The organism is Bacillus taeanensis (genome assembly GCF_003318295.1).
GTDB classification, from domain to species: Bacteria; Bacillota; Bacilli; order Bacillales; family UBA6769; genus Maribacillus; species Maribacillus taeanensis.
Genome location: NZ_QOCW01000032.1, coordinates 1 through 54,808 on the forward strand (window position 1 = coordinate 1; position 54,808 = coordinate 54,808).

Annotated in this window: 57 protein-coding genes, 2 tRNA genes and 2 rRNA genes; 60 read left to right on the forward strand and 1 reads right to left on the reverse strand. The window is 37.2% G+C overall.

The window, feature by feature from the left end; translation table 11 throughout:
* Positions 1-8 precede the first annotated feature (8 nt).
* The 11 genes from rrf to rsmI all read left to right on the forward strand — a co-directional run bounded on the left by rrf (position 9) and on the right by rsmI (position 7,352).
* Positions 9-125, forward strand: a 5S ribosomal RNA gene (rrf, locus tag DS031_RS20820).
* 206 nt (positions 126-331) lie between these two features.
* On the forward strand, positions 332-526 hold the full coding sequence (locus tag DS031_RS20825; protein ID WP_113808127.1) for a sigma factor G inhibitor Gin: 195 nt from the start codon (positions 332-334) through the stop codon (positions 524-526).
* A 157-nt stretch (positions 527-683) separates the two neighbouring features.
* A complete protein-coding gene (locus tag DS031_RS20830; protein WP_113808128.1) occupies positions 684-2,132 on the forward strand; it encodes an aminotransferase class I/II-fold pyridoxal phosphate-dependent enzyme in 1,449 nt (482 codons plus the stop codon).
* A 2-nt stretch (positions 2,133-2,134) separates the two neighbouring features.
* Positions 2,135-2,800 (forward strand): dTMP kinase, encoded by a 666-nt coding sequence (gene tmk / locus DS031_RS20835; protein WP_181833273.1) that lies wholly within the window; start codon positions 2,135-2,137, stop codon positions 2,798-2,800.
* Positions 2,801-2,815: 15 nt separating this feature from the next.
* Positions 2,816-3,145 carry a cyclic-di-AMP receptor gene (locus tag DS031_RS20840; protein ID WP_113808130.1) on the forward strand — a complete coding sequence of 110 codons (330 nt, stop codon included), beginning with the start codon at positions 2,816-2,818 and terminating at the stop codon, positions 3,143-3,145.
* 30 nt (positions 3,146-3,175) lie between these two features.
* Positions 3,176-4,174: a DNA polymerase III subunit delta' gene (gene holB, locus DS031_RS20845; RefSeq protein ID WP_342767269.1), complete on the forward strand. Its 999-nt coding sequence runs from the start codon at positions 3,176-3,178 to the stop codon at positions 4,172-4,174.
* 6 nt (positions 4,175-4,180) lie between these two features.
* Positions 4,181-5,011 (forward strand): PSP1 domain-containing protein, encoded by an 831-nt coding sequence (locus tag DS031_RS20850; RefSeq protein ID WP_113808132.1) that lies wholly within the window; start codon positions 4,181-4,183, stop codon positions 5,009-5,011.
* A gap of 48 nt (positions 5,012-5,059) precedes the next feature.
* The gene (gene yabA, locus DS031_RS20855) at positions 5,060-5,395 is read left to right on the forward strand and encodes a DNA replication initiation control protein YabA (protein ID WP_425452003.1); all 336 of its coding nucleotides are present in this window, start codon (positions 5,060-5,062) and stop codon (positions 5,393-5,395) included.
* A 97-nt stretch (positions 5,396-5,492) separates the two neighbouring features.
* The gene (locus tag DS031_RS20860) at positions 5,493-6,233 is read left to right on the forward strand and encodes a tRNA1(Val) (adenine(37)-N6)-methyltransferase (RefSeq protein ID WP_113808134.1); all 741 of its coding nucleotides are present in this window, start codon (positions 5,493-5,495) and stop codon (positions 6,231-6,233) included.
* The gene (locus tag DS031_RS20865) at positions 6,223-6,477 is read left to right on the forward strand and encodes a GIY-YIG nuclease family protein (protein WP_113808135.1); all 255 of its coding nucleotides are present in this window, start codon (positions 6,223-6,225) and stop codon (positions 6,475-6,477) included. The genes DS031_RS20860 and DS031_RS20865 overlap by 11 nt, the downstream gene beginning before the upstream one ends.
* The gene (gene rsmI / locus DS031_RS20870) at positions 6,477-7,352 is read left to right on the forward strand and encodes a 16S rRNA (cytidine(1402)-2'-O)-methyltransferase (RefSeq protein WP_113808179.1); all 876 of its coding nucleotides are present in this window, start codon (positions 6,477-6,479) and stop codon (positions 7,350-7,352) included. The genes DS031_RS20865 and rsmI overlap by 1 nt, the downstream gene beginning before the upstream one ends.
* A 65-nt stretch (positions 7,353-7,417) precedes the next feature.
* Here rsmI and DS031_RS20875 read toward each other — a convergent pair whose 3' ends face one another.
* Entirely contained in the window at positions 7,418-7,699 is a 282-nt protein-coding gene (locus DS031_RS20875) for a transition state genes transcriptional regulator AbrB (protein ID WP_113808136.1), read from the reverse strand.
* 625 nt (positions 7,700-8,324) lie between these two features.
* Here DS031_RS20875 and metG point away from each other — a divergent pair.
* The 49 genes from metG to DS031_RS21120 all read left to right on the forward strand — a co-directional run.
* Positions 8,325-10,277, forward strand: coding sequence for a methionine--tRNA ligase (gene metG, locus DS031_RS20880; protein ID WP_113808137.1), 1,953 nt, complete (start codon positions 8,325-8,327; stop codon positions 10,275-10,277).
* 193 nt (positions 10,278-10,470) lie between these two features.
* On the forward strand, positions 10,471-11,238 hold the full coding sequence (locus DS031_RS20885) for a TatD family hydrolase (RefSeq protein ID WP_113808138.1): 768 nt from the start codon (positions 10,471-10,473) through the stop codon (positions 11,236-11,238).
* A 202-nt stretch (positions 11,239-11,440) separates the two neighbouring features.
* Positions 11,441-12,631, forward strand: a complete 1,191-nt coding sequence (locus tag DS031_RS20890; protein ID WP_113808139.1) for a G5 and 3D domain-containing protein — start codon at positions 11,441-11,443, stop codon at positions 12,629-12,631.
* 112 nt (positions 12,632-12,743) lie between these two features.
* Complete coding sequence (gene rnmV, locus DS031_RS20895) at positions 12,744-13,313, forward strand: ribonuclease M5 (protein ID WP_113808140.1); 570 nt, start codon at positions 12,744-12,746, stop codon at positions 13,311-13,313.
* Complete coding sequence (rsmA, locus tag DS031_RS20900) at positions 13,310-14,185, forward strand: 16S rRNA (adenine(1518)-N(6)/adenine(1519)-N(6))-dimethyltransferase RsmA (RefSeq protein ID WP_113808141.1); 876 nt, start codon at positions 13,310-13,312, stop codon at positions 14,183-14,185. The genes rnmV and rsmA overlap by 4 nt, the downstream gene beginning before the upstream one ends.
* Positions 14,186-14,266: 81 nt before the next feature.
* Positions 14,267-15,154, forward strand: coding sequence for a sporulation peptidase YabG (gene yabG / locus DS031_RS20905; RefSeq protein WP_113808142.1), 888 nt, complete (start codon positions 14,267-14,269; stop codon positions 15,152-15,154).
* 252 nt (positions 15,155-15,406) lie between these two features.
* Positions 15,407-15,673: a biofilm formation stimulator Veg gene (veg, locus tag DS031_RS20910; protein ID WP_113808143.1), complete on the forward strand. Its 267-nt coding sequence runs from the start codon at positions 15,407-15,409 to the stop codon at positions 15,671-15,673.
* A 127-nt stretch (positions 15,674-15,800) separates the two neighbouring features.
* Entirely contained in the window at positions 15,801-15,977 is a 177-nt protein-coding gene (locus tag DS031_RS20915; RefSeq protein ID WP_113808144.1) for a small, acid-soluble spore protein, alpha/beta type, read from the forward strand.
* Positions 15,978-16,184: 207 nt separating this feature from the next.
* Positions 16,185-17,048, forward strand: coding sequence for a 4-(cytidine 5'-diphospho)-2-C-methyl-D-erythritol kinase (ispE, locus tag DS031_RS20920; RefSeq protein ID WP_113808145.1), 864 nt, complete (start codon positions 16,185-16,187; stop codon positions 17,046-17,048).
* Positions 17,049-17,108: 60 nt separating this feature from the next.
* Positions 17,109-17,963, forward strand: a complete 855-nt coding sequence (gene purR, locus DS031_RS20925) for a pur operon repressor (protein WP_113808146.1) — start codon at positions 17,109-17,111, stop codon at positions 17,961-17,963.
* Between the two features lie 19 nt (positions 17,964-17,982).
* Positions 17,983-18,357 (forward strand): RidA family protein, encoded by a 375-nt coding sequence (locus DS031_RS20930; RefSeq protein WP_113808147.1) that lies wholly within the window; start codon positions 17,983-17,985, stop codon positions 18,355-18,357.
* A 183-nt stretch (positions 18,358-18,540) separates the two neighbouring features.
* Entirely contained in the window at positions 18,541-18,831 is a 291-nt protein-coding gene (gene spoVG / locus DS031_RS20935; RefSeq protein ID WP_113808148.1) for a septation regulator SpoVG, read from the forward strand.
* A 292-nt stretch (positions 18,832-19,123) separates the two neighbouring features.
* A complete protein-coding gene (glmU, locus tag DS031_RS20940; RefSeq protein WP_113808149.1) occupies positions 19,124-20,503 on the forward strand; it encodes a bifunctional UDP-N-acetylglucosamine diphosphorylase/glucosamine-1-phosphate N-acetyltransferase GlmU in 1,380 nt (459 codons plus the stop codon).
* 18 nt (positions 20,504-20,521) lie between these two features.
* Positions 20,522-21,472 carry a ribose-phosphate diphosphokinase gene (locus DS031_RS20945; protein ID WP_113808150.1) on the forward strand — a complete coding sequence of 317 codons (951 nt, stop codon included), beginning with the start codon at positions 20,522-20,524 and terminating at the stop codon, positions 21,470-21,472.
* Positions 21,473-21,556: 84 nt separating this feature from the next.
* The gene (locus DS031_RS20950; RefSeq protein ID WP_113808151.1) at positions 21,557-22,201 is read left to right on the forward strand and encodes a 50S ribosomal protein L25/general stress protein Ctc; all 645 of its coding nucleotides are present in this window, start codon (positions 21,557-21,559) and stop codon (positions 22,199-22,201) included.
* Positions 22,202-22,309: 108 nt separating this feature from the next.
* On the forward strand, positions 22,310-22,870 hold the full coding sequence (gene pth, locus DS031_RS20955) for an aminoacyl-tRNA hydrolase (protein ID WP_113808152.1): 561 nt from the start codon (positions 22,310-22,312) through the stop codon (positions 22,868-22,870).
* A 60-nt stretch (positions 22,871-22,930) separates the two neighbouring features.
* Complete coding sequence (gene fin, locus DS031_RS20960) at positions 22,931-23,161, forward strand: anti-sigma-F factor Fin (RefSeq protein ID WP_113808153.1); 231 nt, start codon at positions 22,931-22,933, stop codon at positions 23,159-23,161.
* A 136-nt stretch (positions 23,162-23,297) separates the two neighbouring features.
* Entirely contained in the window at positions 23,298-26,828 is a 3,531-nt protein-coding gene (gene mfd / locus DS031_RS20965; RefSeq protein WP_113808154.1) for a transcription-repair coupling factor, read from the forward strand.
* Positions 26,829-27,175: 347 nt separating this feature from the next.
* Positions 27,176-27,712, forward strand: a complete 537-nt coding sequence (gene spoVT, locus DS031_RS20970; protein ID WP_113808155.1) for a stage V sporulation protein T — start codon at positions 27,176-27,178, stop codon at positions 27,710-27,712.
* A gap of 175 nt (positions 27,713-27,887) precedes the next feature.
* Complete coding sequence (locus DS031_RS20975; protein WP_181833274.1) at positions 27,888-29,501, forward strand: putative polysaccharide biosynthesis protein; 1,614 nt, start codon at positions 27,888-27,890, stop codon at positions 29,499-29,501.
* Between the two features lie 4 nt (positions 29,502-29,505).
* On the forward strand, positions 29,506-30,960 hold the full coding sequence (yabN, locus tag DS031_RS20980; protein ID WP_113808157.1) for a bifunctional methyltransferase/pyrophosphohydrolase YabN: 1,455 nt from the start codon (positions 29,506-29,508) through the stop codon (positions 30,958-30,960).
* Positions 30,961-31,129: 169 nt separating this feature from the next.
* Entirely contained in the window at positions 31,130-31,402 is a 273-nt protein-coding gene (locus DS031_RS20985) for an HU family DNA-binding protein (RefSeq protein WP_113808158.1), read from the forward strand.
* Complete coding sequence (locus DS031_RS20990) at positions 31,403-31,672, forward strand: RNA-binding S4 domain-containing protein (protein ID WP_113808159.1); 270 nt, start codon at positions 31,403-31,405, stop codon at positions 31,670-31,672.
* A 216-nt stretch (positions 31,673-31,888) separates the two neighbouring features.
* The gene (gene yabP, locus DS031_RS20995) at positions 31,889-32,197 is read left to right on the forward strand and encodes a sporulation protein YabP (RefSeq protein WP_113808160.1); all 309 of its coding nucleotides are present in this window, start codon (positions 31,889-31,891) and stop codon (positions 32,195-32,197) included.
* Positions 32,194-32,784 (forward strand): spore cortex biosynthesis protein YabQ, encoded by a 591-nt coding sequence (gene yabQ, locus DS031_RS21000; protein WP_113808161.1) that lies wholly within the window; start codon positions 32,194-32,196, stop codon positions 32,782-32,784. Before yabP ends, yabQ begins: the two co-directional genes overlap by 4 nt.
* A 14-nt stretch (positions 32,785-32,798) precedes the next feature.
* The gene (locus tag DS031_RS21005; protein ID WP_113808162.1) at positions 32,799-33,182 is read left to right on the forward strand and encodes an FtsB family cell division protein; all 384 of its coding nucleotides are present in this window, start codon (positions 32,799-32,801) and stop codon (positions 33,180-33,182) included.
* Between the two features lie 71 nt (positions 33,183-33,253).
* A complete protein-coding gene (locus DS031_RS21010; protein WP_113808163.1) occupies positions 33,254-33,721 on the forward strand; it encodes a S1 domain-containing RNA-binding protein in 468 nt (155 codons plus the stop codon).
* 157 nt (positions 33,722-33,878) lie between these two features.
* Positions 33,879-33,955, forward strand: a tRNA-Met gene (locus DS031_RS21015).
* A 23-nt stretch (positions 33,956-33,978) separates the two neighbouring features.
* A tRNA-Glu gene (locus tag DS031_RS21020) sits at positions 33,979-34,050 on the forward strand.
* A gap of 294 nt (positions 34,051-34,344) precedes the next feature.
* The gene (gene spoIIE, locus DS031_RS21025; RefSeq protein ID WP_425452004.1) at positions 34,345-36,825 is read left to right on the forward strand and encodes a stage II sporulation protein E; all 2,481 of its coding nucleotides are present in this window, start codon (positions 34,345-34,347) and stop codon (positions 36,823-36,825) included.
* 63 nt (positions 36,826-36,888) lie between these two features.
* Positions 36,889-37,623 (forward strand): VWA domain-containing protein, encoded by a 735-nt coding sequence (locus DS031_RS21030; RefSeq protein WP_113808164.1) that lies wholly within the window; start codon positions 36,889-36,891, stop codon positions 37,621-37,623.
* Positions 37,592-38,554 (forward strand): protein kinase domain-containing protein, encoded by a 963-nt coding sequence (locus DS031_RS21035; RefSeq protein ID WP_113808165.1) that lies wholly within the window; start codon positions 37,592-37,594, stop codon positions 38,552-38,554. Before DS031_RS21030 ends, DS031_RS21035 begins: the two co-directional genes overlap by 32 nt.
* A gap of 103 nt (positions 38,555-38,657) precedes the next feature.
* Positions 38,658-40,037, forward strand: coding sequence for a tRNA lysidine(34) synthetase TilS (tilS, locus tag DS031_RS21040; RefSeq protein WP_245947594.1), 1,380 nt, complete (start codon positions 38,658-38,660; stop codon positions 40,035-40,037).
* Positions 40,038-40,068: 31 nt separating this feature from the next.
* On the forward strand, positions 40,069-40,611 hold the full coding sequence (gene hpt, locus DS031_RS21045) for a hypoxanthine phosphoribosyltransferase (protein WP_113808166.1): 543 nt from the start codon (positions 40,069-40,071) through the stop codon (positions 40,609-40,611).
* Positions 40,612-40,680: 69 nt separating this feature from the next.
* Positions 40,681-42,582 (forward strand): ATP-dependent zinc metalloprotease FtsH, encoded by a 1,902-nt coding sequence (gene ftsH / locus DS031_RS21050; RefSeq protein ID WP_113808167.1) that lies wholly within the window; start codon positions 40,681-40,683, stop codon positions 42,580-42,582.
* A gap of 301 nt (positions 42,583-42,883) precedes the next feature.
* Entirely contained in the window at positions 42,884-43,654 is a 771-nt protein-coding gene (locus DS031_RS21055; protein WP_113808168.1) for a type III pantothenate kinase, read from the forward strand.
* Positions 43,655-43,683: 29 nt separating this feature from the next.
* On the forward strand, positions 43,684-44,562 hold the full coding sequence (gene hslO, locus DS031_RS21060; RefSeq protein ID WP_113808169.1) for an Hsp33 family molecular chaperone HslO: 879 nt from the start codon (positions 43,684-43,686) through the stop codon (positions 44,560-44,562).
* 14 nt (positions 44,563-44,576) lie between these two features.
* Positions 44,577-45,470 carry a peptidyl-prolyl cis-trans isomerase gene (locus DS031_RS21065; RefSeq protein ID WP_113808170.1) on the forward strand — a complete coding sequence of 298 codons (894 nt, stop codon included), beginning with the start codon at positions 44,577-44,579 and terminating at the stop codon, positions 45,468-45,470.
* Between the two features lie 119 nt (positions 45,471-45,589).
* A complete protein-coding gene (gene cysK / locus DS031_RS21070; protein ID WP_113808171.1) occupies positions 45,590-46,510 on the forward strand; it encodes a cysteine synthase A in 921 nt (306 codons plus the stop codon).
* Positions 46,511-46,788: 278 nt separating this feature from the next.
* Entirely contained in the window at positions 46,789-48,204 is a 1,416-nt protein-coding gene (gene pabB, locus DS031_RS21075) for an aminodeoxychorismate synthase, component I (RefSeq protein ID WP_113808182.1), read from the forward strand.
* A 27-nt stretch (positions 48,205-48,231) separates the two neighbouring features.
* Positions 48,232-48,828: an aminodeoxychorismate/anthranilate synthase component II gene (gene pabA / locus DS031_RS21080; protein WP_113808172.1), complete on the forward strand. Its 597-nt coding sequence runs from the start codon at positions 48,232-48,234 to the stop codon at positions 48,826-48,828.
* Positions 48,813-49,673 (forward strand): aminodeoxychorismate lyase, encoded by an 861-nt coding sequence (pabC, locus tag DS031_RS21085; protein ID WP_113808173.1) that lies wholly within the window; start codon positions 48,813-48,815, stop codon positions 49,671-49,673. The genes pabA and pabC overlap by 16 nt, the downstream gene beginning before the upstream one ends.
* An 81-nt stretch (positions 49,674-49,754) precedes the next feature.
* Positions 49,755-50,615, forward strand: a complete 861-nt coding sequence (gene folP / locus DS031_RS21090; protein WP_113808183.1) for a dihydropteroate synthase — start codon at positions 49,755-49,757, stop codon at positions 50,613-50,615.
* Positions 50,608-50,970, forward strand: a complete 363-nt coding sequence (folB, locus tag DS031_RS21095) for a dihydroneopterin aldolase (RefSeq protein WP_113808174.1) — start codon at positions 50,608-50,610, stop codon at positions 50,968-50,970. The genes folP and folB overlap by 8 nt, the downstream gene beginning before the upstream one ends.
* A complete protein-coding gene (folK, locus tag DS031_RS21100; RefSeq protein WP_113808175.1) occupies positions 50,967-51,494 on the forward strand; it encodes a 2-amino-4-hydroxy-6-hydroxymethyldihydropteridine diphosphokinase in 528 nt (175 codons plus the stop codon). Before folB ends, folK begins: the two co-directional genes overlap by 4 nt.
* Positions 51,446-51,658 carry a helix-turn-helix domain-containing protein gene (locus tag DS031_RS21105; protein ID WP_113808176.1) on the forward strand — a complete coding sequence of 71 codons (213 nt, stop codon included), beginning with the start codon at positions 51,446-51,448 and terminating at the stop codon, positions 51,656-51,658. The genes folK and DS031_RS21105 overlap by 49 nt, the downstream gene beginning before the upstream one ends.
* Before the next feature lie 20 nt (positions 51,659-51,678).
* Positions 51,679-52,683 carry a tRNA dihydrouridine synthase DusB gene (gene dusB / locus DS031_RS21110; protein ID WP_113808177.1) on the forward strand — a complete coding sequence of 335 codons (1,005 nt, stop codon included), beginning with the start codon at positions 51,679-51,681 and terminating at the stop codon, positions 52,681-52,683.
* Positions 52,684-52,885: 202 nt separating this feature from the next.
* Entirely contained in the window at positions 52,886-54,379 is a 1,494-nt protein-coding gene (lysS, locus tag DS031_RS21115) for a lysine--tRNA ligase (protein WP_113808178.1), read from the forward strand.
* A gap of 338 nt (positions 54,380-54,717) precedes the next feature.
* A 16S ribosomal RNA gene (locus DS031_RS21120) occupies positions 54,718-54,808 on the forward strand; the annotation flags it as partial.

Genomic DNA, 54,808 nt, shown 5'->3' on the forward strand with positions numbered 1-54,808 from the left:
ATCACATGTCTAGTGGCGATAGCGAAGAGGTCACACCCGTTCCCATGCCGAACACGGAAGTTAAGCTCTTCAGCGCCGATGGTAGTTGGGGGCTCTCCCCCTGTGAGAGTAGGACGCTGCTGGGCAATCTGAAACCTGTGAATGAATATTCACAGGTTTTTTAATTATCCACTTTTAAGTGAAAAACCTTTATTTTAAATAGACAGACACAATGACGTCAATATACACATAAGCTAAAAGTGTATGGAAAAATAAAAACATGTATATTTAATTGACGAATTGTCAAAGATGGAAGCATACAGAATTTGTTTTTAATAGGGAGGTGTGAACTGTGCGTTCATTGCTTCAAACAGAGAAAACATGTTTAATATGCGAAGAAAAAAAGGAAAAAGGAATTCATATTTTTAATCAATTTATTTGTGAACCTTGTGAGAGAGAAATGATAGCAACAGAAACGAGTGATCAGCATTATCATTATTATTTAAAACAGCTCGGAAAACTGAAGCTTAGTTTGCGTTCTTCATAACCCAAGCAGGCCCAACGGCGGACCTGCTTTTTTTATTTCCTATTAAATAATAGATTATTTAATAGGAAAAGAATTAGCAGATAGCATGAACTGCAGTAAGAGCTAAAATTTTATGATAAAATAAAAATAGAAGATGAAATTGTAAAGGAATGTCACGATGAATCAGGAAGAGGCTCCATTATATAACGCACTGCAGGATTGGAAAAAGCAAAGAGTAACTTCTTTTCATGTACCAGGTCATAAAAACGGTACTATTTTCCCGCGATTTGCTGCAAAAGAATTTCAACAATTGCTTAAGATTGATGCAACAGAACTAACAGGTTTAGATGACCTTCATAATCCAACTGGTGCTATTGATAAAGCACAGCAGTTAGCTTCGCAGTATTATAATGTACAAGCAACTTTTTTTCTTGTGAACGGATCAACAGTTGGAAACCTCGCGATGATTCTTGGCTCATGTAATGAAGGAGATATTGTACTTGTGCAGCGAAATGCGCATAAATCAATTTTCCACGGATTAGAACTTGCAAATGTTAATCCGGTTTTTTTATCTCCTTTTATTGATGAACAAGCACAAGTTGCAGTAGGTTTAACAAAAGAAGCACTAGAAAAGGCGTTAAAAGCTTATCCAAGTACGAAGGCAATTATTTTGTCAAATCCTAATTATTACGGCATGACAGTTGATTTAACGGATATTATTCAGCTTGCACATGCTTCTCATATTCCTGTCCTTGTTGATGAAGCACATGGCGCGCATTTTGGTTATGGCTCACCTTTTCCGATTTCAGCATCTTTAAAGGGAGCAGATGTTGTTGTACAATCTGCTCATAAAACGCTGCCGTCCATGACAATGGGCTCTTTTTTACATTTTAACAGCAAAATTATAAATGAAGACAAAATTGCTTCTTATTTACACATGCTGCAATCGAGCAGCCCTTCTTATCCAATTATGGCTTCTCTCGATTTAGCAAGATATTATCTTTCCCAGTTAGATGAACAGCAGGTAAAAAAAATAATAATGCAAATTAATCACTTTCGGGAAGAATTAAACGAAATAGACAGTATTCGTGTGCTTCCTGCTTCTTCTCACTATGAACTTGATCCATTAAAAGTTACCATTCAAACAAACGGTGCGTTAAATGGCTTTCAAATTCAAGAACGTTTAGAAAAAGAAGGTATTTATACGGAACTTGCTGATCCGCTAAATGTATTGTTTGTATTCCCACTTGCTGAAATAAGGGGACTTAAACAAATAACCGCCAAAATTAAACAGGCATTATTCTATCAGAAGCAGGCTGATTATAGCAAGAAGCGTCAGAGTAAGACATTTAAATGGCATACTGACTATTCAGAGTTAGTAGTTACTTATAAGGAAATGAAGCACTATCATAGAATAAAAGTACCGTTCAGTGAGGCAATAGGCTGTATTGCCGCAGAAGCAGTTATTCCGTATCCGCCTGGTATTCCTTATTTAATAGCTGGGGAAAAAATTACAAAAGAACAGATTGAAGAATTAATGAGAATGATACAAGAAGGGGTGCGTCTCCAAGGAGGAGAGCATGTGAAACAACAAAAAATCTATGTTTATGAGCATAAAGGAGAATAAACGTGCAGGGATTATTTATTACATTTGAAGGTCCAGATGGTGCTGGGAAATCTACACAAGTTCAAAAACTTGCCCATTATTTACAAGGAAAGGAGATCTCTTATATTCATACAAGAGAACCAGGGGGCACGGCGATTAGTGATAAAATTCGTTCTCTCATATTAGATCCAGAACACAGTGAAATGGTAAATGAAACAGAAGTATTGCTGTATGCCGCCTCACGCGCTCAGCATGTTCGTGAAAAAATTATACCAGCCCTAGAAGAAGGAAAAGTTGTCTTATGTGATCGGTTTGTTGATGCTTCTATTGCTTATCAAGGATTTGGCCTAGGGATTGGTCAAGATAAAATCAGCGAGATTAACCGCTTTGCAACAGGAGGATTAAAACCAAGTCGTACGTATTTAATCGACTTATCTCCTGAAGAGGGAAGAAAGCGTATGATGGAGCGCTATAAAGCAGCAAATAAAACAGAACAATTTGATCGAATTGAACAAAAGGAATTAGCATATCATGAAACCGTTAGAAATGGATTTCACCAAATTTATGAAACAGAAAAAGATCGGATTTATATAATTGATGGACGTCAAAGTGTGGAAGAGATTTTTCAACAAATAAAAGATGATTTTGATTCCATTTGCAGCAAGCAAGGCTTAAAGATGGAACGTTAAAAAAGGAGGATTTCCATGAAATTGGTAATGGCTGTTGTACAGGATCAAGATAGCAACCGTTTATCACAAGCGTTAATAGAAGAAAATCTTCGTGCAACAAAGCTTGCCAGTACAGGGAGTTTTTTAAAAGCTGGAAATACAACTTTTTTAATTGGTGTAGAAGATTTCCAAGTAAATAGGGTCCTAGAGATTATTAAAGAAAATTGTCAAAGCCGAGAACAATTAGCAGCACCAGTCTCTCCAGTGGGAGGGAATGCAAATTCATATATTCCAAATCCAGTAGAAGTAAAAGTTGGCGGTGCGACTGTATTTGTTCTTCCAATTGAACAATTTCATCACTTTTAAAATAATAATTAGAATGAATAATATAGGTGTGTGATTTTTTTGGAAAACTGGAATGAATGGCAGCAAAAACAACCAAAAATTGTTAAAATGTTAACAAATAGTTTAGTGAAAGATCGTCTTGCACATGCCTATTTATTTGAAGGCAGTACAGGGGTTGGGAAAAAAGCAATTGCCATTCAACTTACAAAAAGCTTTTTTTGCATGCAGCGTCAAGGGATTGAACCTTGTAACAGCTGTTCAGATTGCAGACGTATTGATTCACATAATCACCCTGATGTTCATATTATTTCACCCGACGGTCAATCTATTAAAATTGATCAAATTCGCCAGCTCCAAAAAGAATTTTCTTATTTAGGAATGGAATCGAACCGCAAAGTGTATATTTTAGAACATGCTGATCGTATGACCACACAGGCGGCGAACAGTTTATTGAAATTTTTAGAAGAACCGAGTCGGCAAACTCTTGCAGTGCTGTTAACTGAGCAAATACACAGGATTTTGCCAACCATTTATTCACGCTGTCAAGTTCTTTCATTTCGACCTTTAACTTCAGAGGAATTAGTGCAGCAATTACTTGATCAAAATCTTCCAAACAACCTTGTTCGATTGGCTGCTTCTCTCACAAATAATAGCAGAACAGCAAAGGAAATGATTGAGGACGAGTGGTTTGCACAAGCACGAAAAATAGTGATACAATTGACTGAAGAATTACTAGAAAGACCACATCAAGTACTGTTAACAATTCAAGAGAAGTGGCTTTCGCATTTTCAAGAAAAAGATCAACTCACAGTTGGATTGAACCTCCTTTTATTATGGTATAAAGATTTGTTACTAATAAAATTAAATCAAGGGGAGAAAATCGTTTATACTGATGAGCAAAATAAGTTAGAGCGTTATGCACTTCAAACTTCCCAACAACGAATCAGCCGTGATATGACGGCAGTTCTTGACGCGAAGAGGCGTTTGGATGCCAATACAAATGCACAGCTCGTTATGGAACAAGTGGTGCTTAAATTGCGGGAGGGATAACTCATTGTGTATGAAGTAGTTGGAGTCCGCTTTAAAAAAGCGGGTAAAATATATTATTTCAATCCCGATGGAATTGAAATACAAAAAAATGATTTTGTTATTGTCGAAACTGCTCGCGGCATTGAGTATGGAAAAGCTGTTATTGAAAAGAAGCAGGTTGGTGAGAATGATGTTGTTTTACCATTAAAACGCGTGCTTCGTTTAGCAGATGAGAAAGATAAAATGACAGTTGAAGATAATAAACAGGCTGCAAAAGAAGCGTTTGAGATGTGTGTAAAAAAAGTTGAGGAGCATAAGCTGGAAATGAAGCTTGTCGACGTTGAATATACATTTGATCGCAATAAAGTTATTTTTTATTTTACTGCTGACGGCCGTGTTGATTTTCGTGAACTTGTAAAAGATCTCGCTGCTATCTTCCGTACAAGAATTGAACTTCGACAAATTGGTGTGCGTGATGAGGCAAAAATGCTTGGAGGCATTGGGCCGTGCGGTCGTATGCTGTGCTGTTCAACATTCTTAGGTGATTTTGAACCCGTATCAATTAAAATGGCAAAAGATCAAAATTTATCATTAAATCCAGCGAAAATTTCCGGATTATGCGGTCGATTAATGTGCTGTTTAAAATATGAAAATGATGCCTATGAAACAGCAAAGCAAGAACTTCCTGACTTAGGGAAAGAAATCAAAACACCGAACGGAAGAGGAAAAGTTGTCGGGCTTAATATTCTTGAGCGCCTTGTTCAAGTTGAACTTTATGAATTAGAACGAGTAACTGAATATACATTAGACGAGCTTATAAATGAAGAAGCCGTTTCTGCTCAAGCCACAGAACAATGAGGTGGATAACAGGTGGGGAAAAAGGAATTTTTTTCACAATTAAGCTCAATGGAAGAGCAAATTGGAGATCTATATCGTCAATTAGGAGATTTAAAAGAGCAATTAGCAGCACTATTAGAAGAAAATCATCATCTAGAAATTGAAAACCGCCATTTAAGGGAAAGATTAGAAAAAGTAGTTGAGCAGCAAAAGAAAACATCACTAAAAAATGAACAGGATCCACAGACAAAAAGCAAGCAAAAAACGAAGCCTGAAGTAAGTGAAGGCTATGATAACTTAGCCCGCCTTTATCAAGAAGGATTTCACATTTGTAACTTACACTATGGCAGTATTCGTACAGAGGGTGATTGTTTGTTTTGCTTATCCTTTTTAAATAAGCAGTAACTTTTAGTCTTTCCATTGAGTGGAAAGACTATTTTTTAAGATAATATAGAAACTATTAATAGAATAAAAATGTTTAACCAGTAAGGGGAACAACAAGATGTTTGAACTTTATGAAGATGAGCGTATTGATTTTATTGGGAAAGAAGAGCTGCAAATTATTCAAAGTCATCGTGTCTTTTCCTTTTCATTAGATGCGATTTTGCTCGCAAATTTTGTCCATGTTCCGATTCAAAAAGGAAATTTGCTTGATTTATGTACAGGCAATGGGGTCATTCCATTATTGTTAAGTCAGCGCAGTAAAGCAAATATTACCGGAATAGAAATTCAAGAGCGTTTGTATGAAATGGCTCGTAGAAGTACGGCGATGAATCATATGGAAGAAAGAATCGAGTTCATGCGTGCAGATATTAACGATGCACCGAAGCTATTAAAAGGAAAAAAATTTGATGTCGTAACCTGCAATCCGCCTTATTTTAACACTGCTGCAAAAGACTTGATTAATGTTAATGAACATTTAGCAATTGCACGTCATGAAATTTACTGTTCGTTAGAGGATGTTGTCAGAGTAAGCGCCCATCTTGTAAAACACGGAGGAAAAGCAGCTTTTGTGCATAGACCCAACCGCTTATTAGAGATTGTAAACTTTATGCGTGCTTATCATATTGAACCAAAGCGTCTGCAGTTTATTCATCCGGTAGAAGGAAAAGCAGCGAATATGCTCCTTATTGAAGGGACAAAAAAAGGAAAACCAGATTTAAAAATTTTACCTCCGATTATGATTCATACAAAAGAGGGTCATTATACAGAAGAAATGAAGCGGATTTTATATGGAAAATAATTATTATGTATATATATTAGAATGCGGAGACGGCACTCTTTATACAGGGTATACGAATAATTTAAAACGACGCCTTCTTGTTCATCAGCAGGGAAAAGGGGCGAAATATACGAGAGGAAGACAGCCAGTTGAGCTTGTATATGAGAAGACCTTCTTAACAAAGCGTGAAGCCATGCAGGAAGAATATCGAATTAAACAATTATCTAGGAATCAAAAAAAGCAGCTTATTGAAAAGGAGAAATGATTGTGCAGCAGCAAAGTTTTCAGCAAGCTTCATCTAAGGGACAATTATATTTAGTGCCTACACCAATTGGAAATTTAGAAGATATGACATTTCGGGCTGTTAGAATTTTAAAAGAAGCCAATGTGATTGCAGCAGAAGATACGAGACAAACAAAAAAACTTTGTAATTATTTTGAAATTGATACCCCGCTTATTAGTTACCATGAACATAATAAAGAAGTAAGCGGACAAAAATTAAAGGAACGAATATTAAATGGTGACACAATTGCTCTTGTTAGCGATGCTGGTACCCCAGCGATTTCCGATCCAGGCTATGAGCTGGTTGTAAGCTGTATAGAAGCTGAAATCGCTGTAATTCCGCTTCCAGGCGCAAATGCCGCGCTAACCGCATTAATTGCTTCAGGACTTCCAACAGATCAATTTTATTTTTACGGATTTTTACCACGTCAAAAAAAAGAGAAAAAAGAAGTATTAGAAGAACTGAAAAACATAAGAAGTTCGCTTATTTTTTATGAGGCCCCTCACCGTGTAAAAGAAACATTAAAAGAAGTTGAAGCATTGTTTGGAAACCGAAACATGGTTACTGCGCGTGAACTTACAAAAAAGTATGAAGAGTTTATTCGTGGAAGCATTTCAGATGTGCGTTCCTGGTTTCAAGAAAATGACCCTCGAGGGGAATTTTGTTTTATCGTTGAAGGGGCCTCAGAGTTGGAAATAAAAAGTGAAGAAGTTTGGTGGGAAAGTTTTACATTAAAAGACCATGTTAATTATTACTGCGAGGAAGAAGGACTCAATCCAAAAGATGCAATAAAAAAAGCAGCAAAAGACCGGAATCTTCCAAAACGTGAAGTTTATCAAGCTTATCATGTTGAATAATGAAAAAATGTTGAATAATGAAAAAACTCCTTCTACAATAAAGCAGAAGGAGTTTTTATATTTAATTAACTGTTTGTCAGTTGCGATTGAAGTTCTTTTAAAATTTGCTCTGCGCCTTCTTTGCTTAAAATAACTTTACCATTTGCAAGTGTAAAGTTATCGTCAGATACTTCACCAGTTACTTGACAAGTCATTGTTGGCTTATATTTTTTTAAGATGATGCGATCATCATCAACATAAATTTCAAGAGCATCTTTTTCTGCAATACCTAATGTACGGCGAAGCTCAATTGGAATAACAACACGACCTAATTCATCAACTTTACGAACAATACCAGTAGATTTCATGAAGTGTTCTCCTCTCATGCAATTTTATATCACACGTCACTTTTCGACAAAATTCTATCTTATAGTTTTATAATACCAACGTTTCCAAAAGTCGTCAATCATTTTTTTTAGAAAATGGAATTATTTTTAAAAAATAACAAACTGCGTTATATCAAGGTTTGCGAAGGCGACAAAGTGTCTTCTTAAACATTATATAACATTTTTTCTAACAATAGTGAGGAAATTTTATAGTAATATATGGTATATAGAGATATGAAGGTTTGTCGAAAAAAATTTCATTCGACAAAGAATTTATTTTTATTTCGACAAAAATTCCATAAAATAGGTTATTAATAGGAGACCGCTTGACAATGACTTAGGCAATTAGGTATATTTTGATGAAAGAAGCGGCAAAAATGAAAGAAAGATCTTTTAATAAGAAATGGAGCGGAATGGTTAAAATAGTAGGTTATAGGCCAATAAATCTCATGCTGTGTAAGAGCTTGGCAGGAGAGTGAAGAACGTTTTGGTTGTAGAAATAACTTAGCTTTTGTCCGCATAGGGCGAAAGCTTTTTTATTATGATAGAAATGGTAAAATAGAGTGTGGCAATTTAATTATGGATGAAGTAATTAGGAGGGAACAAAATGGCTGAAAAGAAAAAGACCTTTTATATAACAACCCCGATTTATTATCCGAGCGGAAAACTACATATTGGACATGCTTATACAACAGTTGCTGGGGATGCTGCTGCTCGTTATAAGCGTCTTCGCGGTTATGATGTTATGTATTTAACAGGAACGGATGAACATGGCCAAAAGATTCAGCAAAAAGCAGAAGAACAAGGTGTAACACCACAAGCTTATGTTGATAAAATTGTAAGCGGCATTCAAGATCTTTGGAAGAAACTCGATATTTCCTATGATGATTTTATTCGTACAACAGAAGAACGCCATAAAAATGTCGTTGAAAAAATATTTGATCAGCTTGTTGCTCAAGGTGATATTTATCTTGATGAATATGAGGGATGGTACTGCACACCTTGTGAGTCATTTTTTACAGAGCTGCAGTTAGATGAGGGAAATTGTCCCGACTGTGGTCGGCCTGTTGAAAAAGTAAAAGAAGAATCTTATTTCTTTAAAATGAGCAAATATGCGGACCGTCTGCTGAAGTTTTATGAAGAAAATCCAGAGTTTATTCAGCCGGAGTCACGTAAAAATGAAATGATTAATAATTTCATTAAACCAGGTCTTGAAGATCTAGCTGTCTCTCGTACATCGTTTAACTGGGGCGTGAAAGTGCCTAACAATCCAAAGCATGTTGTTTATGTGTGGATTGATGCTCTTTCTAATTATATTACAGCACTTGGTTATGGAACAGAAAATCAAGCAAAGTATGAAAAATATTGGCCTGCAGATGTTCATTTAGTCGGAAAAGAGATTGTTCGCTTTCATACGATTTATTGGCCAATCATGTTAATGGCACTCGATTTACCGCTGCCAAAGAAAGTTTTTGCACATGGATGGCTGTTAATGAAAGACGGCAAAATGTCAAAATCAAAAGGAAATGTTGTTGATCCTGTTACATTAATTGAGCGCTATGGCTTAGATGCGCTTCGATATTATTTACTGCGGGAAGTGCCGTTTGGTTCTGATGGTGTCTTTACACCGGAAAGCTTTGTGGAGCGTATTAATCATGATCTTGCAAATGATTTAGGAAATTTATTAAATCGTACCGTTGCCATGATTGATAAGTATTTTGATGGGGTAATTCCAACTTATCAGGGAGCTGTGACACCATTTGATGACAGCTTAGTGGAAGTAGTAAACAGTACCGTCAAAAAAGCAGAAGATGCCCTTGAAAGTATGGAGTTTTCTGTTGCTTTAACAGCAGTTTGGCAGTTGATTAGCCGTACAAACAAATACATTGATGAAACCCAACCATGGGTATTAGCAAAAGATGAAAATGAACGTGAAAAACTTGCTTCTGTTATGACTCATTTAGCTGAATCATTGCGTTATGTATCCATTTTACTGCAGCCGTTTATGACGGAAGCACCTAAAAAAATCTGGCATCAGCTCGGTGTACAAGAAGGGGCTGGAACTGTATGGGACAGCTTATACCAATTTGGTAAAACGATTGGCGGGCAAACGGTTCAAAAAGGTACGCCATTATTTCCTCGTTTAGAAGTAGCAGAAGAAGTGGCTTATATTGTAGAACAAATGGGTGGCGTATTAAAGCAGAAGGAAGAAAAGCCTGTTGAAAAGCCAGATACAGATGAAATTACAATTGATGATTTTTCAAAAGTTGATTTGCGTGTAGCTGAAGTAATTGCTGCCGAGCCAGTTAAAAAAGCAGATAAGCTTTTGAAATTGCAGCTTGATGTTGGGTATGAAAAGCGCCAAGTTGTTTCAGGTATTGCAAAATTTTATAAACCTGAAGAATTAGTTGGTAAAAAAGTGATTCTTGCTGCCAACTTAAAGCCTGTTAAACTGCGCGGTGAGCTTTCAGAAGGAATGATTTTAGCAGGTGAAAAAGATGGAAAACTTGAGCTTGCCTCAATTGGTGATGCGCTTCCGAACGGTACGAAAGTAAAATAAGGTAAGATATTGATGAATAGGGTCAGTGTTCTTGATAAAGGATGCTGATCTTTTCACCTTGTTCGACAAGAATCCTTCTAATTCGCTGTTTTTGTAAAGGAAATGTAATGGAAATGAAACTGTTTTGAATTAGAAATGTATTTATTCTTTTGTTACACTTAGAGAAGAAATTAATGATAAGGTGGGTCATTGCATGCTATTTGATACACATACACATCTAAATGCAGAACAATTCATCGAAGATCGAGCGGCGGTGATTCAACGAGCTAGAGAAGCTGGTGTCTCACAAATGGTTGTTGTAGGCTTTGATGAAGTGACAATTAACGGTGCGATGGAGCTTGCTGAAGCTTATGATTTCATTTATGCGTCAGTTGGATGGCATCCTGTTGATGCAGTGGATATGACAGCGGAACATTTAGCTTGGCTTGAAAAGTTAAGCAGTCATCCAAAAGTTGTAGCACTTGGTGAAATGGGTCTTGATTACCATTGGGATAAGTCACCAAAAGAAGTGCAGCAAGAAGTATTTCGCAAACAAATTCAACTGGCTAAGAAAGTAAACTTACCTATCATTATTCATAATCGCGAAGCAACACAAGATGTGATTGATATTTTAAGAGAAGAGGGAGCAGAGGCTGTAGGGGGAATTATGCACTGTTACAGCGGAAGCTTAGAAGTTGCCAAGGCTTGTGTAGATATGAATTTTTACATATCGTTTGGCGGACCTGTTACCTTTAAAAATGCGAAAAAGCCAAAAGAAGTCGCAGCAGATTTACCAATTGATCGTCTGCTTATTGAGACAGACTGCCCATTTTTAGCGCCACATCCATACCGTGGAAAGCGAAATGAACCAGCATATGTGAGGCTTGTGGCCGAACAGATTGCTGAGTTAAAAGGAATTTCTTATGAAGAGCTGGCTGAAAAAACGTCCGAAAATGCTAAAAAACTATTCAAACTAAATTAGGTAAATGTTGGGTTTTACTTTGCGTCTAAGCTGTATTCCTTATAAGGTGTAAATCGTTGAAAGTCCAGGACGATTCACGTCGGGAAGTTTCTCTTTTTAGGTAGTCAATTTTTTCAAAAATTCCTTGTTTGAAAAGTCGAGAGGTTGACAAAAGGAAAGTTCATGGATATAATCCATGTTCATTAAGGAGGAGTTTAAACCGATGAATAAAAACATGAAAGTTTTTTCCGGATTCTTAAAGGGGAAAAGGCTGTTCATGTCCATCCTTAGTGTTGTGGTGCTGGTTGCTGTAAGTGGTGTGGTCATTTTTGAGATGACGAAAAAACCTATAACCCTTGTTGTAAATGGCGAAGAGAGTCAAATTAAATCACATGCTGAGACAGTTGAAGAACTTTTGATGGACAATAATATAACAGCAGCTGTACATGATGAAGTAAACCCTAGTTTAGATACAGCCCTTCAATCAGAAATGGAAATTGTCTATAAAGCTGCGAAGTCTCTTGTATTAACAGCAGATAATGAGCAGGAAAAGAAATGGACAACCAAAGAAACGGTTGGCGAATTTTTAAAAGCTAATGGCATTGAAGTAAAAGAGCATGATCAAATTAACCCTGCATTAAATACGAAAATTACAGAAAACATGCAGGTAAACTATAAGTCTGCCTTTGAAGTACCTCTTGCAGTGGGGAACGAAAAAGAAAAGGTATGGACAACTTCGACTACGGTCGCTGACCTTTTAAAACAACATGATGTAACATTAAACGAACTTGATCGCGTAGAGCCGGGATTAGCGGAAGAAGTTACACGAGAAACAAATATAAATGTGATTCGGGTCGAAAAGGTCACCGATGTAGTGGAAGAAGAAGTGGATTATGCAACAGTTACGAAAAAGGATTCATCATTAACAAAAGGAAAACAAAAAGTAGTTGAAGCGGGAGAAAAAGGCCGGATTGAAAAGAAATACGAAGTGGTATTAGAAAACGGTAAAGAAGTATCTCGAAAACTGCTGGAAGAAACAACAGTAAAAGAAAGTTCTGATAGAATTGTTGCTGTAGGTACAAAGCCTGTTCAAACCGTCTCACGTGGAAATAGCGGTACTGTTAAAAATGAATTTTATGTCACAAGTACAGCTTATACAGCATCCTGTGCAGGCTGTTCAGGAGTAACAGCAACAGGTGTGAATTTAAAAGCAAACCCTGGGGCAAAAGTTATAGCCGTTGATCCTAGCGTGATTCCGCTTGGAACGAAAGTCTATGTTGAGGGCTATGGCTATGCGATTGCTGCAGATACAGGCGGTGCAATTAAAGGAAACAAAATTGATGTCTTTTTTGCAAGCAAATCCCAAGCGTATGCATGGGGACGTAAAGCAGTCCGTATTAAAATTTTACAATAAAAGTAATGAACAGAGGGTGCTGATCCCTCTGTTTTTTAATTTTTTAGCGCTAGTAAATAAGGGTGTTGTTTTCTATGTTTAAGACGATTTATACTTAGAAAAGGTTTCAAAATTGGAGGAAAACATGAAAATTAAAGAAATTATTGTTGTGGAAGGAAAAAGTGATACAATTGCGATTCAGCATGCTGTTGATGCGGATACATTAGAAACAAATGGATCTGAAATTAGTGAAGAAACATTAAAGCGTATTGAAGTAGCTCAAAAAAAGCGCGGTGTTATTATTTTTACAGATCCTGATTATCCTGGTGAAAGAATTCGTAAAATCGTAAGTGCCCGTGTTCCGGGGTGTAAACATGCATTTTTACCAAAGCAAGAAGCAATCGCTCGGTCAGGTAAAGGTCTAGGGGTGGAGCATGCTTCTAAACTCGCCATTCAGCAAGCCCTTTCTAAAGTAAAAGAAGAGATGGAAAGAGATGCAGAGTTAATTCCATGGCAGGATCTTGTGGATGCCGGGTTAATTGGTGGTCCAAAAGCAAAACAAAGACGTGAAAAGATTGGTCAAAAGCTAAATATCGGTTACATGAATGGGAAACAACTATACAAGCGATTACGCATGTTTCAAATTACGCAGGAAGAGTTTATCGATGTGATGAGAAGCGTGTTACAGGAGGAAAAGAAATGAATAAGGAAATTGCTACGCCACAGCGGACAAAAGCTGTTTTAGAAAAATATGGTTTCTCGTTTAAAAAAAGTTTAGGGCAAAACTTTTTAATTGATTCAAATATTATCCGTAATATTGTAGCCAGTGCCGGGTTAACGGGAAACTCTGGAGCTATTGAAATCGGACCTGGAATTGGTTCATTAACAGAACAGCTTGCCAAAACAGCTGAGAAAGTAGTGGCTTTTGAAATTGATGATCGACTGCTTCCTATTTTAGAAGATACATTATCACCTTATCAAAATGTAAATATTATTCACTCGGATGTATTAAAAGCAGATGTAAAAGCGGTTATTAAGGATAATTTTCCAAATGGCCAAGATATAATGGTAGTTGCAAACCTCCCTTATTATGTAACAACGCCAATTTTAATGAAATTAATTGAAGAAAAGCTTCCCATTCGCGGAATTGTTTGTATGATTCAAAAGGAAGTGGCAGATCGGATTGCGGCATCTCCTAGTACAAAAGAATATGGATCATTATCGATTGCGACTCAATATTATGCCAAGGCAGAAACCGTATTTATAGTGCCGAGTACGGTGTTTGTACCAAAGCCGAATGTGGATTCAGCAGTGCTTCGTCTAACAATGCGAGAAAAACCGCTCGTTGATGTAATTGATGAGGAATTTTTCTTTACAGTTGTAAGGGCAAGTTTTGCACAGCGCCGCAAAACATTACTAAATAATCTTACACACAATTTATTTTCAAAAAACCAAAAGCCTCTTGTTGAAGAAGCATTGGCAAGTGCAGAAATTGATCCAAAACGAAGAGGAGAAAGTCTTTCTATCGAGGAATTTGCCCGCATGAGTGATGCGCTTTACAAACGCTTAAAATGATAATCATGTTTTGCCTTTCTGCACATATCATTTTAATAAGACGTAAGCCTCAATGAAAAAGCTGTGCAGGGAGGCATTAAAATGACGATACGGGTAGGCGATATTGTTGCAAGAAAATCTTACAAATGCGATTTACTATTTCGAGTTCAAAAAATATCTGAAGAAAAACAGATCGTGGAATTAATTGGGGAGGAAATGCGTCTTATTGCAGATGCTCCTCTTAATGATTTAATCATTGTTTCTGCGCCTGAAAGACAGAAGCTAAGGCAGGAATTAAAAGAAAAAGAAGATCGTTCTTACCGCCTTTTTCGCCAAGATTACCAGCTGCTTAGGCGCAAAAGGGAATATACAGCTACAAATGGTTATCAAACGAAAAAAAGTTATTTTGAACTTCCTGGTAAAGTACTGCATATTGATGGAGATGCTCTTTATTTAAATAAATGTTTGGAGTTGTATAAAAAATTATCGGTACCTGTATTTGGTGTACATATGAATGAAGTGGACATGCCGCAGAAGGTTCCGCCTTTAATAGACAAGGTTCGTCCTGAAGTGCTCGTCCTTACAGGTCACGATGCTTATTTGAAAAATAAAGGAAAGAAAAATGATCTGCAGGCATACCGGCATTCCAAACACTTTGTTCGTACAGTAAAAGAGGTGCGCTCAAAAATTGGAAATCTTGATCATCTTGTGATTTTTGCAGGAGCCTGTCAATCTCACTTTGAGTCGCTTATAAAGGCAGGAGCAAACTTTGCAAGCTCACCTTCAAGGGTAAATATCCATGCGCTTGATCCGGTTTATATTGTGTCAAAAATTTGCTTAGCTTCATTTATGGATCGTGTTAATGTCATTGAAGTGCTGCGCAATACATTAACAGGAGAAGAAGGTCTTGGTGGTGTTGAAACAAGAGGTTTATTAAGAACAGGGATGCCGATTCAAGAAGATGAAGAAACCTTAAACGACCAAACATAATCTTGTTTGGTCGTTTAAGGTTTTTTAATCGCACTATGAAATAGGATTCACTAATATAGAACATTCACATGTATCATTTGTTAGTCACTCATACATAATTTTAAAAATTAGGAAGATACTAAGGAAAGTATAATATGGAAAGCGAAAAAATGGTTGACATTAAACTTGTTTAATTGTTATAATTTAAATTTTATTTGACAAAATTCAACAAAAAATGTTATAATTTAAACTAAGTGAGGTGGGTGTTCCAAAATGGGTAAAACAATTGTCGAAATTAAGAAAACTTTAGAAGAATGTGTGGGTCAGCGTCTAACATTAAAAGCAAATGGTGGACGACGAAAAACCATTGAACGTTCCGGCGTGCTTGAGGAAACGTATCCATCAGTATTTATTGTGAAATTAGATCAAGAATCAAACTCTTTTGAGCGTGTTTCTTATAGTTATACAGATGTATTAACAGAGACAGTAGAACTAACATTTGGTGAAAGCCATGGACATCTTGCGGTAAACGGGCAGTAGACATCGTCTAACTGCTTTTTTATGTTGTTTTATTAGATAATTTTTCAATTTTAGGATACATACAACTCTTATAGTTTTCTGCACCTTTCAAATACTAAATGTACAGAGGATGAAAGGGGAAGATAGTGTGGCAAGGAGACGAGGCATCATGTCTGATCGCTTAAAAGAAGAAATTGCGAAAGAACTTGGCTTCTATAATGTTGTAGAAAAAGAAGGCTGGGGCGGAATTCGCGCAAAAGATGCAGGCAATATCGTAAAACGTGCGGTAGAAATTGCTCAAACAAAGCTCACTAATAATAACTAAATCCCTCTGTAAAACCGAAGTCCAGGACTTCGGTTTTTCTTTTTATTCAGTGCTTTGAGACAATAATCTATACTTTTATATAGCGTTTTATTTAAATAAAATAAAAAGAGAAGGTGAGCTGAAAGAACTTGGCTTTTACCGAGTTTTCTTTATGAAAGCGGTATGTTACAATAAAGTGCGGAATGTAGAAGGTAGAAGGTGATTTGGTTGAAAATATCAGTAAAAGCTCCAGCTAAAATTAATTTGTCACTAGATGTTTTACATAAGCGTGAAGATAACTATCATGAAGTGAAAATGGTAATGACGACAGTTGATTTAGCGGATCGCATTAATTTAACACTGCGTAATGATAACGTGATAAAAATTGATTCAACAAGCGGATTTATTCCAAATGACCGCCGCAATTTAGCGTATCAAGCCGCAGAATTACTGCAGGAACGTTTTCATATTAAAAAAGGTGTTTCAATTCATATAGAAAAAAACATCCCTGTAGCCGCTGGTTTAGCAGGTGGAAGCAGTGATGCAGCTGCCACATTAAAAGGATTAAACCAGTTATGGGGATTAGGACTGTCATTTGATGAACTAGCAGCATTAGGTGCTGAGATTGGATCTGATGTTTCCTTTTGTGTATATGGAGGGACAGCGCTTGCAACAGGACGTGGCGAAATTATTAAGCACATTCCTTCACCGCCTTCTTGTTGGATTATTCTTGCGAAACCATCTACTGGTGTATCGACGGCTGAAGTATATCGCCGTTTAAAATTAGAAGATATCGTTCATCCTAATGTTGAAAAGATGGTTGAAGCGATGCATACAAAAGATTATAAGTTGATGTGCAGTGAACTTGGCAATGTATTAGAAAATGTGACGCTTTCTTTATATCCTGAAGTAGAGCAAATTAAAAGACAAATGGAGCAGTTGGGGGCAGATGGCGTCCTTATGAGTGGAAGCGGACCAACTGTTTTTGGAATTACGAAATATGAAACGCGTATGAGAAGAATTTATAACGGATTAAGGGGTTTTTGTAATCAAGTCTACACTGTTCGTTTATTAGGAGAGAGTGAGGGTTGATTAAATCCGTATGAAAATGATATATTATCTATATAATATTCGGATTTTGGAGGTCCTCCTATGAAGTTACGGCGAAGCGGCAGACTTGTTGATATGACACGTTATATGCTGCAGCATCCACATGAACTAGTACCATTAACATTTTTTTCAGAACGATATAAATCTGCTAAATCTTCTATTAGTGAAGACTTAGCAATTATTAAAGAACAATTCGAGCATCAGGGTGTTGGTTCAATTCTTACGATTCCTGGGGCTGCAGGTGGTGTGAAATTCACACCGATGATGAATGAAAATGAAGCAAAAAAACTTTTTGAAGAAATTCAGGAAGTATTCGCTAAGTCAGAACGTTTATTACCGGGCGGATATTTATATATGACAGATATATTAGGTGATCCCCGCTTAATGAATCAAATTGGCCGTTTATTTTCATCTATTTTTGCAAAAACAGAAATTGATGTTGTTATGACGGTTGCAACAAAAGGGATTCCATTTGCATATGCCATTGCAACACATTTAAATGTTCCAGTGGTTATTGTAAGACGTGACAGCCGTGTGACAGAAGGATCCACAGTCAGCATTAACTATGTATCAGGTTCTTCTAAACGCCTTCAAACAATGGCACTTTCACGAAGAAGTCTTGATGCTGGTTCAAATGTATTAGTTGTGGATGACTTTATGAAAGCTGGCGGTACAATTCATGGAATGATTAGTTTACTTGAAGAATTTCAAGCAAACCTTGCCGGAATTGGTGTATTAGTGGAAGCTGAAGGTGTTGAAGAAAGACTTGTTGAAGAATATACTTCAATGATGCGTCTTGAAGTAGATGAAAAAGAGAAAAAAATCAACATTGTAGAAGGAAATTACCGAAGCTATCCCGAACGACTATTAAGACCAACTGATTATACAATTGAGTAGTAAGGAGAGGATTACAAACATGAAAGCAGTTCATACAAATAAAGCACCACAAGCAATTGGTCCATATTCTCAAGGTATTATCGTAAACAATCTGTTTTACAGTTCTGGACAAATTCCATTAACAGCAGAAGGCGATCTTATTGAAGGTGATGTTGTTGAACAAACACATCAAGTATTCAAAAACATTCAAGCTGTATTAGAAGAAGCTGGTGCATCGCTTGATACGGTCGTTAAAACGACTGTATTTATTAAAGATATGAATGATTTTCCAGTTATTAACGAAGTGTACAGTTCATACTTCGCTGAACATAAACCTGCAAGATCATGTGTAGAAGTAGCAAGACTACCAAAAGACGTAAAAATCGAAATGGAAGTTATTGCTCTTGTAAAATAAGAAGCTGACTCAATTGAGTCAGCTTCTTATTTTTTAGGTGAAGTTTCTGTCATTATTTGTAATATAAACGTTGAAAATTTAAAATTATTTTAATTATTTTTCTAATTTTAGAAGGGATTTTTTAGAAGGTGTTGAATAGAACTAGTATACTCTTATATCTGGAAAAAGGTGGGGTTAAGGAAAATGGAAGTAACTGACGTAAGATTACGCCGTGTGAATACGGAAGGGCGAATGCGTGCAATTGCATCAATTACCATTGACCATGAATTTGTTGTTCATGATATCCGTGTAATTGATGGCAATAATGGTTTATTTGTAGCTATGCCAAGCAAGCGTACACCAGATGGTGAGTTCCGCGATATTGCACATCCTATTAATTCGAATACAAGAGATAAAATCCAAACAGCTGTATTATCAGAGTACGAGCGTGTAGGGGCAATGGAAAATGCATTAGAAGAAGCAGGTGCTTCCTAATAAGATTTACAACCAGAACCTAATGAAGAATGTTAGGTTCTTTTTTATGTTTAATAGAAGTGAGAGCTTTTATGATAGAGCATTTACATAGATTTACTTAAACAAAATCATCGAATGTCTATCAATTAAGTGAAAGTTATGGACGTACTAATTGTAATCGTTTTAAATGATAATGAAAAAGCTGTAAATGTTTTAAATTGAGTATAATTCGTGACATTTCTTGAAATAAAGCCGTTTTTAAGATAATATTCATAGTGGAAAAAATGTAATCCTTGGAGGTTAAAATAAACATATGGCAAATCGGTATGCGGTAATTTTGGCAGCTGGTCAGGGAACTCGTATGAAGTCTAAGTTATATAAAGTTCTTCATCCAGTATGTGGAAAATCGATGGTTCAACATGTCGTGGATCAAGTGAATGAGCTCGAACTTGAAAAAATTATTACAATTGTCGGTCATGGCGCGGAGATGGTTAAGGAAACATTAGGCGAGTCGGTTTCGTATGGTCTGCAGGAAGAACAGCTTGGGACAGCTCATGCAGTCATGCAGGCGAGTGAATATCTTGACGGTAAAGAAGGAGTAACCATCGTATTATGCGGGGATACACCATTAATTACAGCAGAAACGATGGAAGCGCTGCTTCACTGTCATGAAGAAGAGAAAGCAAAAGCAACGATTCTGACAGCACATATTGAAAATCCTACAGGATATGGTCGTATTATTCGTAATGCCTCTGGACAAGTAGAGCGCATTGTAGAAGAAAAGGATGCTAGTCTAGAAGAAAAAGCCGTCAAAGAAATTAATACAGGAACATACTGCTTTGATAATAAAATTCTGTTTGAAGTGTTACAGCAAGTTAATAATAATAATGCCCAAGGGGAATACTACCTTCCTGATGTGATTGAAATTTTACAAAAACAAGGTAAAGTTGTAGCGGCATATCAAACTCCACTATTTGAAGAAACAATTGGTGTAAACGATCGTGCAGCATTGTCAAAAGCTGAAGAGATTATGAGAAAGCGTATTAATGAGGAGCATATGCGAAACGGTGTCACACTTATTGATCCTTCGCAAACTTATATTTCAGCTGACGCAGTGATTGGCCAAGATACTGTTATTTATCCCGGAACATTCCTTCATGGTGAAGTTATAATTGGAGAAGAGTGTGAAATTGGACCGCATTCTGAAGTGAAAGAGAGTCGTATTGGAAATAACACAACTATTAAACAATCCGTTGTCCATGAGAGTAAAGTTGGTGATGGAGTAAACATCGGACCATTTGCTCATATTCGTCCGCAATCAATTCTTGGAGATGACATTAAGATTGGAAATTTCGTTGAAGTGAAAAAGTCAACAATGGGTAACGGCAGCAAAGCCTCTCATTTAAGTTATGTTGGTGATGCTGAAATTGGTGAAAATGTAAATTTAGGCTGTGGTTCCATTACCGTTAATTATGATGGAAAAAATAAATATTTAACAAAAGTAGAAGATGGCGCTTTTGTTGGATGTAATGTAAATCTTATTGCTCCTGTTACAGTTGGAAAAGATGCCTTTATTGCAGCTGGTTCAACGATTACAGATAATGTGCCAAGTGATGCTCTGTCAATTGCACGCGCTCGTCAAACAACTAAAGAAAAGTACGTTTCAAAACTACAAGATAAGAAAAACTCATAACGGAGGGAAATTTCCACAATGGCCAATTATTTAGATCCAAATTTGAAGGTATTTTCATTGAATTCAAACCCTGAGCTTGCTCAAGAAATCGTTGAGCAAATCGGCGTGAATATGGGAAAATGTTCAGTTACACGTTTTAGTGATGGAGAAATTCAAATTAACATTGAAGAAAGCATTCGCGGCTGTGATGTATATATTATTCAATCTACAAGTGAACCGGTAAATGAACATTATATGGAATTACTCATTTTAATTGATGCATTAAAACGAGCTTCTGCAAAAACAATTAATGTGGTAATGCCTTATTATGGGTATGCGCGTCAGGACCGCAAAGCAAGAGCGCGTGAGCCGATTACAGCAAAGCTTGTAGCAAACTTATTAGAAACGGCTGGGGCAACGCGCATGATTACGCTTGATCTTCATGCTGCACAAATCCAAGGTTTCTTTGATATTCCAGTTGATCAATTAGTGGGTGTCCCGATTTTATCTGATCATTTTGAACAGAAGCATTTAGATGATATTGTCGTTGTTTCTCCAGATCATGGCGGGGTAACACGTGCCCGTAAAATGGCAGATCGATTAAAAGCACCAATTGCGATTATTGATAAGCGCCGCCCGCGTCCAAATGTTGCGGAAGTAATGAACATTGTCGGAAATATTGAAGGGAAAACGGCGATTTTAATTGATGATATTATTGATACGGCAGGAACTATTACATTAGCAGCAAATGCATTAGTGGAAAATGGAGCAAAAGAAGTGTATGCTTGTTGTACACACCCTGTTTTATCAGGACCAGCTATTGAGCGCATTCAAAATTCAAAAATTAAAGAGCTCGTTGTGACAAATACAATTCCGTTAAAGGAAGAAAAGCGAATCGAAAAGGTAACACAGCTTTCAGTGGCGCCGCTTTTAAGTGAAGCAATTATTCGTGTTCATGAAAAACTATCTGTCAGCAAGTTATTTGATTAATTTTCCTGCTTAATGTTTAAAACACCTAAAAATCGGGAATATCTTTATAGACGATAATCTCGTTGGAAAGGTGGTCTTTAAACAGTGAGTGCAACATTAAAAGCAGAAATACGCGATACAAAAAAATCATCGGTTTTAACACAAATTCGTAACAATGGCGGTATTCCAGCTGTTCTTTATGGGCAAAAAAAGGAAAGCAAACCTATTTTTGTGGATAGTCCCGAATTTCTTAAAGTGTACCGTTCTGTCGGAAAAAATGGTGTTATCACGTTAAAGGTGGAAAATGAATCTCATTCCGTTATGGTATATGATCTTCAGAAAGATCCTTTAAAAGATGCCTACGTACACGCTGATTTTTATGAAGTGGATATGAATCAAGAAGTTGATGCAGATGTACCTGTACATTTAATTGGTGAATCAGCTGGTTCTAAGGACGGCGGTGTCACTCAGCAGCTTCTTCATGAAATTTCTGTACGTGCACTGCCTGCAGAGTTTCCAGAAAGCATTGATATAAATGTAGAAGCATTAGATATTGGTGACACGATTCAAATAAAAGATATTAAAGCATCAGGAAATTGTGAAATTTTAAATGACCCTGAAGAAGTAGCCGTCTCCATTATTGCTCCAACTCAAGAAGGAGCTGTAGCAGAAGATAAAGAAGAAGCCGCCCAGCAAGATGAGCCAGAAGTAATTGGCGAAAACAGTGAAAATGAAAATAATCAAGAATAGCGTTCGTCCTAGAAAGGCGTAACCAAACGGTTACGCCTTTTTTACGATGATGGATAAAATATCCTAAGAAAAAATACGGAAGAAATGCAGGAAAGCGGGGAAATAAAGGTGAAAGTAATTGTAGGGCTAGGAAATCCTGGAGTAAAATATGATCATACACGTCATAATGTTGGCTTTGATGTCATTGATTTAATAAGCGACCAGCTTACAATACCACTTGATAAAAAAAAGTTTCATGGCATCTATGGGATGAAGAATATAAATGATGAAAAAGTTATTTTATTGAAGCCGCAAACATATATGAACTTATCTGGTGAATCAGTAAGACCGCTTTTAGATTACTTTGATCTTTCAGTTGAAGATTTACTCGTTATTTATGATGATTTAGACTTACCGGTTGGAAAAATTCGTCTCCGTCAAAAAGGCAGTCCAGGTGGTCATAACGGAATTAAATCATTGATTGCTCATCTTGGCACCCAAAACTTTAAGCGCATTCGAATTGGAGTGGATCGTCCACCATCAGGGATGTCTGTACCAAATTATGTACTTGGAAAATTCCGTCCGGATGAACAGGATGATATTCATACAGCAATGAAACGTTCTGCTGATGCATCTATTAGCTGGATAGATACCCCATTTTTAGAAGTTATGAATAAATTTAATCAGTGAATAGACTTCTTTCTTAGCGTTCATAATAATAATAGAATGTTAAGAAGGGACTGTTTGTTTGTGGCTATTTATTATAACTGCCGTCACTGCGGAGTAAATGTAGGTGTGTTGGAGGAAAAAAGCCTTCACATCGAGCAGCTTGGTTTTCATCTGTTAACAAATGAAGAGCGAATGGAAATGATTGAAACAGATTATCAAGGAAATACAGTTGTTAAGATAATTTGTGAGGATTGTCAAGAAGCTTTAGAAAGAAACCCGGTCTATCACCAATTAGATCGTTTCATCCAATAGGTGGCTTTGGTTTTTACCAAAGCGTTTTTCTATTGCGTTTTCATAATAAAACAGCCCCAAGAGATTTCCAGTTCTCTATTGGGGTCTAAACGTTATGATTGTATGTTTTGAAGTTGTGTAAGGGGGGAGAACAAACATGTTAGGATTGAGGCAGTATTTTAGTAGAGAAAATAATATTGAAACCATTTTAAGCGGCATTGAAGAGGGATTAAAGGAGCAGCTCGTGACAGGATTGTCAGGTTCAGCTAGAACGCTTTTAACTGCAGCAATTTATGAGAAAACAAAGCACCCGCAGCTTATTTTAACTCATAACTTATATCAAGCTCAAAAAATTTATGAAGATTTAAGTGAGCTGGTAAGCGGTGATGAGGTGTTTATGTATCCTGTAAACGAACTCATCTCATCGGATATTGCAGCGGCAAGTCCGGAATTAAAAAGCCAGCGTGTAGAAGCATTAAACTATTGGAGTAAGCATAATAGGGGAATTATTATTGCACCTATTGCAGGTGTAAAAAGGTTGCTTCCGCCAAAATCATTATGGCAGGCAAGTCAGTATACCTTTCAAACGGGTACGGAGCTTCATGTTGATAAAATGTTAACAGAGCTCATCCAAATAGGGTATACACGGGTGCCGATGGTTGCATCCCCAGGTGAGTTTAGTATGAGAGGCGGCATTATTGATATTTACCCGCTTACTGAAGAAAAGCCGTTAAGAATTGAACTGTTTGATACGGAGATTGATTCGATTCGCTATTTTGAAATTGAAACACAGCGCTCTGATCAGATGATCGAAACGGTCACCATTGGACCTGCTGAAGAAGTCATTTTGCGGGGTGACCATTTCAAACGCGGAAAAGAAGCGCTGGAAAAGGGCCTTCACGATTCTCTCTCAAAAATTAAAGATCAAAGTGTAAAAAAATCAATGAATGAGAAAGTTTCCTATGAAATTGAGCGTCTTGGAAATGAAGAGGTTTTTCAAGGAATCTATAAATATACTTCATTGCTTTATGAGCATCCTGAAAGCTTGCTAGACTATCTTCCGAAAAATGGACTTGTAGTATTTGATGAAATTAGCCGCATTCAAGAAATGTCAGTTAGTCTTGATAAAGAAGAAGCGGAATGGCTAACATCGCTCTTGCATCAAGGAGATTGTATTACTGATCTTAAAATGTCGGCTTCATTTGAAGAGATTATTGGAAAAGCAAGTTCGTCAGTTCTTTATTTATCGCTGCTTTTAAGGCATGTACCGCATACGAATCCGGAAAATATTGTAAATGTAAACTGTAAAGCGATGCAGGACTTCCATGGTCAAATGAATGTGCTAAAAGCGGAAGTAGAAAGATGGTTAAAAGGGAACTTTGCAATCGTTTTTTTTACAGTAAACAAGGAACGAGCAAAACGACTTGAACGAGTATTAGCAGATCAAGATATTGAATCAATCATTACCGATGAGAAGGTAGCTCTTCTTGAAGGAAAAGTTCAAATTATGATTGGCGATTTAAGCAGCGGCTTTGAAATGCCAATCCAAAAGCTTGCTGTGATTACAGAAGAAGAAGTTTTTACAAAAAAGGCTCGAAAACCTCGCCGTAATGCAAAGCTTTCCAATGCAGAGCGCATTAAAAGTTATTCAGAACTAAAAGTAGGCGATTACATTGTTCACGTTAATCATGGGATAGGAAAATATTTAGGGATTGAGACGCTTGAAATTAACGGCATTCATAAAGACTACTTACATGTAAAATATGCAGGAAATGATACGCTTTATGTGCCTGTTGAACAAATTGATCAAGTACAAAAATATGTTGGTTCAGAAGCAAAGGAACCAAAAATCTATGCACTTGGTGGAAATGATTGGAAGAAAGTGAAAAAGCGGGTCAAATCTTCGGTTGAAAATATTGCAGATGATTTAATTAAACTTTATGCAGAAAGGGAAGCAAGTAAAGGATTTGCTTTTCCAAAAGACGGACTTGAACAGCAGGAATTTGAATCTGCCTTCCCGTATCAAGAAACAGAAGATCAGTTAAGAGCGATTGAGGAAATAAAGGTGGATATGCAAAAAGAGCGTCCAATGGATCGTTTGCTGTGTGGAGATGTAGGCTATGGAAAAACAGAAGTGGCCATTCGTGCCGCTTTTAAAGCTATTATGGCTGGCAAACAAGTTGCTTTATTAGTTCCAACAACGATTTTAGCTCAGCAGCACTATGAAACAATTAGCGAACGCTTTAGTGAACATCCAATTAATATTGGGTTATTAAGTCGTTTTCGGACTCGCAAAGAACAAAATGAAACCATTAAAGGGTTAAAAGAAGGTGTCGTTGATATTGTAATTGGCACCCACCGTCTCCTTTCAAAAGATTTAAAGTTTCAAGAGTTAGGCTTGCTTATTGTTGATGAAGAACAGCGTTTTGGGGTTACACATAAAGAAAAAATTAAAAAAATGAAAGCAAATGTTGATGTGTTAACCTTAACGGCTACACCAATTCCTCGAACGCTTCATATGTCCATGCTCGGGGTGCGGGATTTATCTGTTATTGAAACACCCCCTGAAAATCGTTTTCCTGTTCAAACTTATGTAGCAGAATACAATCCAGTGCTTGTAAGAGAATCGATTGAGCGTGAACTAGCACGGAATGGACAGGTATATTTTTTATACAATCGGGTTGAAACGATTCAACAAATGACTGAACAAATTTCTGCTCTTGTGCCTGATGCGAGAGTAGCTTATGCTCATGGACAAATGAGTGAAAGTGAACTTGAAGCCGTTATGCTTAATTTTCTAGAAGGTGAATATGATGTGCTCGTCAGCACAACGATTATTGAAACAGGTGTAGATATTCCAAATGTAAATACATTAATTGTGTATAATGCAGATAAAATGGGTCTTTCGCAGTTATACCAACTGCGAGGACGTGTAGGGCGTTCAAACCGGGTGGCCTATGCTTACTTTACGTATCAAAAAGATAAAGTATTATCAGAGGAAGCTGAAAAACGTCTGCAGGCTATTAAAGAATTTACAGAACTTGGATCAGGCTTTAAAATTGCCATGCGTGATTTAACGATTCGCGGAGCAGGTAATTTATTAGGAGCAGAACAGCACGGCTTTATTGATTCAGTTGGATTTGATCTATATTCTCAAATGCTTAAAGAAGCTATCGAAGAGCGTAGAGGAGATAGTTCAGAAGAAAAAGCTATTTCTGTGGAAGTTGATCTTGGGATTGATGCGTATATTCCAGCTGGTTATATTTCAGATGAACGTCAAAAAATTGATATGTATAAACGCTTTAAATCATTGGAAGATATGCAGGACATTTATGATTTAAAAGATGAAATGATTGATCGTTTTGGTATGTTCCCAGAGGAAGTGGAATATTTATTTTCCATTTCGCGAATTAAAGTAATGGCAAAACAGGCTCAAATCGAATCCGTTGTACAGAAAAAGCAGGAAGTAACGCTTTTATTCACAGAAAAAGCAGGAGAGATCGTGGATATTCCGAAGCTATTCGAGGGCGTCAGCAAACTTGGCAGAGATGTTCGTCTTGGTTCTGACGGTGAGAAAGTTAAAATTGTGTTTGATGCAAAAAAGTATTCCCAGCAGCAGCTTTGTGAGCAGCTTGAAACTATTTTAGAAACCGCTAAGGGCGCCTGTAAAGAAACAGTGAATTCTTAACAACATGTGATCGGTATTGTCTAATTAAGGCAATACCGATTTTATATTAGATCAGAAAGTATAAGTTTTGGTGTCCAGCTCCAGCCCCTACCCCCTCGAGTCAAATAACCTTACGCCGTAAAGGCAAAAAGCGTCTTTTCGTTGTAAGAACATTTGCTTGTCGGGGGTGAACAAGGCGCTTGCGCTTTTCTTATATGTATGGTTTTCTAACATTTTTCCAATCATTGTGTATAGAAAGGAAAGGAAGACGGATAATAAAAGAAAGGCATTGGTGAAATCTTCAAAATTAAACACCATTTATGTCATTGTTCCAGTTTTTACACCAAAGAAAGTGAGGCATCGAAGAAATGAAAGCAACGGGAATAGTTCGTCGTATTGATGATTTAGGACGCGTAGTCATTCCGAAAGAAATTCGGAGAACATTACGAATTCGTGAAGGTGATCCTCTAGAAATCTTTGTAGACCGTGATGGAGAAGTGATTTTAAAAAAATATTCGCCAATTAGTGAACTTGGTGATTTCGCAAAAGAGTATGCTGAATCATTAGCAGAACATTCTGGTCATCTCGTTTTAATTTCTGATCGTGATGCATATATCGCTGTTTCAGGGGGTTCAAAAAAAGAATACTTAAACAAATCGATTGGAACCACAATCGAAAAAGCGATGAATGACCGTGCAACACTTCTTCAAGAGTCGAGTGAAGGTGTTGAACTCATAGACGGAATGGAACATTCTAGTTCTTATGTGATCGCACCTATTATTGCGAATGGTGATCCAATTGGTACTGTCGTTCTTACTGCCAAAGAAGAAGAAACTGTAGGCGCAGTTGAACAAAAGCTTGCTGAAACGGCTGCAGGGTTTTTAGCACGGCAGATGGAACAGTAAAAAGGATAGCCAAAAATAGAACAAAACATAACCGTAATTTTTAAAAAATAAAAATTAGTGGATTACCATGAAGGAAGAGGCAGGAACGGCCTCTTCTTTTCTGTTGAAACAATAAAAAATGCTCTTTATAATACGGATAGGTTGTAATTGGATTTACGGGGGAAGGGGCGGCTTCATGAAAGAAGATGATCGCAGCGTTATTTGGCAAAGTACGATGATTTTAACGATCGCTGCATTTTTAACGAAAATATTAAGTGTAGGTTATCGAGTTCCCTATCAAAATATTGCTGGAGATATCGGGTTTTATGTTTATCAGCAGGTTTATCCTTTTTATGGAATTTTATTAATTTTAGCAATGTATGGATTTCCTGTTATTATTTCTGCATTTCTTTCAGAATATCATGAACAAGAAGCGAAATGGCGAATTGAGCAGGTTATCGTTGTTTCTTTTTGGACGTTAACTTTTTTGAGTCTGCTCTGTTTTTTTGGGTTGTTTTTTGGAGCTGAAAAGCTTTCAGTATTTATTGGCGATCCAAAGCTTGTGTTTCCATTTCAAAGCATGTCTTTAGCTTTTCTGTTTATGCCCTTTCTTGCAGTCATGCGCGGTGCCTTTCAAGGAAAAGGAATGATAAAGCCAACTGCTGTTTCTCAAGTGTTTGAACAGGTTTTTCGAGTGATAACCATTGTTTGTCTTTCTTTATTCTTAATTTACAGTGGATCTAGCCCTTATCTTGCAGGAGCAGGAGCGGCTTTTGGTTCATTTATCGGAGGTTTGGCTGGAGTTATTGCCCTTTTTATTTTTTATCGGCAGTATCAGTTATCATTTAAGTGGTTTCAAAGGTATCCTATTCAAGATTCTTTTCAAATTGTAAAGCGGTTATTAATTGAAGGATCTGCTGTTTGTATAAGTGCATTGTCACTCTCAGCTTTTCAATTAGTGGATTCTCTTATCATTTTAAGTGAATTAAAAAAGTTTGGAATGCCGCTCGAAATGGCAAAACTAACAAAAGGAATATTTGATCGCGGTCAACCGCTTTTGCAATTTGGCACTGTCCTTGCAACATCTCTTGCGTTAGCGATTGTACCGATGATGACGAAAGCAAAATTACAAGGCAATAATAAATACATTCGCGAAAAAACATCTCTTGCTTTAAAAATTAGCTTTATTGTTGGTACAGGCGCAGCAGCTGGTTTAGCGGCAGTCATTAGACCGACAAATATCATGTTATTTAAAGACCATTCTTTATCGGTAGTATTAGGCGTTTTAGGTGTTACCATTTTGTTTACATCAATCGCGATGACGGCTGCAGGAATTTTGCAGGGCCTTGGTTTTACTTATAAACCTGCAAAACATGTAGTAATGGGAATTGTTATAAAAGCTATTTTAACAATTATATTGATACCTTTTATTGGGATTATGGGAGCTGCTTTAGGAACAGTCCTCGGTTTTGCGGTCATAGCTTTTTTAAATATAATGAGTGTGCAAAGAGAAACAAATGTCTTTTTAAAAAATGGTCCTTTTCACAGCATGAGAATTCTTATTAGTATGCTGCTAATGGTGTTAAGTATTTTCCTTTGGCAAAGCTCGCTTAAAACCTTGCTTATTTCGTTGGAAAGTGAACGGTTTGCAGCGATGATTACGTCTCTTACAAGTGTGATCATTGGCGGCAGTATCTATCTTTTAAGTTTACTTTATTTAAGAGTGTTTTCTAAAGAAGAACTGCTGGAGCTCCCAAAAGGTGATAAGCTGGTAGTATTGTATCTTAAATTAACGCAAAAAGGAGCGTAACTACATGACTCGTATAACGGTTATTGGACTAGGAGCAGGAGATATTGAGCAGCTTCCTCTTGGTATTTATAAAAAGTTAAAAGAGGTAAAAAATCTATTTTTACGCACTAAAGGTCATCCAGTTGTAACAGATTTGGAAAAGGAAGGTATGTTATACAAATCGTTTGATGAGATTTATGAGTCTACAAATAACTTTGAAGAAACTTACCGGAAAATTGTGGATCAATTGTTTGAAGAAGTAAAAGAGGGGGAACTGATTTATGCAGTACCAGGACACCCGCTTGTAGCTGAAAAAACGGTACAGCTTTTGCTTGAAGAAGCAGTTCAGCATGGTATTTCCCTTCACATTGAAGGAGGCCAAAGTTTTCTTGATCCCATGTTTACAGCATTAAAAATTGACCCTGTTGAAGGTTTTCAACTTGTTGATGCTACCTCATTAAAAAAAGAGGAGCTCCAAATGCGTCATCATATTATCATTACACAAGTTTATGATGCCTTTACTGCTTCTGAGGTAAAGCTAACATTAATGGAAAAGTATCCTGATGATTACGAAGTTAAAATTGTGGAGGCGGCTGGAAGCAAAGAGGAGAAGATTACTGAAGTTAAGTTGTATGAACTTGATCGAGTATTGGAGCTTAATAACTTAACAGCTGTGTATGTTCCACCTGTAAAAGAGGAAGAAATGCTTTATCATCAGTTTGATAAGCTGCGTGAAGTGATTGCTGTATTAAGGGGACCAAACGGCTGTCCGTGGGATAAAAAGCAAACCCATAAAAGCTTAAAAAAATATTTAGTTGAGGAAACGTATGAAGTATTAGAGGCGATTGATAATGATGAGGATGACCACCTCATCGAAGAACTCGGTGATATTCTGCTTCAAGTGATGCTTCATGCACAAATTGGAGAAGATGAAGGCTTTTTCTCTGTTGACGATGTGATTTATGCCGTAACAGAAAAAATGATTCGGCGCCATCCTCATGTTTTTGGTGATATCAATGTAAAGGATGAAGCTGAAGTGCTTCAAAACTGGGAAGAAATTAAACGGAAAGAAAAGGCAGGAGAGCAGGAAACGTTTACGTCACGACTGGATAAAGCGCCACAAGGACTACCTGGACTTTATCAAGCATATGAATTCCAAAAAGAAGCAGCAAAAATTGGGTTTGATTGGCCTGATGTTCAGCCTGTATGGGCAAAAATTAAAGAAGAAATAGAAGAATTCCGTCAAGCAGACAGTGCGGATGAGCAGTTAAAAGAATTTGGTGATATTCTTTTTGCACTTGTAAATTTAGCACGTTTTTACAGCATTGATCCTGAGGAAGCCGTGCGTGCAACAAATCGCAAATTTTATAATCGTTTTTCTTACATTGAACAGCAATTAGAGAAGAATTCCCTTAATCCCAAAGATGTTACACTTGAACAGCTCGATGTTTGGTGGGAAGAAGCAAAGAAAAAATTATAATTACAGCAGGAAAATGTATGAGTAACGAGAATTATGTTGAGGAATAGGACGATGCCCCCTTTTTTTATTAAAAAAGATCGATTACAATATATAGCAACAGCTTGTTTATAATGTTAATTTTTTGCAATGTTTTATACCATCTTGTTGAATGAATAAGGAGGTTTTTATGATGAATAAGAATGAACTAATCACAAATATTGCAGAAAAATCTGGTGTGACAAAGAGAGATGTTGAATCTGTTATAAATGGACTCATTGATGAAATAACAGATGCCTTACAAAAAGGTGATAAAGTGCAATTTGTGGGATTTGGTACGTTTGAAACAAGAGAGCGTGCAAGCCGTGCAGGGCGCAACCCGCAAACTGGGGAAACCATTACAATTCCTGCATCAACTGTACCAGCATTTCGACCTGGTAATAAATTAAAAGAAGCGGTGAAATAATTGCGTTTAGACAAATACTTAAAAGTTTCAAGATTAATAAAGCGTCGTACTGTTGCAAAAGAAATCGCCGATCAAGGGCGCATCCGTATTAACGGCAATGCAGCAAAGGCAGGTTCAAATGTCACAGTAGGTGATGAGCTTCATATTCAATTTGGAAATCGTCTTGTAACAGTAGAGGTAACAGAAATCAAAGAAACGTCAAAAAAAGAAGAAGCTTCCTCCATGTATAAAGTGGTGAAGGAAGAAGCGGTTGATCAAGGGTCTTTTTAAAAAGGCTCTTTTTCTGTGCTTTTTAAGTTTAGTTTAGTAATTTATGCTTGTCGGGGGTGAGCAAGGCGCTTTCGCTTTTCTTAGATGTCCAGCTGCAGGCGCTAACGGCTCGAGGTCATAAGCCGTTAAACAAGCGCCTTCCACTTTTCTTTATACAGCTTGTTCTAAATTGTTTTCTCTTTTCATAGATATATTTTGAAAAGAGGGGGATAGCATATGGAGCGATACAATTATGAATCTTCTATGGATAAGGTTATGAAAACTCCTGAACATGATGTTGTCATGAAGGGGAGGAAGTCCCTTGAAATTACAGGAGTAAAACAGGTGGAGAGCTTTGACAATGAGGAATTTTTACTTCAAACAACAATGGGTTATTTGGCAATTCGCGGTCATCATCTAAAAATGAAAAATTTGAATGTTGAACAAGGTCATGTCTCTATTGAAGGAAGAATTTTTGACTTGGTTTATTTGGAAAACCAAGATGGAGACAAGACTAAAGGTTTTTTTGGCAAACTATTTAAATGACATTAACGGTGCAGTTTTATACGATGATGACTATGATTGCTATGGGAATTTGGCTTGGTGCCGCTGTTGATACGTATGGAAGGTTTATGCATCCCGGAAGATGGAACTGGTTATTATTTTGCAATGATATTTTATTTTGGATTTTACAAAGCTTATTTATTTTCTATGTACTGCTTCAAGTAAATGAAGGAGAAATTCGTTTTTACGTCTTTCTTGCCTTATTATGCGGCTTTGCCGCCTATCGTGCCTTTTTACAAAAAGGCTACCAGCTCTTACTGGAAAAAATTATTACTTTTACGATTTCATCCTTTCATTTCCTTAAAAAACTAGTATTAGGACTTCTGGTTTACCCTACTATTCGCTTATTGCAACTCTTACTCGCCTTCGTTATGATTGTATTAAATCTTACTATGAAAATACTGCTTATTCTAATGAAAATTTGTTTTCTTCCATTCAAATGGATTGGCTATCTTTTGAAAAAGATGATACCTAATAAATGGAAAAAACATCTTGTTCTTCTAGAAGGAATTTTCGAATCCTTCAAGAATAAGTTCAGTAAATGGTTTAATAAGAAGAAGGATGATTGAGTAGGAGGAAATTTATGCTCAGTGCTAAAGATAAAAGGGTTGCGCAAATTCAGTCTTCATATGTAGAAGAACAGCAGGTTAAAGCGCACTTTCAAGAACGAAAAAAACGTGGACTTGCCCGTCGTTTATCCTTTTTATGTATTATATGCGGCATTCTCTTTGCGATGTTTACCTCTATTTTTATTTCACAAAATACAGTAATCACGGATAAAGAACAACAGAAGAAAGAACTGGAAAAACAGCTGTCAACAATGGAGAAAGAAGAAGGTAAGCTAAAAGAAGAAATAAAGAAGTTAAATAATCCTGAATATGTCGGGGAAATTGCAAGACGCGATTATTTTTATTCTAAGCCTGGCGAAACCATTTTTAAATTACCTTCTTCTAACGGAACAAATTGACATGGTGTTTTTTCACACGGTATAATAAAGGAAATTTTATTTTTTTAATTTCAAGGAGGAGCATTTCTTTCATGTCAATCGAAGTAGGCAGCAAGTTGAAAGGCAAGGTAACAGGCATTACAAATTTTGGAGCGTTTGTTGAGCTACCTGAGGGTAAAACTGGTCTTGTCCATATTAGTGAGGTTGCTGATAATTATGTTAAAGATATTAATGACCACTTAACAGTAGGCGACGAAGTTGAAGTAAAAGTAATTCAATTAGAAAATGATGGTAAAATCGGCTTGTCCATAAAAAAAGCTAAAGATCGTCCAGAACGCCCTGAGCGTTCAGAACGTCCATCTCGTCCAGCTGGTAATTCAAATTCTAGAGGATTTAAGCGCGGCGGCGGTGGTAAAAAGCCTGGCGGTCCCCGAGGTCCGCAAACACTTTCATTTGAAGATAAGCTAAGCCGTTTTTTAAAGGATAGTGAAGAAAGACTTTCAACGATTAAGCGTCAAACAGATTCAAAGCGCGGTGGTCGTGGTTCACGTCGCGGATAATAACTCGCTGTTTACAGTCAGCAAAGCAATGCTATTATAAATAAAGCACCTTAAAAAGGTGCTTTTTATTATGCATTCAATAGTTTTTTAGAAAAACTATTGACATGGGAAATTGAATCTTGTAATATACTAGATGTGCTTATGAAGCAAACAATTTGGCGGTGTAGCTCAGCTGGCTAGAGCGTACGGTTCATACCCGTGAGGTCGGGGGTTCGATCCCCTCCGCCGCTACCAAGTTAGATTGTTTTAAAAGATATGGCCCGTTGGTCAAGCGGTTAAGACACCGCCCTTTCACGGCGGTAACACGGGTTCGAATCCCGTACGGGTCATCTAAAAAGCAAGCTGCATGAATTTCATGCAGCTTGCTTTTTGTTTTTAATAAAAAAATTTTAAAGGAATAATAAAAGATAGGTGAAGTTTTTAGTCATTCGACAAATGTAACATGCAGTTTCTGTCGTAATGTTACCTCTTTTTTCCTTTTAGAAGAAACTGTTTCTCTTATTTGCAAGGATACAAGAATATAGTCGAACGTTTTTTAAAGCCACTTCTTACCTTTTGACAAAAATTGAAAAAAAGGTGTGTTTTAATTAAAACCATAAATGAATCTAGACGGTGTGATAGTGATTTCCAAAGCAGAAAGGAATGTTGCGGAAATGAGAGGATTAGCGTGGATAAATCGTTCGCAAACCATGCCATGGGATTTTGCTAAACGTTTAAAAGCAAAAATTGAAAAAAGGATTATTCAAAGCGGTGTTCTTCTGTTTATGATTGGTTTTTTATTAGGACGAGCCTTTATCTTAAGTGAAATGATGCCTTTTGCTTTACCTTTTTTTGCTTCTGTCGCTTTTTTAAGAAAGGATCGGGCAAAGCTTGCAGCATGTGCTCTTCTTTTAGGATCAATTTCGCAAAATATTGATCAGATTTTATTTATTATTTTAGCCATTGTGCTTTACGGATTTATTCGAAAGTTAACAATGAGATGGGAAAAACATTTATTAAAAACCGTGCCTCTTCTTGTTTTTAGTGCAAGTGTTAGTGCCAGAGTGATACTGCACTTTCTTAATGAAACAATGACAACAACTAACTTCTTTATTGCTGCTGTAGAAGGCGGTCTTAGCGCCATATTAACCGTTATCTTTTTACAAAGCATCCCCCTTTTATCCACTAAGTCATTAAAACGTTCATTAAAAAATGAGGAAATTATTTGTTTTATTATTTTATTAGCATCTGTTATGACAGGTACGATTGGATGGGTGCTTTATGGACTATCAGTTGAGCATATTTTAGCTCGTTATCTTGTTCTTGTTTTCGCATTTGTTGGAGGTGCAGCCATTGGTTCTACGGTCGGTGTTGTTACAGGACTAATTCTTGGACTGGCAAATGTGTCAAGCTTATACCATATGAGCTTATTAGCTTTTTCAGGATTATTAGGAGGATTATTAAAAGAAGGTAAAAAAATGGGGGTGGGAATTGGTTTACTTATTGGTACGCTGTTAATTGGGATGTATGGCGAAGGAAATCCAGCAAATATGGGACCGATTCTTCTTGAGTCATTATCAGCTTTGTTTTTATTTTTAATTACTCCAAAATCTGCTATTTCTCAAATTGCTAGATATATTCCCGGGACAAATGAACACTCTCAAGAACAGCAGCAGTACTTAAGAAAAATACGGGATGTTACAGCACATCGAGTTGAACAGTTTTCAGCTCTGTTTCAGACGTTATCGTTAAGTTTTTCTCCACTTAACTTTTCAGAGGAAGAAGATCAAAATGAACGAGATATTGATTATTTATTAAGCCGTGTAACAGCCAAAACATGTCAAAACTGCTTTAAGAAAGAACAATGCTGGGTAAAACAGTTTGATAAAACATATACCTTTATGAATGAAATTATGCAGGACCGTGAAAAAGTAACAGCAGATTATCTCTTTCAAAAAGAATGGGACAAGCATTGTGTGAAAGCGAAAAAAGTATCAGAACTTATTCACCATGAATTAAGTCATTATGAAGCGAGTAAAAAGCTGCGAAGGCAGGTTCAAGAAAGCAGAAGGCTTGTAGCCGATCAACTTCTTGGTGTATCCAAAGTAATGGGGAATTTTGCAACAGAAATTCAAAAGGAACGTGATAACCATTACCAGCATGAAGATCAAATCATTGAAGCACTTGGTGAAATTGGCTTAGAAGTGGATCATATTGATATTTACAGTGTAAAACAAGGGAATATTGATATAGAAATGACGATTCCATTTTGTAAAGGACATGGGGAGTGTGAGAAAGTCATTGCACCGCTTTTATCAGATATTTTAGATGAAGCGATTATTGTGAAGCATGAAGATCATGCTCATTACCCGCATGGTGAATGTCGGGTAATGTTCGGGTCTGCTAAAGCGTTTATTATAGAAACCGGAATTGCCAATGCAGCTAAAGGCGGGGCATGGGTTTCAGGAGACAGCCACTCTCTCATTGAGTTAAGTTCAGGAAAATATGCGATTGCAATTAGTGATGGAATGGGCAATGGTGAACGTGCACATTTAGAAAGCAATGATACACTAGAGCTTCTGCAAAAAATTCTTCAATCAGGGATTGATGAGACAGTTGCCATTAAGTCTGTTAATTCTGTTCTTTCTCTTCGCACGACAGATGAAATTTTTTCAACACTTGATCTAGCAATTCTTGATTTACAAAATGCATCTGCAAGATTTTTAAAAGTTGCTTCCACACCGAGCTTTATTAAACGAGGTGATCAAGTTAAGACGATTCAATCAAGCAATCTACCAATTGGAATGATCCAAGAGTTTGATGTTGATGTAGTAAGTGAGCAGTTAAAGGCGGGAGACTTACTTATTATGATGAGTGATGGAATATATGATGGCGCTCATCATGTTGAAAATAAGGATATTTGGCTTAAGCGAAAAATAAGAGAAATGGAAACAGAGGACCCGCAAGAAATTGCAGACTTATTAATGGAAGAGGTGATTCGAACAAGGTCAGGACAAATTATGGATGATATGACCGTTATTGTTGCAAAAATAGAGCGTAATTTACCAAAGTGGCAAACAATTCCACGTTATTCTTTTGCAACAAATCGAAAAAAGGCCCAATAATCGTATAAACTCCTCCTGAATGGTCGATGATGTGTGATAGGTAAAGCAAGGAGGAGGAAAGCGATGAAAAAAGGGACATTAAAGCAAATTCTCTTAATTACAGATGGGTGTTCAAATCAGGGCGAAGATCCAATTGCTGTTGCGGCACTGGCCCATGAGCAGGGAATTACAGTAAATGTAATTGGTGTTGTAACAGATGATGTAATAGGAGAACAAGGAATAAAAGAAATTGCAGACATTGCACTTTCCGGAGGCGGAGTTAGCCAAATTGTTTATGCAAAACAGTTCGCTCAAACTGTTCAAATGGTTACTAGAAAGGCAATGACACAAACAATATGTGGAGTTGTAAACAAAGAACTAAGTGCGATATTAGGGAAAAATCAAGAAATGGAAGACTTACCCCCCGATAAGCGAGGGCAGGTAATGGAAGTAGTAGATGAGCTTGGTGAGACACTTCCATTAGATGTTTGTATTTTAGTTGATACAAGTGCCAGCATGAAAGATAAGCTGCCGACTGTTCAAGAGGCATTAATTGATTTATCTGTTAGCCTCCAATCACGAGTTGGAGGCAATCGTTTTGCGTTATGTGTATTTCCTGGGAAACGTAATGATGTAGATAAACTGTTGAATTGGACACCGCGTCTTCAACAGTTAACAAATACATTTGAAAAATTTTCCTCCGGAGGCATTACACCGACAGGACCAGCGTTAAAAGAAGCTGTGCAAATGTTTTTAACAAGACGTTCTTTAAAAGGTATGATAGAAGATGAAGCGTTTATCGAAGAATCAGGAATGTAATATTCATGCAGGTACTGTTATCTCTGGAAAGTGGAACCATAATCATTATTTAATTATTAAGAGGCTTGGCTCAGGAGCAACAGGAACGGTTTATTTAGCACAATCTAAAAACGGACTTGCAGCCTTGAAAATAGGAAATAACAGTCTTGGAATTACTTCAGAAGTTAATATATTAAAACGGTTTTCAAAAGTCCAAGGAAAATCCCTTGGACCTTCTTTCATTGATATGGATGATTGGATTAAAGATAACGAATGTTATCCATTTTATGTAATGGATTATATGAGAGGCGAACCGTTTATAGATTTTTTGAAAACCAAAAATAAGGAGTGGCTTGGTATCTTAATCATTCAACTGCTCAATGATCTAGATCATCTTCATAAAGCAGGATGGGTGTTTGGTGATTTAAAGCCTGATAATTTATTAGTGGTTGGTCCTCCTCCAAAGGTTTGCTGGATTGATGTAGGCGGAACAACACTTATTGGACGCTCTATAAAAGAATATACTGAGTTTTTTGATCGAGGTTATTGGGGACTAGGATCGCGAAAAGCAGAGCCAAGTTATGATTTATTTAGCACAGCGATGATTATAATTAATGCCTTTTACCCGGAGCGTTTTGAAAAGAAAGGGGATGGCATTACCCAGTTGGAGCGATTGATTCGCAGCAATGAACAGTTAAATTGTTATAAATCTATTATAATGAACGCTCTTAAGGGAAAATATAATCATGCAGCGGCCATGCGTCAAGATATGATTCATACGATGCAGCGGAGAAAAAGTGAGAAAACAAGGAAAGGGGAAAAGGTTATAAAAAATCCCCCGGTTAAAAAGGAAAATAAACAAATCAAAAAGTCATTTTTCCGAGGGATGGAAACTTTAGTAATTGTTGCTTTAATTTTGTTCCTATATATTTTATACTTAATAAATCAATAACTTATAATAAAGTGTAAACTGCAAGCGATTAGGGTAGATAAAAAGGAAAGCAAAGAATAAAATGTTTTTGTTTTAAAGCAGAGGAGGAAGTCTTGCTTTGCAAGTGGTTGATCAATTTATAACGAAACATAAACTCTTAAAAAAACGTTCATGCGTTGTTATTGGAGTTTCAGGTGGGCCGGATTCAATGGCACTGCTTCATTATTTATTACAATTAAAAGAGCGATGGCAGTTAACGATCATTGCTGCACATGTTGATCATATGTTTCGCGGTGAGGAGTCTAAAGAGGATTACCGGTATGTAGAAGGATATTGTCACAAAAATGACATTGTTTTTGAGGGAACCCATCTTAATGTTACTTCGTATAAAAGAGAACAAAAAATAAGTGCCCAACTTGCAGCAAGGGAGTGCCGTTATGAATTCTTTGAAAAAATTATGACTAAATATGATGCACATTACTTAGCACTAGGACATCATGGAGATGATCAAATTGAAACAATGTTAATGCGTCAAGTTCGCGGAAGCTTTGGAAAAAGTCGTGCCGGTATGCCGGTGAAGCGTTCGTTTGCATGCGGGGAAATTATTCGCCCTTTCTTATGTTTAGAAAAACGTGAAATTGAAGACTACTGCTGCCGTATGCAGCTTAAACCGAGACGTGATCCGTCAAACGAAAAAGATGATTACGTAAGGAACCGCTTTAGGCATTCCATTCTGCCTTTTTTAAAAAAAGAAAATCCAAACGTTCATGAGCGTTTTCAACAGCAGAGTGAATTTATTTATGAAGATGAACAATTTTTGGATGAAGTTGCAGAAAAACATTATCGAAAAGTAATAATAAAAAAAGCAGAAGATAAAATAATTTTTTCGGTATCTGCCCTACAATCGGTGCCGATGTCTTTACAAAGAAGAGTGATTCATCTAATATTAAAATATCTTTATCAAACAATTCCATCGTCCCTATCGTCTATACATATTGAAGATTTATTAACTTTGCTTCATGCAGAGCGGCCTTCGGGTCAACTATACTTTCCTGAGGGACTGCGTGTTGTTCGTTCTTATGATCGTTGTTTTCTAACATTTGAACAGTTAAACAAGCCTGAGCCTTATAATTTAATCTTTGATGTACCAGGCTTTATAGATGTTCCAAGCGGGGTTTTAACAGCAGATATTAAGGATTATAGTGGTCAACAGTTTCCGAATAACCTACACTCTTGTATTTGTGATGTAGAGCACATAACGTTTCCATTATGTGTAAGAACACGACAACCTGGAGATCGAATTGCTGCTTTAGGAATTAATGGTACAAAAAAGGTGAAAAATATTTTTATTGATCAAAAAATCGATCGTACTAAAAGAGACAGTTGGCCGATCGTAGTAGACGGTAATGGGGACATTTTGTGGATTGTTGGTTTGCAAAAATCAAGGCTTGCCCGTGCTTCAACACAAACAAAGCGGGTATTAACTTTAATGTTTCAAAATTAAAAAGAGCTAGTGTAGGAGGGGCTTTACTGTTATGTTGGAAAAGGATATGTTGGAGGTCTTTATTTCTGAAGAAGAAATTCAACAAAAAGTAGCAGCACTTGGGAAAGAGTTAACAGAAGAATACAAAGATAAGTTTCCACTAGTTATTTGTGTTCTAAAAGGTGCCATGCCCTTTATGTCCGATTTAGTTAAAAAGATGGATGTTTATCTTGAAATGGACTTTATGGACGTATCAAGTTATGGCGAAGGGTTCGTTACAACAGGTGAAGTAAAAATTGTTAAAGATTTAAACACATCTGTAGAAGGACGTGACCTTTTAATTGTCGAAGATATTATTGACAGCGGATTAACGCTTAGCTATTTAGTCGATTTGTTCCGTTACCGTAAAGCGAATTCGATTAAAATTGTTACACTTTTAGACAAGCCTTCTGGCCGAAAAGCGGATCTTAAACCTGACCTTTCTGGGTTTACTGTTCCAGATGCTTTTGTCGTTGGATACGGGCTGGACTATAAAGAGCGCTATCGTAATTTACCGTTTGTCGGTGTATTAAAAAAAGAAGTATATGAAAGCTAATTTGTTGTTTGTCACTCAAAGTCTATGGTAGCATAACAAATGTTTGTTGTTTGTGGGAGGAGGTAAGGAATGAATCGTATCTTCCGAAATACAATCTTTTATTTATTAATTTTCTTGGTTGTCATTGGTGTGGTGAGCTTTTTTAGTGGTTCTAACCGCGACCTTAACCAAATTACGTATGACGCATTCCAAGAGCATTTACAAAACAATGATATTGAATCCCTTACAATGCAGCCTGAACGTGGGGTATTTATCGTTAGAGGTCAATTAAAAGGAAGCGAAGAAAATGAATTTTTCGAAACAAGCATTCCTTTTAATGAACCAACAGTTACACAAGTTTTAGAAAGTGAAAATGGTCCAGAAGTTACTGTAAAACCGGCTGAAGAGCAAAATGGCTGGATTACCTTTTTTACGTCAATTATTCCTTTTGTGATTATTTTCATCTTATTCTTTTTCCTTTTAAACCAAGCTCAAGGCGGCGGAAGTCGTGTCATGAATTTTGGTAAAAGTAAAGCAAAACTTTATAATGATGAAAAGAAAAAGGTTACGTTTAAAGATGTAGCAGGAGCCGATGAAGAAAAGCAGGAACTTGTCGAAGTTGTGGAATTCTTAAAAGACCCTCGCAAGTTTTCAGCGCTTGGTGCACGTATTCCAAAAGGGGTATTATTAGTGGGGCCTCCAGGTACAGGTAAAACCCTTCTTGCTCGTGCCGTAGCAGGTGAAGCTGGTGTCCCGTTCTTCTCGATTAGTGGTTCAGACTTCGTAGAAATGTTTGTTGGTGTCGGAGCTTCACGTGTACGTGATTTATTTGAAAATGCTAAGAAAAACGCACCATGTATCATCTTTATTGATGAAATTGATGCAGTAGGTCGTCAGCGTGGGGCTGGTCTTGGCGGCGGTCACGATGAGCGTGAGCAAACGTTAAACCAATTGCTTGTGGAAATGGATGGATTTAGTGCAAATGAAGGAATTATTATTGTTGCCGCAACAAACCGTCCAGATATTTTAGATCCAGCTCTTCTTCGCCCAGGGCGTTTTGATCGTCAAATCCCGGTAAATCGTCCAGATGTAAAAGGTCGTGAAGCTGTACTGCGTGTTCATGCACGCAATAAGCCGCTTGCAGAAGAAGTGAATTTAAAAACGGTGGCAATGCGTACACCTGGGTTTTCAGGTGCCGATCTTGAAAATTTATTAAATGAAGCAGCACTTGTTGCTGCGAGATATGATAAGAAAAAGATCGATTTAACGGATATTGATGAAGCGACAGATCGCGTTATTGCAGGTCCAGCAAAGAAAAGCCGCGTCATTTCTGAGAAAGAGAAAAATATCGTTGCCTATCACGAAGCAGGGCATACTGTCATTGGTGTTGTATTGGATAATGCGGATGTGGTACATAAAGTAACGATTGTGCCGCGCGGACAGGCTGGCGGATATGCGGTCACATTACCGAAAGAAGATCGTTACTTCATGACAAAACCGGAATTGATCGATAAAATTATTGGCCTTCTTGGTGGTCGTGTTGCAGAGGAAGTTACCTTTGGTGAAGTAAGTACCGGCGCAAGCAACGATTTCCAGCGTGCAACAGGTATTGCCCGCCGCATGGTAACGGAATTTGGAATGAGCGATAAGCTTGGACCAATGCAGTTTGGTGCCGGCCAAAGTCAAGTGTTCCTTGGACGCGATATCCAATCTGAACAAAATTATAGTGATGAATTTGCGCGTTTAATTGATATTGAAGTTCAAACGATTATCAATGAAGCATATAAGCGTTGTAAAGAAATTTTAACAAACAATCAAGAACAGTTAAATCTGATTGCAGAAACGTTAAAAGATGTTGAAACACTTGATGCAGAACAAATTCAATCTCTTTTCCATGAGGGGAAACTTCCGGAGCGCAGCGGAGAAGATGTTAAAGTTAACATCAACAAAAAAGCTGATGAAACAGAAGATAAAGATTCAACTGAAAAATAGCGAAAAGGATGCCCTAGAGATGGGGCATCCTTTTCTATTATATAGAACTTCAACATAGGCATGTTCTGGTGTCGAATCCTCAAGTTGAATCTGTATATGGTAAATAGCGGAGAAGATTTTAAGGTGCACCTCTTTGCAAATTAATGATAATATGGCAGAGAATGTAGTATGATTAGTTGGGATGCTAAAGCATTTTAGTTAGAATGGCTTTAGAAAAGACAGATTGGTTTTTTCTGCTGACAGCTAACATATGGTATAACTATAATTGATGGTTAGATGATGGAATAGGATGTGGTGAAATATGATTTTTGTATTAGATGTAGGGAATACCAATATTGTATTAGGAGTTTATAAGGAAGATGAACTCATTCATCATTGGCGTATTTCAACAAGCCGCCAAAAAACAGAAGATGAATACGGCATGGTTGTTAAAGATTTGTTTCATCATGTCGAGTTATCTCTAGAGGAGATTGATGGCATTATTATTTCATCTGTTGTTCCTCCGATTATGTTTGCATTAGAAAGAATGTGCCAAAAGTATTTTAATATTCGCCCTCTTGTCATTGGGCCAGGTATTAAAACAGGATTAAATATTAAATATGAAAATCCAAGAGAAGTAGGTGCAGACCGTATTGTCAATGCGGTAGCAGGGATTGAAAAGTATGGAAGTCCGCTCGTTATTGTGGACTTTGGAACAGCTTCTACTTATTGTTACATTGATGAGGAAGAGCAGTATATGGGTGGTGTAATTGCTCCGGGTATTGGAATTTCTACAGAAGCTTTGTATACACGTGCGGCTAAACTTCCGCGTATTGAAATTGCAAAGCCAAATCGTGTAATTGGGAAAAATACAATTAACGCCATGCAGGCGGGGATTTATTACGGATATATTGGTCAAGTAGAAGGAATTGTATCACGGATTAAAGGGGAGTACGGCACAAATCCAAAAGTTGTTGCAACAGGAGGACTTGCTCCATTAATTGCTGAAGGGACAAATTTAATTGATATTGTTGAGCCGTTTTTAACATTAGAAGGATTAAAGCTGATTTATTTAAAGAATAAACGTGCATAAGGAAAGTATACATCGAGAGGAGCAATAGTATGTCAGATTATTTAGTAAGAGCATTAGCCTTTGAAGGGAGTATCCGTGCCTATGCAATTCGTACAACAGAAATGGTATCCTACGCCCAAAAAAACCATGATACATGGCCAACAGCATCAGCAGCGCTTGGACGTGCTCTAACAGCTTCTACAATGATGGGAGCTTCATTAAAGGGTGAGGCAAAGCTTACAGTTAAAATTGAAGGCGGCGGCCCAATTGGTGCGATTATTGTTGATACGAATACAAAAGGTCAAACAAGAGGTTATGTAACAAATCCACATGTTCATTTTGAGCTGAATAAACATGGGAAACTTGATGTAGCAAGAGCGGTAGGGAAAGATGGCTTCCTATCTGTTGTAAAAGATTTAGGTATGCGTGAAAACTTTACAGGACAAGTACCTCTTATCTCTGGAGAACTTGGTGAAGATTTTACGTATTATTACGTTTCATCTGAACAAATTCCTGCTTCTGTTGGAGTAGGTGTCCTTGTAAATCCTGATAACAGTATTTTAGCATCGGGTGGATTTATGATCCAAGTAATGCCGGGTGCTTCTGAAGAGACGATTGCTTTTCTCGAAAAGCAGCTTTCGAGTATCCGCCCTATTTCTAAAATGGTGGAGGCTGGATTAACACCAGAGGAAATTCTTGCAGAAATTGTTGGAGAAGATAATTTAAAAATTCTTGATAAAATGCCTGTTCAATTTAAGTGCAGCTGTTCAAAAGAACGTTTTGAAAATGCTCTTATTAGTTTAGGGAAAGATGAAATTAAGGCGATTATTGAAGAAGAAGGCAAAGCGGAGACAGTTTGTCATTTCTGTAATTCAGCTTATCATTTTACAAAAGAGGAACTGCAATCATTGTATGAACAAAGCAAATAAGGAGCGCGGATCTTTTGAAAGCGAAATTTGTTTGGGTTATTGTAGGTATTTTGCTGTTTACGAATAGTATAACAATCTGGATGCTGATTCTTTCTGAAGAAGCAGTAATTGAAACTTTAGGAGAGTCCTCTAATAATACTGCTGTATATGTAGGGGAAAAGCCTATTTTAGAGCAGGATTGGATTGCTGTCCTTAAAAATCGTTATGGCCAGCTTGTGATGGAAGAAATGATTAATAAAGAAGTGGTCTTTCAACTAGCTGAACAAGAAGGGATTAAAGTTTCTGATGAGGAGATTCAACAATATTTAGTATTGTTTGGAGGCATGGCTGGAGAGGATATGACAGAACAAGAACAAAGCCCCTCTCTTAATCAAGATCAGCTTTATGAAAATATCCGTTATTCTATTCTGCTTGAAGAGCTTGTGACAAGAGATGTTGTCATTAAAGAAGAAGAACTTCAGCGTTTTTATGAAGAAAATCAGTCATTATTTACAAATGAGACATTATATCGATTATCTCATATTGTTTCCCCTACAATTGAAGAGGCTCAGCAAGTATGGAGTGAGTTAAGTGAGGGTTCGGATTTTTCTACATTAGCACGTGAACGTTCGATTGATATCTTTTCTGCCAATCAAGGCGGGGATTTAGGGGTTATTTCTAAGGATAGCACTTATTGGCCGGATGGTTATAAAGAAAAAGCAGAAAAGCTTGAAGAAGGAAGTTATAGTGAACCAATTTCCACAACGGATGGTTATGCAATTTTAAAATTAGAAGATAAAATCAAAGGAAATTCCTATGATTTTAGTGAAGTAAGAAATCATGTGCGCAGGTTCCTTGCGCTGCAGCAGTTAGGAGATAGTTTTTCACCAAAGCAGTTATGGGATGAAATCGGAGTTCGTAATTTTTAAAAATAGGTAATTAATCCTGCTATTTTTTAAGAAAATAGGCAATTGACACTAAAAGTAAAATCTGGTATCTTAAAATTAATAAATCCAATAAAAATACTTGGTTTTGAGGAGTGAAGGGAATGCGCGTAGCAAATTCTGTAATTGAACTAATTGGACAAACACCAATCGTAAAATTAAACCGTTTAACAGGCGAAAATGATGCAGATGTATATTTAAAGCTTGAATTTATGAATCCTGGAAGCAGTGTAAAAGATCGTATTGCATTAGCAATGATTGAAGCGGCTGAGAAAAACGGTGATTTAAAAGCTGGAGATACAATTATTGAACCTACAAGTGGTAATACAGGAATTGGTCTTGCAATGGTAGCAGCAGCAAAAGGTCTGCGCGCTATTTTAGTTATGCCGGATACAATGAGTATGGAGCGCCGTAATTTATTAAAAGCCTATGGTGCTGAACTTGTCTTAACACCAGGCGCTGAAGGAATGGGAGGAGCAATCCGTAAAGCAGGAGAACTTGCTGAAGAGCACGGCTATTTCATGCCTCAGCAGTTTAAAAATGAAGCAAACCCTGAAATTCACAGCAGAACAACTGGAAAAGAAATCGTCGAGCAAATGGATCAATTAGACGCATTTGTTTCTGGAATTGGAACAGGCGGAACAATTACAGGTGCTGGCTCAGTATTAAAAGAACATTACGAAAATGTAAAAATCTATGCAGTAGAACCAACAGATTCACCGGTACTTTCTGGAGGAAAACCAGGTCCTCATAAAATTCAAGGCATTGGTGCAGGTTTTGTTCCAGACATCTTAAATACAGAAATTTATGATGAAGTAATTACTGTTAAAAATGAAGAAGCGTTTGAAATAGCGCGCCGTGCAGCGAAAGAAGAAGGAATCTTAGGTGGTATTTCATCAGGAGCTGCCATTAAAGCTGCATTGGATGTAGCGAAAAAGCTTGGAAAAGGTAAAAAAGTATTGGCAATCATTCCAAGTAATGGTGAGCGTTACTTAAGTACACCACTTTACCAATTTGAAGACTAATCACACCTTTTATAAAGAAGCGTCCCTCAACAACTCTGTTTGAATGGGCGCTTTTTTTGTTTTCTTCCATCATTTCCTGCATTTTTATTAGTTAAACTTTGTTTCATATGGTAAGCTATTGATAAATTATTTATCACCATAACATTTTAAAATAATTGTATTTACTTAAATTCATAAATGAACAAATGAAGTAAATTGTGTACAATAAAGAATAAGTGACTTTGTGTAGGAGCGTGAAAGAATTGCCATCTAAACATCAACACCATTCATCTCGTCGCCTGCTTACGAAAAAAATATCTGGGGTCGAAAAAGACTGGTTTGAACGTTATAAGCACCTTTCAAAAGATGAAACCCACCATGTGCTTCTTGAAAGTGGGCGCGGGGGGCGTTTCAATATTATCGGTTTAGAGCCCGTTGCTGTTTTACAAGGAAAAGATAAGTTCCTTACAATTCAAACAAAAGAAGAACAAATAGAGCAGCAGGGAGACTTGTTAGAACTTACAAAAGAATGGTTATCTCACTATGTTGTTCCTTTTAAAGAGGGGCTCCCTGATTTCCAAGGTGGGGCTGTAGGCTATATTAGTTATGACTTAGTTCGTTCTATTGAAACCCTTCCAGAACTTGCAGAAGATGATTTAGCGATGCCTGACCTTTATTTTTTAGTATTTGAAGATGTGTTTGTATATGATCATGAAGAAGGTGCTCTTTGGATTATAATCAATTATTTTTCTGAGCAGGAAGAAGAGGCTCGTTTAAAGTTAAGCTATTATGAAAAAGCTTGGTCTTCTTCATTTGTAGAGAAAAATCAATGGCAGTTGGAAGCATATAAAACAACCTCATCTTCTCGTGCTGTTTCCATGAATGAAGCAGAGTTTCAACAGGCAGTTCATCAAGTTCAGGAGTATATTAGTCAAGGTGATGTGTTTCAAATTAACCTTTCTGTAAGGCAGAGTGAGCCATTAAAAACTGAACCTCTTCATATTTATGAAAGGCTTCGTACCCTAAACCCATCACCATATATGAGTTATTTTCATGTTCCGGAATTCCAACTTGTAAGTGGATCGCCGGAATTACTTGTAAAAAAGAAAGGGTATGAAGTCAGCACACGGCCGATTGCAGGAACACGGTCGCGCGGTAAGACAGATAGAGAAGATCAAGAGCTTGCAGAGTCCCTTATTACAAATGAAAAAGAACGTGCGGAACATGTAATGCTTGTTGACTTAGAGCGCAATGATTTAGGACGTGTATGTGAATATGGCACTGTTGAAGTGAATGAATTTATGGTAATTGAAAAATACTCTCATGTGATGCATATCGTATCAAATGTAAGAGGGAAAATGAAAGAAAGCCATGATGCATTTGACCTTATTCGCGCTTCATTTCCCGGCGGTACGATTACAGGCGCTCCGAAAGTTCGTACTATGGAAATTATTGAGGAACTTGAGCCGGTAAGGCGCGGCATTTATACAGGGTCAATTGGATGGATTGGCTTTAATGGAGATATGGAATTAAACATCACAATTCGTACATTAGTAGCAAAAGATGGACAAGCACATGTTCAAGCTGGAGCAGGAATTGTGATTGATTCAAATCCGAAATGGGAGTATGAAGAATCTTTGAAGAAGGCGCGTGCCTTATGGCGTGCTAAAGAGTTGAGTGAAGAAGAGCTGGCAGTATCATTACAAAATAAGTAAAAGAGTATAGCTGAGGAGGAAAATAAGATGATTTTTATGATTGATAATTATGATTCATTTACGTACAATTTAGTTCAATATTTAGGGGAAATGGGCGAAGAGTTGATCGTAAAGCGAAATGATCAAACATCTATTGAGGAAATTGAGTCATTAAACCCTTCGTTTATTATGGTTTCTCCAGGCCCCTGCAGTCCGAATGAAGCGGGAATTAGTATGGATGTAATCCGCTATTTTGCAGGGAAAATTCCGATTTTTGGTGTTTGTCTTGGTCATCAATCCATTGCTCAAGTATTTGGAGGAGATGTTGTGCGTGCGAACCGCCTTATGCATGGTAAAACATCAGAAATGCATCATGACGGCAAAACAATTTTTAAAGATATTGAGCAGCCAATGATTGCAACGCGTTATCATTCATTAATTGTGAAGCCAGAAACACTACCAGAATGTTTTGAAGTATCAGCATGGACGGAGGAAAAAGAAATTATGGCCCTTCGTCATAAAACTCTTCCAATTGAAGGTGTGCAATTTCATCCAGAATCAATTATGACAGGTGCTGGGAAAAAGATGCTGAAAAACTTTATTGATACGTATAAAAATAAGGAGAAATCATGTATCACTACTTAAACGGCAAAATTGTTAAAGAAGAAAACATGAATATTTCTGCATTTGATCACGGCTATCTATATGGTCTAGGTGTATTTGAAACATTCCGCGTTTATAACAACCATCCATTTTTGTTTGATGACCATTTTGAACGATTAGAAAACAGCTTAGCAGAGCTTTGTATTTCTTGGAATGAAACAAGACAATCCATTCGTAAAAGCTTGTCCGATTTGCTTCAAGCTAATGAATTAACAGACGCCTACATCCGTTTAAATGTTTCAGCGGGTGTAGGTGCTGTTGGTTTGCAGGTAGAGCCTTACAAAGATCCTACCGTGATTATGTACGTAAAGCCCCTTTCTAGCAAAACTGTATTTCACCCTAAAAAAGGATTATTTTTAAATACAAAGCGAAATACACCTGAAGGCATATCTCGTTTAAAGTCCCACCATTATTTAAATAATATCATCGGAAAACGTGAAATTGGAGAAGATCCTTTAAAAGAAGGTGTTTTTTTAACAGAGAGCGGTTATATTGCAGAAGGAATTGTCTCAAATTTATTTTGGGTAAAAGAAGGCGTTGTTTATACACCCAGTCTTGAAACAGGCATCTTAAATGGTATTACAAGGCAATTTATATTAAGGCTTTTGCAAGCGAACAACATTCCATATGAAATCGGTTTTTACAAACGTGAGCAGTTGCTTTCTTGTGACGAAGCATTTATGACAAACTCCATTCAAGAAATTGTGCCATTTGCTCAAATAGGAACAAAGCAGCTCCCGGTAAAAGAAGGTTGTTTAACCAATAAACTAATTACATTGTACAATCAACACAGGGAAAAGCTATGGACACGTAAACAGCTGACCTAGAAAGGATTCGATATTATGTTCATTCATACACCAAAAAAGTCTTTAGTTGAAAACGATACAGCTCATCACATAAAAAAAATAATGAAGCAAAATGAATTAGTGAAAACTCCGTGCTTTCTTCAATTAGGGAACAATGTCTATGACTTAAATGAAAAAACATTAATTATGGGTATTCTTAATATTACGCCTGACTCGTTTTCAGACGGTGGAAGGTTTAATGAGGTAGAACAAGCAGTTCAACGGGCTAAGGAGCTTATTGAAAATGGTGCCCATATTATTGATATCGGTGGTGAATCCACACGTCCGGGTGCAGAAAAAGTAGGAACTGATGAAGAATTAGCTCGAGTTATTCCGATTATTAAAGCGATTCGTAAAGAGTTAGATATTCCAATCTCCATTGATACGTATAAAGCAGAAGTAGCTCGTCAAGCAGTTGAAGCAGGAGCGAACATCATTAATGATATTTGGGGGGCAAAAGCTGATAAGGAAATGGCAGCGGTAGCCGCAGATTATCATGTTCCTATCATCTTAATGCATAACCGGAAAAATAGAGAGTATGAACATTTAATGATAGATATGGTTGCGGATTTGCAAGAAAGCATCTCCATTGCCCATGAGGCTGGTGTTTCTGATCATCATATTATTTTAGATCCTGGAATTGGCTTTGCGAAAACATCTGAAGATAATTTAACAGTCATGCACCATCTAAATGTCATCACAAGCCTCGGTTATCCGGTTCTTTTAGGGACGTCAAGAAAAACATTTATTGGAAAAACGCTTGATCTTCCAGTTGATGAGCGCGTAGAAGGAACAGGAGCAACGGTTTGTCTTGGCATTCAAAAAGGATGTCAGATTGTTCGGGTGCATGATGTAAAAGAAATAAGCCGCATGGCAAAAATGATGGATGCAATGCTTGGAAAAGGTGAGGCAATCAATGGATAAAATCCACTTAAATGAAATGGCCTTTTATGGCTATCACGGTGTTTTGCCAGAAGAGAATAAACTCGGTCAGCGTTTTTTTGTCGACCTTATTCTAGGATTAAATTTAAAAAATGCTGGTCTTACTGATGACTTAAAGAAAACAGTTAATTATGCTGAAGCCTATGAGACTGTTAGAAGCATTGTAGAAGGAAAGCGGCGTCAACTTGTTGAAGCGGTTGCCGAGGGAATTGCTAAGGAAATATTCGATGCGTTTCCTATCGTCGAAGAAGTAAAGGTGAAAGTAGTAAAGCCTGACCCGCCAATTCGGGGGCACTATCGTTCTGTTGCTGTTGAAATTACGAGGAAGCGTTCATGAGTCATACAGTATATATCGGAATAGGTTCAAATATTGGGGATCGAGAAAAATATTTACAACAGGCACTCGTGCAATTGAACAAGCATGAAGAGGTTAGTGTAACAAATATTTCCTCTATTTACGAAACAGATCCAGTTGGGTATACCAATCAAGCCGCTTTTTTAAACATGGCAGCTGAATTGAAGACAGAATTACCACCGTTAGAACTCTTAAATGTGCTTCAAAAAATAGAACATCATCTTAACCGTAAGCGAGAGATTCATTGGGGACCTCGAACAATTGATCTTGACATTTTACTGTATAATGATGAGAATATAGAATCAGAGAAGTTAAAAATTCCGCACCCTCATATGTATGAGCGTGCGTTTGTATTAATACCGCTGTATGAAGTCAATTCCAATTTGATCTTAAAAACGGTCAATCAGCCGATAGGGGAAATCATTACGGAATTACCAGATAAAGAAGGTGTACGCCTATGGAAGAAGAACAATGGGGTAGGAGAATTCGGGCTTTTAGAAAGCTAAAAGGATATACTCAGGAAAGTTTAGCAAGAAAATTAGGAGTTTCTGTTTCAGTTATTGGAGAAGTTGAAAGAGGTAATCGAAAACCTTCCGATGAATTACTGCATTTAATTGCGTTAACGCTAAATATATCAGTAAATGAACTTCTTCCAGAAAGAATAAATTAATAATAAAGGAGAGTCATTCTGTGTTAAAAATCGGTCGCATTGAGATGAAAAACCCAGTAGTACTAGCACCGATGGCTGGTGTATGTAATCCTGCATTTCGTCTTATTGCAAAAGAATTTGGTGCTGGTTTAGTTTGTGCGGAAATGGTTAGTGATAAAGCGATTCTGCATGAAAATGAAAAAACATTAAAAATGCTTTATGTTGATGAGCGTGAGAAGCCGCTAAGTTTACAAGTTTTCGGGGGCGAGAAGGAGACGCTTGTTGGTGCTGCACGTTATGTGGAAGAAGCAACAAACGCAGATATTATTGACATTAATATGGGATGTCCCGTCCCTAAAATTACAAAATGTGATGCAGGTGCCAAATGGTTGTTAGACCCTGATAAAATTTATGAAATGGTCAAAGCAGTTGTTGATGCAGTGGATATGCCGGTAACAGTTAAAATGAGAACTGGCTGGGATGCCAATCATATTTATGCTGTTCAAAATGCTCAAGCAGTTGAAGCAGCTGGTGGCCAAGCAGTTGCTTTACATGGTCGTACGCGAGCGCAGATGTATGAAGGAAAAGCAGATTGGGATATTATTCGTCAAGTAAAAGAAGCTGTAAACATTCCGGTCATTGGTAATGGTGATGTCGTCACACCGCAGGATGCAAAACGTATGCTGGATACAACAGGAGTAGACGGTGTCATGATCGGACGCGGGGCGCTAGGTAATCCTTGGATGCTTTATCAAACAGTAAAGTATTTAGAAACAGGAGAAATGAAGCCAAATCCTTCGGCAAGAGAAAAGATTGATGTCTGTATGCTTCATTTAGACCGTCTTATTAATCTTAAAGGGGAGCACTTGGCTGTAATGGAAATGCGTAAGCATGCAGCATGGTATTTAAAAGGGTTACGCGGTAACGGGAAAGTCCGCGATAAGATTAATCAATTAGAAACGAAAGAGCAAATCTCTTCCGTACTTTATGAATTTGTCGAGCAAATTGAAGCGGTTCAAGTAGAAGCAGATACACAAGTAGGGTAAGAGAAGCGTTCATTGTTTCCCGTAAGTTGACATCTAATAGACCGTCACCTATAATACGTGAAGATTATTTAATATACTGCCAGCTTTACCTGGCAGTTTTTCTAATGTGGTTTTCACAATGTTTTATGCTTCATTTCTATGATAAGATAACAATGGTCTTTGCTGTTGGATACGGAACAAAAAAGGTTTAGGAGTGATGATGATGAGTCAAGAACTAGAGTTAAATGATCAGCTGGTCGTTCGTCGTGATAAAATGAGCACTTTAAGAGCAGAAGGGATTGACCCATTCGGTAAACGCTTTGAGCGAACACATACTGCGGCAGAAATGAAAGAAGCATTTGATGGCTTTACAAAAGAAGAACTTGAAGAAAAAGAAACAAAGATTATCTTTGCTGGTCGCGTTATGACAAAACGTGGAAAAGGAAAAGCAGGATTTGCTCATATTCAAGATTTAACAGGACAAGTCCAAATTTATGTTCGTAAAGATGCTGTTGGAGAAGAGCAGTATGATCTCTTTAATACAATTGATATTGGTGATATCGTTGGTGTTTCGGGAACAGCATTTAAAACAAAAGTAGGGGAACTTTCAATTAAAGTATCAGAGTTTACACTGCTTACCAAATCGCTTCGTCCACTTCCAGACAAGTTTCATGGTTTAAAAGATGTGGAACAGCGTTACCGTCAGCGCTATGTTGACTTAATTGTAAACCCAGAAGTCCGTGATACATTTGTTACACGCAGCAAAATCCTGCAATCAATGCGTCGTTACTTAGATAATCATGGTTATTTAGAGGTAGAAACACCAACAATGCATTCTATTCCAGGGGGAGCTTCTGCACGTCCTTTTATTACGCATCATAATGCGCTTGATATGGAGCTATATATGCGTATTGCAATTGAACTTCACCTTAAGCGTTTAATTGTAGGCGGACTTGAAAAAGTATATGAAATTGGCCGTGTATTCCGTAATGAAGGGGTTTCTACACGTCATAATCCTGAATTTACAATGATTGAGCTTTATGAAGCTTATGCTGATTATAAAGATATTATGGCATTAACAGAAAATTTAATTGCCCATATTGCAAAAGAAGTATTAGGCACGACAACAGTAATGTATGGAGAACACGAAGTAAACCTTGAGCCGGAGTGGAAACGAGTTCATATGGTTGATGCTGTTAAGGAAGCGACAGGTGTGGACTTCTGGAAAGAGATGAGCGATGAAGAAGCTCGTGCACTTGCTAAAGAGCATGGAGTCGAAGTAAAAGAGACGATGGCATTTGGTCATGTTGTAAATGAATTCTTTGAGCAAAAGGTTGAAGAAACATTAATTCAGCCTACATTTGTGTATGGGCATCCTGTGGAAATCTCGCCACTTGCAAAAAAGAACGAAAAAGATCCACGTTTTACAGATCGTTTTGAGCTCTTTATTGTCGCTCGCGAACACGCAAATGCTTTTACAGAATTAAACGATCCTATTGATCAAAGAGAGCGTTTTGAAGCGCAGCTAAAAGAGCGTGAGCAGGGAAATGATGAAGCACATATGATGGATAATGACTTTATTGAAGCATTAGAATACGGAATGCCTCCAACAGGTGGATTAGGTATTGGAATTGACCGTCTTGTTATGTTATTAACGAACTCTCCGTCTATTCGTGATGTTTTATTATTCCCTCAAATGCGTCATACCGAAAAGTAAAATATCAATCTTTACTGAAAACTGCCTGCTTGAGCAGGTAGTTTTCTTGTTTTTTAGCTTTTTTAAAAAATATATAAAAAGTGCTTGTATTTTTATTTGAATGGTGATATATTAATAAACGTCGCTGAAAGACAGCAAACATGTTAACAACATAAATGACAAAAAATGTTCAATAAAAGTTGTTGACACAAACGAGTGGATATGATAAATTAAGAAAGTCGTCATCGAACGACACTTAAACAAAATGTTCTTTGAAAACTGAACAAAACGCCAAGCGAATTTATGCAATACTACGAAAGAACAATTCTTTCGACAACAACTATTGAGCAATTCAAACTTAATTTGAGAGTTTGATCCTGGCTCAGGACGAACGCTGGCGGCGTGCCTAATACATGCAAGTCGAGCGCGTGAAACTAACTGATCCCTTCG

Bases quoted from the DNA above. Each gene is read 5' to 3' on its own strand.
- DS031_RS20830 (WP_113808128.1), top strand. From the start codon at position 684: ATGAATCAGGAAGAGGCTCCATTATATAACGCACTGCAGGATTGGAAA.
- DS031_RS20840 (WP_113808130.1), top strand. From the start codon at position 2,816: ATGAAATTGGTAATGGCTGTTGTACAGGATCAAGATAGCAACCGTTTA.
- yabA (WP_425452003.1), top strand. From the start codon at position 5,060: ATGGAAGAGCAAATTGGAGATCTATATCGTCAATTAGGAGATTTAAAA.
- DS031_RS20860 (WP_113808134.1), top strand. From the start codon at position 5,493: ATGTTTGAACTTTATGAAGATGAGCGTATTGATTTTATTGGGAAAGAA.
- DS031_RS20865 (WP_113808135.1), top strand. From the start codon at position 6,223: ATGGAAAATAATTATTATGTATATATATTAGAATGCGGAGACGGCACT.
- DS031_RS20875 (WP_113808136.1), bottom strand. From the start codon at position 7,699: ATGAAATCTACTGGTATTGTTCGTAAAGTTGATGAATTAGGTCGTGTT.
- metG (WP_113808137.1), top strand. From the start codon at position 8,325: ATGGCTGAAAAGAAAAAGACCTTTTATATAACAACCCCGATTTATTAT.
- DS031_RS20885 (WP_113808138.1), top strand. From the start codon at position 10,471: ATGCTATTTGATACACATACACATCTAAATGCAGAACAATTCATCGAA.
- DS031_RS20890 (WP_113808139.1), top strand. From the start codon at position 11,441: ATGAATAAAAACATGAAAGTTTTTTCCGGATTCTTAAAGGGGAAAAGG.
- rsmA (WP_113808141.1), top strand. From the start codon at position 13,310: ATGAATAAGGAAATTGCTACGCCACAGCGGACAAAAGCTGTTTTAGAA.
- yabG (WP_113808142.1), top strand. From the start codon at position 14,267: ATGACGATACGGGTAGGCGATATTGTTGCAAGAAAATCTTACAAATGC.
- veg (WP_113808143.1), top strand. From the start codon at position 15,407: ATGGGTAAAACAATTGTCGAAATTAAGAAAACTTTAGAAGAATGTGTG.
- purR (WP_113808146.1), top strand. From the start codon at position 17,109: ATGAAGTTACGGCGAAGCGGCAGACTTGTTGATATGACACGTTATATG.
- DS031_RS20930 (WP_113808147.1), top strand. From the start codon at position 17,983: ATGAAAGCAGTTCATACAAATAAAGCACCACAAGCAATTGGTCCATAT.
- spoVG (WP_113808148.1), top strand. From the start codon at position 18,541: ATGGAAGTAACTGACGTAAGATTACGCCGTGTGAATACGGAAGGGCGA.
- glmU (WP_113808149.1), top strand. From the start codon at position 19,124: ATGGCAAATCGGTATGCGGTAATTTTGGCAGCTGGTCAGGGAACTCGT.
- DS031_RS20945 (WP_113808150.1), top strand. From the start codon at position 20,522: ATGGCCAATTATTTAGATCCAAATTTGAAGGTATTTTCATTGAATTCA.
- mfd (WP_113808154.1), top strand. From the start codon at position 23,298: ATGTTAGGATTGAGGCAGTATTTTAGTAGAGAAAATAATATTGAAACC.
- spoVT (WP_113808155.1), top strand. From the start codon at position 27,176: ATGAAAGCAACGGGAATAGTTCGTCGTATTGATGATTTAGGACGCGTA.
- DS031_RS20975 (WP_181833274.1), top strand. From the start codon at position 27,888: ATGAAAGAAGATGATCGCAGCGTTATTTGGCAAAGTACGATGATTTTA.
- yabN (WP_113808157.1), top strand. From the start codon at position 29,506: ATGACTCGTATAACGGTTATTGGACTAGGAGCAGGAGATATTGAGCAG.
- DS031_RS20985 (WP_113808158.1), top strand. From the start codon at position 31,130: ATGAATAAGAATGAACTAATCACAAATATTGCAGAAAAATCTGGTGTG.
- yabP (WP_113808160.1), top strand. From the start codon at position 31,889: ATGGAGCGATACAATTATGAATCTTCTATGGATAAGGTTATGAAAACT.
- yabQ (WP_113808161.1), top strand. From the start codon at position 32,194: ATGACATTAACGGTGCAGTTTTATACGATGATGACTATGATTGCTATG.
- DS031_RS21005 (WP_113808162.1), top strand. From the start codon at position 32,799: ATGCTCAGTGCTAAAGATAAAAGGGTTGCGCAAATTCAGTCTTCATAT.
- DS031_RS21010 (WP_113808163.1), top strand. From the start codon at position 33,254: ATGTCAATCGAAGTAGGCAGCAAGTTGAAAGGCAAGGTAACAGGCATT.
- DS031_RS21030 (WP_113808164.1), top strand. From the start codon at position 36,889: ATGAAAAAAGGGACATTAAAGCAAATTCTCTTAATTACAGATGGGTGT.
- DS031_RS21035 (WP_113808165.1), top strand. From the start codon at position 37,592: ATGAAGCGTTTATCGAAGAATCAGGAATGTAATATTCATGCAGGTACT.
- hpt (WP_113808166.1), top strand. From the start codon at position 40,069: ATGTTGGAAAAGGATATGTTGGAGGTCTTTATTTCTGAAGAAGAAATT.
- ftsH (WP_113808167.1), top strand. From the start codon at position 40,681: ATGAATCGTATCTTCCGAAATACAATCTTTTATTTATTAATTTTCTTG.
- DS031_RS21055 (WP_113808168.1), top strand. From the start codon at position 42,884: ATGATTTTTGTATTAGATGTAGGGAATACCAATATTGTATTAGGAGTT.
- hslO (WP_113808169.1), top strand. From the start codon at position 43,684: ATGTCAGATTATTTAGTAAGAGCATTAGCCTTTGAAGGGAGTATCCGT.
- cysK (WP_113808171.1), top strand. From the start codon at position 45,590: ATGCGCGTAGCAAATTCTGTAATTGAACTAATTGGACAAACACCAATC.
- pabA (WP_113808172.1), top strand. From the start codon at position 48,232: ATGATTTTTATGATTGATAATTATGATTCATTTACGTACAATTTAGTT.
- pabC (WP_113808173.1), top strand. From the start codon at position 48,813: ATGTATCACTACTTAAACGGCAAAATTGTTAAAGAAGAAAACATGAAT.
- folP (WP_113808183.1), top strand. From the start codon at position 49,755: ATGAAGCAAAATGAATTAGTGAAAACTCCGTGCTTTCTTCAATTAGGG.
- folB (WP_113808174.1), top strand. From the start codon at position 50,608: ATGGATAAAATCCACTTAAATGAAATGGCCTTTTATGGCTATCACGGT.
- folK (WP_113808175.1), top strand. From the start codon at position 50,967: ATGAGTCATACAGTATATATCGGAATAGGTTCAAATATTGGGGATCGA.
- DS031_RS21105 (WP_113808176.1), top strand. From the start codon at position 51,446: ATGGAAGAAGAACAATGGGGTAGGAGAATTCGGGCTTTTAGAAAGCTA.
- lysS (WP_113808178.1), top strand. From the start codon at position 52,886: ATGAGTCAAGAACTAGAGTTAAATGATCAGCTGGTCGTTCGTCGTGAT.